The sequence below is a fragment of the Mesorhizobium sp. B2-1-3A genome (genome assembly GCF_006442655.1).
Classification (GTDB): Bacteria; Pseudomonadota; Alphaproteobacteria; order Rhizobiales; family Rhizobiaceae; genus Mesorhizobium.
In genome coordinates, this window is the sequence record NZ_VFWK01000005.1 from 333,952 (window position 1) to 390,521 (window position 56,570).

At 63.6% G+C, this 56,570-nt stretch carries 56 protein-coding genes (2 of these 56 only partly in view); 32 read left to right on the forward strand and 24 right to left on the reverse strand.

The features are described 5' to 3' along the window. On the forward strand, positions 1–575 hold the final stretch of the coding sequence (locus tag FJ977_RS21875) for a pyridoxal phosphate-dependent aminotransferase (RefSeq protein WP_140774269.1). Its footprint begins 640 nt before the window's first position; the window shows 575 of its 1,215 coding nt (coding positions 641–1,215); its start codon lies off the left edge, out of view; it ends in the stop codon at positions 573–575. A gap of 49 nt (positions 576–624) precedes the next feature. On the opposite strand, the gene FJ977_RS21880 is transcribed toward FJ977_RS21875, so the two are convergent. The 4 genes from FJ977_RS21880 to FJ977_RS21895 are packed head-to-tail and all read right to left on the reverse strand — an operon-like array spanning position 625 to position 5,698. Further along, positions 625–1,329 (reverse strand): hypothetical protein, encoded by a 705-nt coding sequence (locus FJ977_RS21880; protein ID WP_140774270.1) that lies wholly within the window; start codon positions 1,327–1,329, stop codon positions 625–627. After that, positions 1,298–4,192 (reverse strand): FAD-dependent oxidoreductase, encoded by a 2,895-nt coding sequence (locus FJ977_RS21885; protein ID WP_140774271.1) that lies wholly within the window; start codon positions 4,190–4,192, stop codon positions 1,298–1,300. Before FJ977_RS21885 ends, FJ977_RS21880 begins: the two co-directional genes overlap by 32 nt. Before the next feature lies 1 nt (position 4,193). Then, positions 4,194–4,445 (reverse strand): sarcosine oxidase subunit delta, encoded by a 252-nt coding sequence (locus FJ977_RS21890; RefSeq protein ID WP_140774272.1) that lies wholly within the window; start codon positions 4,443–4,445, stop codon positions 4,194–4,196. An 11-nt stretch (positions 4,446–4,456) separates the two neighbouring features. Then, on the reverse strand, positions 4,457–5,698 hold the full coding sequence (locus tag FJ977_RS21895; RefSeq protein WP_140774273.1) for an FAD-dependent oxidoreductase: 1,242 nt from the start codon (positions 5,696–5,698) through the stop codon (positions 4,457–4,459). A gap of 128 nt (positions 5,699–5,826) precedes the next feature. On the opposite strand from FJ977_RS21895, the gene FJ977_RS21900 reads away from it, so the two are divergent. Continuing rightward, the gene (locus FJ977_RS21900) at positions 5,827–6,720 is read left to right on the forward strand and encodes a LysR family transcriptional regulator (protein ID WP_181180005.1); all 894 of its coding nucleotides are present in this window, start codon (positions 5,827–5,829) and stop codon (positions 6,718–6,720) included. Positions 6,721–6,851: 131 nt separating this feature from the next. Here the strand turns inward: FJ977_RS21900 and FJ977_RS21905 are convergent, their stop codons facing one another. After that, a complete protein-coding gene (locus FJ977_RS21905; RefSeq protein ID WP_140774275.1) occupies positions 6,852–8,378 on the reverse strand; it encodes an MDR family MFS transporter in 1,527 nt (508 codons plus the stop codon). Positions 8,379–8,496: 118 nt separating this feature from the next. On the opposite strand from FJ977_RS21905, the gene FJ977_RS21910 reads away from it, so the two are divergent. Continuing rightward, complete coding sequence (locus tag FJ977_RS21910; protein WP_140774276.1) at positions 8,497–9,150, forward strand: MarR family winged helix-turn-helix transcriptional regulator; 654 nt, start codon at positions 8,497–8,499, stop codon at positions 9,148–9,150. Positions 9,151–9,205: 55 nt separating this feature from the next. Here the strand turns inward: FJ977_RS21910 and FJ977_RS21915 are convergent, their stop codons facing one another. The 8 genes from FJ977_RS21915 to FJ977_RS21950 form a co-directional block, all read right to left on the reverse strand. Beyond that, complete coding sequence (locus tag FJ977_RS21915; RefSeq protein WP_140774277.1) at positions 9,206–10,564, reverse strand: LLM class flavin-dependent oxidoreductase; 1,359 nt, start codon at positions 10,562–10,564, stop codon at positions 9,206–9,208. Between the two features lie 6 nt (positions 10,565–10,570). After that, on the reverse strand, positions 10,571–11,593 hold the full coding sequence (locus FJ977_RS21920; protein WP_246683250.1) for an ABC transporter substrate-binding protein: 1,023 nt from the start codon (positions 11,591–11,593) through the stop codon (positions 10,571–10,573). Positions 11,594–11,615: 22 nt separating this feature from the next. Beyond that, the gene (locus FJ977_RS21925; RefSeq protein WP_140774278.1) at positions 11,616–12,383 is read right to left on the reverse strand and encodes an ABC transporter ATP-binding protein; all 768 of its coding nucleotides are present in this window, start codon (positions 12,381–12,383) and stop codon (positions 11,616–11,618) included. Then, positions 12,380–13,138 (reverse strand): ABC transporter permease, encoded by a 759-nt coding sequence (locus FJ977_RS21930; RefSeq protein WP_246683318.1) that lies wholly within the window; start codon positions 13,136–13,138, stop codon positions 12,380–12,382. The genes FJ977_RS21925 and FJ977_RS21930 overlap by 4 nt, the downstream gene beginning before the upstream one ends. Positions 13,139–13,302: 164 nt before the next feature. Continuing rightward, on the reverse strand, positions 13,303–13,956 hold the full coding sequence (locus FJ977_RS21935; protein WP_140774279.1) for a YkoF family thiamine/hydroxymethylpyrimidine-binding protein: 654 nt from the start codon (positions 13,954–13,956) through the stop codon (positions 13,303–13,305). Continuing rightward, complete coding sequence (locus tag FJ977_RS21940; protein ID WP_140774280.1) at positions 13,953–15,353, reverse strand: LLM class flavin-dependent oxidoreductase; 1,401 nt, start codon at positions 15,351–15,353, stop codon at positions 13,953–13,955. Before FJ977_RS21940 ends, FJ977_RS21935 begins: the two co-directional genes overlap by 4 nt. A gap of 5 nt (positions 15,354–15,358) precedes the next feature. Beyond that, positions 15,359–16,234 carry a rhodanese-like domain-containing protein gene (locus FJ977_RS21945; protein WP_210243850.1) on the reverse strand — a complete coding sequence of 292 codons (876 nt, stop codon included), beginning with the start codon at positions 16,232–16,234 and terminating at the stop codon, positions 15,359–15,361. Between the two features lie 371 nt (positions 16,235–16,605). Further along, a complete protein-coding gene (locus FJ977_RS21950; protein ID WP_140774739.1) occupies positions 16,606–17,637 on the reverse strand; it encodes a TetR/AcrR family transcriptional regulator in 1,032 nt (343 codons plus the stop codon). Positions 17,638–17,791: 154 nt separating this feature from the next. Between FJ977_RS21950 and FJ977_RS35905 the strand changes: the two genes are divergently transcribed. Genes FJ977_RS35905 through FJ977_RS21995 form a run of 9 tightly spaced genes read left to right on the forward strand, consistent with a single transcriptional unit; the run spans position 17,792 to position 26,211 of the window. Beyond that, positions 17,792–19,033 (forward strand): ABC transporter substrate-binding protein, encoded by a 1,242-nt coding sequence (locus FJ977_RS35905; protein ID WP_172349248.1) that lies wholly within the window; start codon positions 17,792–17,794, stop codon positions 19,031–19,033. A gap of 5 nt (positions 19,034–19,038) precedes the next feature. Next, complete coding sequence (locus FJ977_RS21960) at positions 19,039–20,052, forward strand: branched-chain amino acid ABC transporter permease (RefSeq protein ID WP_181180007.1); 1,014 nt, start codon at positions 19,039–19,041, stop codon at positions 20,050–20,052. Continuing rightward, positions 20,049–20,975 (forward strand): branched-chain amino acid ABC transporter permease, encoded by a 927-nt coding sequence (locus tag FJ977_RS21965; RefSeq protein ID WP_140774284.1) that lies wholly within the window; start codon positions 20,049–20,051, stop codon positions 20,973–20,975. Before FJ977_RS21960 ends, FJ977_RS21965 begins: the two co-directional genes overlap by 4 nt. Further along, complete coding sequence (locus FJ977_RS21970) at positions 20,972–21,760, forward strand: ABC transporter ATP-binding protein (RefSeq protein ID WP_140774285.1); 789 nt, start codon at positions 20,972–20,974, stop codon at positions 21,758–21,760. Before FJ977_RS21965 ends, FJ977_RS21970 begins: the two co-directional genes overlap by 4 nt. Beyond that, positions 21,757–22,482 carry an ABC transporter ATP-binding protein gene (locus FJ977_RS21975; protein WP_140774286.1) on the forward strand — a complete coding sequence of 242 codons (726 nt, stop codon included), beginning with the start codon at positions 21,757–21,759 and terminating at the stop codon, positions 22,480–22,482. The genes FJ977_RS21970 and FJ977_RS21975 overlap by 4 nt, the downstream gene beginning before the upstream one ends. Next, positions 22,475–22,897 (forward strand): PaaI family thioesterase, encoded by a 423-nt coding sequence (locus tag FJ977_RS21980; protein WP_140774287.1) that lies wholly within the window; start codon positions 22,475–22,477, stop codon positions 22,895–22,897. The genes FJ977_RS21975 and FJ977_RS21980 overlap by 8 nt, the downstream gene beginning before the upstream one ends. Positions 22,898–22,911: 14 nt before the next feature. Beyond that, entirely contained in the window at positions 22,912–23,538 is a 627-nt protein-coding gene (locus FJ977_RS21985; protein WP_140774288.1) for a VOC family protein, read from the forward strand. A 38-nt stretch (positions 23,539–23,576) separates the two neighbouring features. Next, entirely contained in the window at positions 23,577–25,145 is a 1,569-nt protein-coding gene (locus FJ977_RS21990) for a class I adenylate-forming enzyme family protein (RefSeq protein ID WP_140774289.1), read from the forward strand. 52 nt (positions 25,146–25,197) lie between these two features. Further along, positions 25,198–26,211: a zinc-binding dehydrogenase gene (locus FJ977_RS21995; RefSeq protein ID WP_140774290.1), complete on the forward strand. Its 1,014-nt coding sequence runs from the start codon at positions 25,198–25,200 to the stop codon at positions 26,209–26,211. A 245-nt stretch (positions 26,212–26,456) separates the two neighbouring features. Here FJ977_RS21995 and FJ977_RS22000 read toward each other — a convergent pair whose 3' ends face one another. From FJ977_RS22000 to FJ977_RS22035, 8 genes are all read right to left on the reverse strand, one after another. Next, positions 26,457–27,245 carry a CoA ester lyase gene (locus tag FJ977_RS22000; protein WP_181180008.1) on the reverse strand — a complete coding sequence of 263 codons (789 nt, stop codon included), beginning with the start codon at positions 27,243–27,245 and terminating at the stop codon, positions 26,457–26,459. A 38-nt stretch (positions 27,246–27,283) separates the two neighbouring features. Further along, positions 27,284–28,147, reverse strand: a complete 864-nt coding sequence (locus tag FJ977_RS22005; RefSeq protein WP_140774292.1) for a MaoC family dehydratase N-terminal domain-containing protein — start codon at positions 28,145–28,147, stop codon at positions 27,284–27,286. An 11-nt stretch (positions 28,148–28,158) separates the two neighbouring features. Beyond that, entirely contained in the window at positions 28,159–29,316 is a 1,158-nt protein-coding gene (locus FJ977_RS22010; RefSeq protein WP_140774293.1) for an acyl-CoA dehydrogenase family protein, read from the reverse strand. Continuing rightward, a complete protein-coding gene (locus tag FJ977_RS22015) occupies positions 29,316–30,650 on the reverse strand; it encodes an MmgE/PrpD family protein (RefSeq protein WP_140774294.1) in 1,335 nt (444 codons plus the stop codon). The genes FJ977_RS22010 and FJ977_RS22015 overlap by 1 nt, the downstream gene beginning before the upstream one ends. Then, positions 30,647–31,813: a CaiB/BaiF CoA-transferase family protein gene (locus tag FJ977_RS22020; RefSeq protein WP_140774295.1), complete on the reverse strand. Its 1,167-nt coding sequence runs from the start codon at positions 31,811–31,813 to the stop codon at positions 30,647–30,649. Before FJ977_RS22020 ends, FJ977_RS22015 begins: the two co-directional genes overlap by 4 nt. A 120-nt stretch (positions 31,814–31,933) precedes the next feature. After that, a complete protein-coding gene (locus FJ977_RS22025; protein ID WP_140774296.1) occupies positions 31,934–32,896 on the reverse strand; it encodes a LysR substrate-binding domain-containing protein in 963 nt (320 codons plus the stop codon). Between the two features lie 113 nt (positions 32,897–33,009). Next, positions 33,010–33,807 (reverse strand): fructose-bisphosphate aldolase, encoded by a 798-nt coding sequence (locus FJ977_RS22030; RefSeq protein WP_181180009.1) that lies wholly within the window; start codon positions 33,805–33,807, stop codon positions 33,010–33,012. A 33-nt stretch (positions 33,808–33,840) separates the two neighbouring features. Continuing rightward, positions 33,841–34,602, reverse strand: coding sequence for a DeoR/GlpR family DNA-binding transcription regulator (locus FJ977_RS22035; protein WP_140774298.1), 762 nt, complete (start codon positions 34,600–34,602; stop codon positions 33,841–33,843). Between the two features lie 395 nt (positions 34,603–34,997). Between FJ977_RS22035 and FJ977_RS22040 the strand changes: the two genes are divergently transcribed. From FJ977_RS22040 to FJ977_RS22125, 18 genes are all read left to right on the forward strand, one after another. After that, positions 34,998–36,407, forward strand: a complete 1,410-nt coding sequence (locus FJ977_RS22040; RefSeq protein WP_140774299.1) for an extracellular solute-binding protein — start codon at positions 34,998–35,000, stop codon at positions 36,405–36,407. 103 nt (positions 36,408–36,510) lie between these two features. Then, positions 36,511–37,347 carry a carbohydrate ABC transporter permease gene (locus FJ977_RS22045; RefSeq protein ID WP_140774300.1) on the forward strand — a complete coding sequence of 279 codons (837 nt, stop codon included), beginning with the start codon at positions 36,511–36,513 and terminating at the stop codon, positions 37,345–37,347. A 39-nt stretch (positions 37,348–37,386) separates the two neighbouring features. After that, positions 37,387–38,337, forward strand: coding sequence for a sugar ABC transporter permease (locus FJ977_RS22050; RefSeq protein ID WP_140774301.1), 951 nt, complete (start codon positions 37,387–37,389; stop codon positions 38,335–38,337). Next, entirely contained in the window at positions 38,337–39,425 is a 1,089-nt protein-coding gene (locus FJ977_RS22055) for an ABC transporter ATP-binding protein (protein ID WP_140774302.1), read from the forward strand. The genes FJ977_RS22050 and FJ977_RS22055 overlap by 1 nt, the downstream gene beginning before the upstream one ends. Next, complete coding sequence (locus FJ977_RS22060; protein ID WP_140774303.1) at positions 39,422–40,528, forward strand: ABC transporter ATP-binding protein; 1,107 nt, start codon at positions 39,422–39,424, stop codon at positions 40,526–40,528. The genes FJ977_RS22055 and FJ977_RS22060 overlap by 4 nt, the downstream gene beginning before the upstream one ends. Next, on the forward strand, positions 40,528–40,731 hold the full coding sequence (locus FJ977_RS22065) for a hypothetical protein (protein WP_056570758.1): 204 nt from the start codon (positions 40,528–40,530) through the stop codon (positions 40,729–40,731). Before FJ977_RS22060 ends, FJ977_RS22065 begins: the two co-directional genes overlap by 1 nt. 43 nt (positions 40,732–40,774) lie before the next feature. Further along, positions 40,775–41,728 (forward strand): dihydroxyacetone kinase subunit DhaK, encoded by a 954-nt coding sequence (locus FJ977_RS22070; RefSeq protein WP_140774740.1) that lies wholly within the window; start codon positions 40,775–40,777, stop codon positions 41,726–41,728. Between the two features lie 5 nt (positions 41,729–41,733). After that, entirely contained in the window at positions 41,734–42,369 is a 636-nt protein-coding gene (gene dhaL / locus FJ977_RS22075; protein ID WP_140774304.1) for a dihydroxyacetone kinase subunit DhaL, read from the forward strand. A gap of 30 nt (positions 42,370–42,399) precedes the next feature. After that, on the forward strand, positions 42,400–43,287 hold the full coding sequence (gene lsrF, locus FJ977_RS22080) for a 3-hydroxy-5-phosphonooxypentane-2,4-dione thiolase (RefSeq protein ID WP_140774305.1): 888 nt from the start codon (positions 42,400–42,402) through the stop codon (positions 43,285–43,287). A 2-nt stretch (positions 43,288–43,289) separates the two neighbouring features. Further along, positions 43,290–44,084 (forward strand): SDR family oxidoreductase, encoded by a 795-nt coding sequence (locus FJ977_RS22085; RefSeq protein WP_140774306.1) that lies wholly within the window; start codon positions 43,290–43,292, stop codon positions 44,082–44,084. Positions 44,085–44,618: 534 nt separating this feature from the next. Then, entirely contained in the window at positions 44,619–45,584 is a 966-nt protein-coding gene (locus FJ977_RS22090; RefSeq protein ID WP_140774307.1) for an ABC transporter substrate-binding protein, read from the forward strand. 11 nt (positions 45,585–45,595) lie between these two features. Next, on the forward strand, positions 45,596–46,546 hold the full coding sequence (locus FJ977_RS22095; RefSeq protein WP_140774308.1) for an ABC transporter permease: 951 nt from the start codon (positions 45,596–45,598) through the stop codon (positions 46,544–46,546). Continuing rightward, positions 46,527–47,378, forward strand: a complete 852-nt coding sequence (locus tag FJ977_RS22100; protein ID WP_181180010.1) for an ATP-binding cassette domain-containing protein — start codon at positions 46,527–46,529, stop codon at positions 47,376–47,378. Before FJ977_RS22095 ends, FJ977_RS22100 begins: the two co-directional genes overlap by 20 nt. A gap of 98 nt (positions 47,379–47,476) precedes the next feature. Continuing rightward, complete coding sequence (locus tag FJ977_RS22105; RefSeq protein ID WP_181180011.1) at positions 47,477–48,199, forward strand: TetR/AcrR family transcriptional regulator; 723 nt, start codon at positions 47,477–47,479, stop codon at positions 48,197–48,199. A gap of 39 nt (positions 48,200–48,238) precedes the next feature. Further along, positions 48,239–49,603, forward strand: a complete 1,365-nt coding sequence (locus tag FJ977_RS22110; RefSeq protein ID WP_140774311.1) for an aminotransferase class III-fold pyridoxal phosphate-dependent enzyme — start codon at positions 48,239–48,241, stop codon at positions 49,601–49,603. A gap of 77 nt (positions 49,604–49,680) precedes the next feature. Continuing rightward, positions 49,681–50,850: an acetyl-CoA acetyltransferase gene (locus FJ977_RS22115; RefSeq protein ID WP_140774312.1), complete on the forward strand. Its 1,170-nt coding sequence runs from the start codon at positions 49,681–49,683 to the stop codon at positions 50,848–50,850. Next, entirely contained in the window at positions 50,847–52,469 is a 1,623-nt protein-coding gene (locus tag FJ977_RS22120) for an acyl-CoA synthetase (RefSeq protein ID WP_140774313.1), read from the forward strand. Before FJ977_RS22115 ends, FJ977_RS22120 begins: the two co-directional genes overlap by 4 nt. 113 nt (positions 52,470–52,582) lie before the next feature. Beyond that, complete coding sequence (locus FJ977_RS22125) at positions 52,583–53,071, forward strand: hypothetical protein (RefSeq protein WP_181180012.1); 489 nt, start codon at positions 52,583–52,585, stop codon at positions 53,069–53,071. A gap of 37 nt (positions 53,072–53,108) precedes the next feature. Here FJ977_RS22125 and FJ977_RS22130 read toward each other — a convergent pair whose 3' ends face one another. Genes FJ977_RS22130 through FJ977_RS36780 form a run of 3 tightly spaced genes read right to left on the reverse strand, consistent with a single transcriptional unit; the run spans position 53,109 to position 55,254 of the window. After that, positions 53,109–54,125, reverse strand: coding sequence for a D-cysteine desulfhydrase (locus FJ977_RS22130; RefSeq protein ID WP_348643220.1), 1,017 nt, complete (start codon positions 54,123–54,125; stop codon positions 53,109–53,111). 5 nt (positions 54,126–54,130) lie between these two features. After that, complete coding sequence (locus tag FJ977_RS36775; protein ID WP_210243851.1) at positions 54,131–54,715, reverse strand: FAD-binding oxidoreductase; 585 nt, start codon at positions 54,713–54,715, stop codon at positions 54,131–54,133. Continuing rightward, entirely contained in the window at positions 54,712–55,254 is a 543-nt protein-coding gene (locus FJ977_RS36780) for an FAD-dependent oxidoreductase (protein ID WP_210243852.1), read from the reverse strand. The genes FJ977_RS36775 and FJ977_RS36780 overlap by 4 nt, the downstream gene beginning before the upstream one ends. Before the next feature lie 144 nt (positions 55,255–55,398). Here FJ977_RS36780 and FJ977_RS22140 point away from each other — a divergent pair, with 144 nt between their 5' ends. Continuing rightward, complete coding sequence (locus FJ977_RS22140; RefSeq protein ID WP_140774315.1) at positions 55,399–56,067, forward strand: XRE family transcriptional regulator; 669 nt, start codon at positions 55,399–55,401, stop codon at positions 56,065–56,067. 127 nt (positions 56,068–56,194) lie between these two features. Further along, positions 56,195–56,570: the 5' end (the start) of an ABC transporter substrate-binding protein gene (locus tag FJ977_RS22145; protein WP_140774316.1), read on the forward strand. 1,172 nt of this gene lie beyond the right edge of the window; 376 of the gene's 1,548 nt are visible here — the first part of the coding sequence; it begins with the start codon at positions 56,195–56,197; its stop codon lies beyond the right edge, outside the window.

Here is a 56,570-nt window from a genome sequence, read left to right on the forward strand (position 1 = left end):
TCGTCGACCAGCTTTACTCACGGCTCCTGTATGCCGGCGTGGACTACACCCACTTGCGCGCGCAAAAGCTGGACGCGGAGAACGTCGTGACCATCATGGGGCCATCGAAGACGGAATCGCTCAGCGGTTATCGGTTGGGGGTGGCCTTCGGATCGAAAGAAATCATTGCCCGGATGGAGAAGCTGCAGGCCATCGTCTCCTTGCGCGCCGGTGGCTACAGCCAGGCCGTTTTGCGCACATGGTTCGACGAACCGGCTGGCTGGATGGACCAGCGCATCCGTGAGCACCAGGCGATCCGCGATGATTTGTTGAAGGTTTTCCGCGCGACTTCCGGAATCCAGGTCCGCACGACAGAGGCCGGCAGCTACATCTTTCCGGCTCTGCCCCGCCTGGCCGTGGCAGGTGGCGATTTTGTCCGCATCCTGCGCCTGCAGGCGGGCGTCATCGTGACACCCGGAACGGAATTCAGTCCGTTCTCCGAAAACAGCGTCCGCCTGAACTTTTCGCAGGACCACGCCGCCGCTGTTGCGGCCTGCGAGCGTCTGGTGACCCTCGTCGACGGCTACCGCGCATGAGCGGCAACAGTTCGGATCAGACGCGAGCAGGTATCAGGCGAGGACCGAACTATTCCGCGGGGTGGAGAACCGCCAGCTGAAAGCCGGCATTCGTTCCTGCAGCCGTCTCGGTCAGGACATCCAATGCAAACGCCGCCGAGGCGATATCGAAGAAAATGTCATAGGATATCGCGCCGAAACGGTCGAAGCGGGCCACGACAGCGTCCAGATGCAAGGCGCGGGTCTGGGAGACGTCGCCGGCCTTGAGGCTTTCCGGCCTCAGATCGGCCATCGAGATCCGCCGCATCAGCGCGGGCGCCGCCGGACCCGATATCACGAACCACGCCCAGCCTTCGTCGCGATAGGCGTCATATCCCTTGGAGGGAAGCTCACTGTCGTGCCAGGCCTTGCGCAGGTCACGCAACCGCGCACCGCTGCCGCCGGGAGGCGCCGCCAGCAGCACCTCCTGCTGGCCAAGTCGCAGCACCGACGTGCCGCAAGACAAGACAATGGCGGTATTCACCACCTCCGGTGCGGATAGACCTGCTTCACCGAGCCAGTCCATTGTGCCGGGACCACGCAACCCGAACCGCTCGGTCGGCGTGCAATCGAGCACGACGTTCTCCTGCGCTCCGGGCGGCCCATCCCTGCGCGCGAGGCGCCGCGCCAGGGCGTGTTGGCGCAAACCGGGATCAATACCCTCGGGATGACCGACCGATGCGGAATGGCTGCTCGGGTGCATCCTACATCTCCTGCCGCTGGTTTTCGGGGTCATGGAACGGCGTCGGCACCACCTTGGCCTGCACTTCCTTGCCACACAGGCCGCGTATGCGCAGGCTGGACCCCGGCGCCGCGTCACGCGGGTCGGCGTAGGCCAGTCCGATCCATTTGCCCAGCGTCGGCGAGAAGCAGGTCGAGGTGACGAAGCCCACAGGGCGGCCGTCGCGCAGCACGAGGCAGGATTCCGCCAGCCGGACACCGTGCCCCTCGGGCAGTTCGAAACCGCAAAGCTTGCGCTTCAGGCCCAGCCCGCCGCGCGCCTCGATGGCGGTCTTGCCGACATAGCGCGTCTTGGCCTTCGACAGCGCCCAACCCATGCCCAGTTCGTCGGGTGTCGAGAGCGCGTCGGTATCCTGGCCGATGATGATGTGCCCCTTTTCCAGACGCAGGATGCGCGAGGCTTCCAGCCCATAGGGTTGCAGCCCCTGGGGCGCGCCCACCTCTAGCAGCTTTCGCCAGAGTGCCGCGCCGAAGGATTGCGGCACATGAAGCTCATAGCTCAGTTCGCCGGTGAAGCCGATGCGCATGATCCGGACCGGGCATCCGCCGATCACGCCGCTGCGGCCATTGAGGTAGGGGAAGCCCTCCGGGGAGAGATCGATGTCGCCGCCGAGTGCCTCGAGAACCTTGCGTGCCGAAGGGCCGGTGACATTGATCGCCGCGAAGGCGGCGGTGACGTTCTGGATATCGACCCGCATGCCCCATTGCGTGTTCGCGAACAGCATGTCGGTAAAGACGCGGGCGACGGCGCCGGTGGTGGCGGTCACGTAGAATTCGGTCTCGGATAGCCGGTAAGCCACCCCGTCATCGATGACCGATCCCATGTCGTTCAGCATCAGGCAGTAGCGCACGCGACCCACCGGCTGCCTGGCATGCGCCATCGTGTAGATGCGGTCGAGGAAGGCGCCGGCATCCGGCCCTCGTATCGCCAGCTTGCCCAGGGTCGAAACGTCAAGCATGCCGACCTTGTCACGCACCAGCCTGACCTCGTCGGAGATCGTCTTGCGGACATCGCCATCTCCACCGTAGTGCAGCGGTCGCCACCACGCACCGGCAGGTGTCAGCTTCGCGCCGCTTGCGACATGTTCGGCGTGGATCGCCGTATGTCGGTAGGGCACATGGTTCGGGCCGGCCAGCAGTCCCAATTTTTCCGGACCGAATGGCGGCCGGGATGTGGTGATACCCACCTCGCCCACTGTGCGGCCCGTCTCCGCCGCGACGATCCTGGCCGTCATCAAAGCCGAATGCCGTCCCTGCGACGGCCCCATGCCGACGGTGGAATAGCGCTTCACCAGCTCAAGCTCGCTATAGCCGTCGCTGACGGCGTTCCTGATGTCCTTGACTTGCAGGTCCTCGTCGAAATCCACGAAGTCCCGCCCCTTGGCGTGGGCGGACAGCGATTGAAAATGGTTCATCGCCGCCGCGCTGGCATCCGGGATGATGGCCGGCAGGTCGGCGTGATGCCCTGCCCCCCGTGCGGCGGCCGCGCCAGCGATCTCGCCGCTGCGCAGCACCGCGTTGAGCTCGAAATAACCCGCCGCCGAGCCGGCGACATGAAACGCCTCCGGCAGATTGCTCAGCACGAATTGCCGGCTGGTCTCGTCAAATCCCAGCTTCGCGCCGGCATGCAGCGGCAGCTGGTAAGACGGCGTGTAGCCCGCCGCCACCACCAGGTGATCGCACGCCAGCAGTTCCGCGCCATGTTCGGGCGTGGTGAAGCGGATGGCTCTTATATGGCGATTGCCTCCGGTCCCCAGCGCCTCCGTGACGGTGACATTCGGGATGATACGGACACCACGCTCGACGAGGTGTCGCGCGAGGGTGCTGTCGGACGCATCGGCTGCCGGGGAAAGAACGGCGGCCAGGGACACGCCTGCGTCGAGAAGGTCGTGAGCGGCGAGATATCCGTCCCGGTTGCCGGCAAAGACCACGGCGCGCCGGCCGGGGCGAACCGCATAGTGGCGCATCAGCCTCTGCGCCGCGGACGACAGGAGGATGCCCGGCAGATCGTTGTTGCGAAACACCAGGGGCTGTTCATGCGACCCCGCGGCCACCACGACCTGCCTGGCGCGAACGCGGTAGAGCGTCTCGCCGTGCAGCACCGGAAGCCAGTTGTCGGCGAACCAGCCATTGCATCTGGCGCTGGTCAGCACCCGCAGATTGCCAAGCTTCTCGGCAGCGACGCGCAGCGCCTGCAAGGTCGCCTCGGCCTGCGCCGTCTCGAGGCCGAAACGCGCATAGGTCAAGGCGCCGCCGATTTCCGGGTTCAAGTCGACCAGCAGCACCCGCGCACCCGCCTCGGCTGCCTTGACCGCCGCCGAAAGCCCGGCCGGGCCAGCGCCGACGACCAGCACGTCGGTGTGCAGGTTTTCCCTGATATAATGGCCATGACCGGCGGTAAGGTCGACCTTACCGAGACCGGCCGATCTGCGGATCATCGGTTCCCAGAATTTGAGCCAGCTTTTCGCGCCGGGACCAAAGAAGCTGCGATAGTAGAACCCGACGGGCATGAAGCGGCCCAACCTGTCGAGCACCGCGCCCCGGTCGCGTTCGGCGGTTCCATTGACGTTCTGGGCAGTGACCTTCAGCCCCTCGGCGATCGGGCGCAGATCAGCCCGCACATTCGGCTCGTCAGGCAGTTGCACCAGCGTGTTGGCGTCCTGCCCCGCCATGGTGAGGATGCCGCGCGCACGGTGATACTTGAAGGAGCGCGACAGGATCCAGCGGCCGCTGCCGGCCATGGCGGAGGCAATGCAGTCGCCGGCGAAACCTTCGAGCGGCCGGCCATCGAAGGCGAAACGGATTTTTTGGGTGCGGTCGAGGCGCGATCCCCAGGGAAGCGGCAGCCGTTCGGTCATGTCAGGCAGGCTTTCGATTGGGAAGATAGGTAGCGAGTATCTGGTCGCTGACAGTGTGGCGTTCGGCGATCAGCACGGTGTTGGACGGGGTGTGCCGCCACCACTCCCGCATCACGCCAAGCGGGTTCTCGGCATAGAACAGGGCTTCGATCAGTTGCTCCGGCTGGTCGGCGCTGGCCGCGCGGACCGGTCCGAGATACTGAAATTCGGTGATGTTGCGCGGGCCGTTCACCGGGCAGGTCAAGAGCTTCATCGGAATACTCGTCAGTGGCTGGCGGCCGTGGCGCCCATTTCGTTCAGCAGCGCGAAGCTGTCGAACCGGCTGAGGTCGAACGGTTTCAGGACATCGGGCACGCGCCCGGTGGCGATGGTCTCGGCCATGCGCTTGCCGGCCACCGGCGTCGCCTTGAAGCCCCAGGTGCCCCAGCCGCAGTCGAGCCAATAGTTCCGCAACGGCGAGGCGCCCATGATCGGGCTGTAATCCGGCGTCATGTCGGTGATCCCGGCCCATTGCCGCAAGAGCTTGACCTTGTGCAGGAAGGGGAAGAGGTGCAGCGCGCCTTCGGCGAGATGTTCCTTCTGGTCCAGCGTCGAGCGCGTCGAAGCCAGCTGGTAGGGATCGGAGCCGCCGCCGATGACGACCTCGCCACGCGAGGACTGCACCAGATAGGTGTGCAGATTGGCTGAGGAGACGAGTATGTCGAGGAATGGCTTCAGCGGCTGCGTCACCATCGCCTGCAGCGGGAAGCAGCGTATCGGCAGCCGGATGCCCGCCATGGCGGCGACCTGGCCGTTGAGCCCGCCGACGGCCTGCAGCACTTGGCCCACGGCGATCGTGCCACGGTTGGTCCTGATGTGGGTGACCCGGTCGCCCACGCGCTCGATGCCGGTCACCTCGGTGCGCTGGTGGATCTCCACGCCGCGCGCGCCGGCATGCTTGGCATAGCCCCACGCCACGGCGTCATGGCGGGCGGTGCCGCCGTCGGCATGCCAGAGCCCGCCCATCACCTCGTGCTGACCGCCGGGATCGAGGTTGAGATGAGGGCAAAGCTCCTTCACCGCCCGGACATCGACCACTTCGATCCTTGTGCCCATATGCTTGCCCATCTCGGCACGCAGGTGAAAGCTGCGCAGCGTCGCCTCGGAATGCGCGAGCGTCAGCTGCCCCCGCTGCGAAAACATGACGTTGAAGCCAAGATCCCGCGACATGGTCTCGAACAGTTCGACACCTTCCTTGTAGAAGCGGACCGATTCCTCGGTCATGTAGTTCGAGCGGATCGTGGTGGTGTTGCGCGCCGTATTGCCGCCGGCGAGATAGCCCTTTTCCAGCACCGCGACATTGCGAATGCCATGCACATTGGACAGGTAGTAAGCCGCCGCGAGGCCGTGACCGCCGCCGCCGATGATCACCACGTCGTAGGATCGTTTCAGGTCGGGCGTTGGGCGGATGTCGCGAAAGGACACGTGCCTGGCGCGCAAGCCGTATTTCAGCAGAGAGAAGGGCATGGTGTCCTGCGGCTCGGCGGCTGGAATTGGCCTTAGAGAACCCGCCAGGCCGGCCTGGCGCAAGAAATCGTTCTTTACCCAGTGACCTCGTTTTCGTAATGGATAAAGAACTGAAAATGGGTCTCGGCATGCGAAATCTTCCGCATCTCACCTATCTTGAGGCCTTTGAAGCGGCGGCCCGGCATCTAAGCTTCACCAAGGCCGCCGAGGAGTTGAATTGCACCCAGGGTGCAATCAGCCAACGGGTCCGTGCGCTGGAGCAGTTCTTCGCCAGGCCGCTCTTCCATCGGCGCAGCAATGGCTTGGAACTGACCGAGGTCGGCACCGCCTATCTGCCGGGAATAGCCGAGGCGCTGGATCGGGCCGAGGCGGCGACCGAGGGGCTGCTCGGCGCGCAGGCGCAGACCAGCGTGACGGTTTCAGCCCCGCTCAGCTTCGTCACGCTGTGGCTCGCACGGCATCTGGTTGGTTTTTCCGCCGCCCATCCGAGGATCGAAGTCCGGCTGAACAGCACGATCTGGACCGACCCCAACGTGGAACTGGCGGATCTGAGCATTCTTGCGCTCGATCCGCTGCAGCCGGCATCGGGCGCCGTGCGGCTGGGGCGAGAGCGGCTGGTGCTTCTCTGCGACCCCGAGACCGGCCGCCAGGCTGGAGCGAGACCCAGTGCCGATTGGTTCAACGCCGCCCGGCTCATCCACGTGCAAGGCAGGATGCAGTTGCTGGATCTCTGGGCGAAGAAGGAGAACATCGTCATTTCGCCGCACAAGGCGCCGATCAAGGCCGACAATGCGGCGGCGGCATTGGAGGTTGCGGCATGCGCGGGCGGCATCACCGCGGTCATGTCGACCTATGCGGCGGCCTATCTGGCCTCGGGGCGGCTGGTGGCGCCATTCGGCGCGGGCGAAATCCTGCCGGTTGCCTTGCATGTGGTTCCCAATCAGCACCGCCGCCTCTCGCGGTCGGCGACGCTGTTCGTGCAATGGCTGTCAGGGGCGATCCCGCTCCACGGCGAGATCTAGATTTCCGTTCAACGCCGGCGCCCGACAACAGCCGCGCGCAATTCCGATCGAACCGATCGATACCCACCGCGCGCCGAGAACCACCTGCCAGGTTCAGTGGCAGGCTCGACCCCACTTGCCGATGCCCGGGCTCAGCCCCGCTTCGGGATCTGGATATCCTCGAGCAGAAGCGTAAGGGCCATGGCGACGAAGTAGAGCGCCGCCACCCAGAGGAACATCACGTTGAAGCCACTCGAATAGTGGCCGAGCACCACATCGCGGATCGCGGCCGGCAGGCTCGAGGCCAGATGCGGGTTCAGCCCGGTCAAGCCGTCCGGCAGCAGGGCGGCGGCATCGGCCGGAAGCTCCGAAGTCTGCCGGTTCAGGGCCCAGGTCATCACCGCGCCGTTCAGCGCCAGTCCCAAGGACGCCCCGATCGTCCGCGCCTGGGTGATCAGCGACGTCACCGCGCCGATATCCTGCAGCGGCGCCGCGGCCTGGATGGCAACGATCAGCACCTGGAACTGCAGGCCCATGCTGATGCCGAACAGGCCCATCATCACCGCCAGAACCCAGATCGGCGTGTGCGAATTGATGAAGACAAAACCTATCATCAGCAGCCCGCCAATACCCATCGCCACCACAGGCATCCATTTGTAGCGGCCGGTCGCGGCAATCACCCGTCCGGCCACGATCGAGATGACCATCGAGGTCAGGGAAGCCGGCAGGAACAGGAAGCCGACTTCGGCCGGGCTCAGTCCGGTCAGCGTCTGCATGTAGAGCGCGAAATAGAAGAACATGCCGAGCGTCACCGATCCGGCGACCACCGACACGCCCGAGACGATGCGGACCGTCGAGATGCCGAACAGCCGCAAGGGCACGATCGGCTCCTCGGCCCGCCGCTCGACCATGATGAACGAGGCGATTGCCGCCAATGCGAGGGCCGGCAGCACGAAGGTAAGCAGATCCGGGCCAGCGGGGTCGAGGACATGGTAGCCCCAATAGACGATTGCCGTGGTGCCGACGGCCAGCAGCAAGCCGCCCAGATAGTCGATGCGGTGCCTCTTCTCGTTGAACCGGCTGCGCATGGCGAACGCCAGCACCGCCAGCACGACGATGCCGATCGGCAGGTTGACCAGGAACACCCAGCGCCAGCCGAACAGGCTGGTGATATAGCCGCCGGCCAACGGACCGAGGACCGAGGACAGGGCGAACACCGCCGAGCTGTAGCCTTGATATTTGGCGCGGTCGCGCGGCCCGAACAATTCGCCGATCATGGCGAAAGCCGAAACCATCAAGCCGCCGCCGCCGAGGCCCTGCAGGACGCGCGCGGCGATCAGGCTCTCCATCGACCATGCCATGCCGCAGACCAGCGAACCCAGCAGGAACAAGGTGATCGCCGTCAACACGACGTTCTTGCGGCCATACATGTCGCCGAGCTTGCCGTAGAAGGGCGCGACCGCGGCCGTCGACAGCAGGTAGGCGGCGCCGACCCAGCCGAACAGATGCAAATTGCCCAGTTCTCCGGCGATGGTGGGCAAGGCGGTGACCACGATCTGCATGTCGATGGTGGCCATGAACATGGCGATCAGCGCACCGAAATAGACGATCAGCGTCGCAAGGTCGGGCCTGGCCTCCTCTACGGGCGCCGCATCCGGAAGGGTCGAGTCGAGTGTCATCGGTGTCTCCGCAGGCTGGGCGCGGTTTATGTGCCCACGGCAGATATATGTCAATATCAGATATATGCTGTCAGCATGTAATTGACATTGACATGTATTTTTGTTAGCGCGCTGTGATATGAGCAGCAACGATACCGGGTTGGGCAAGCCTGACCGATTTTCAACACCGTGCCAGACGCATGGCGATCAGGATCTGGCGGATCTGGCGCGCGGCAGTGGCCTGTCGGAAGCGGCGGCCGAGGCCGTCGCCGCCATCGATGCTGTGATGAACAAGGTGCGCCGCTCGGTCCAGCGCCGGGAATTCGGTCGTTTGATCCTGGAGCGCATCGATCCCTCGCTGGAAGTGAGCCATCTCGATGCGATACTAGCGCTCAGTGCGATCGTCGGCGACACGCCGCAGGACGAGGTGACGGTCGGCATCATCGCCGAACGCATGGGGATCGACCCCTCCCGCGCCAGCCGCATCTCCGCCGATCTCGTCGAACGCGGTTACGCCTTCCGCGTCGCATCGCAACTCGATGCCCGGCGCATTTGCCTGAAACTCACCGCCAAGAGCGAGCGCCTGGTGACGGCTGTGCGCCAGACCAAATTGCGGATCTTCGCCGGTGCACTGGCGCAATGGGACGAGCAGGAACTGGTGACGTTCGCCACCCTGCTGGAACGCTTCGCCGGCTGGGCCATCGACGAAGCGGGGATGCGCAGGTCGGCGGATGCCGTCAAGCAGATGATGGACGAGACCGAACCGGTGCTGGAACTGCCCGAAGCGAAATAGGCGCCGCCCATATCGTGCAAAAGCCTGGTCCGCCCCCTTGTGGACGACGGCTCGGTCAGCCGGTTCCTTTCGCCTCATGCGCGTCTCGATGGCCACGCCGATCGAACTCGCTTGGCAGTCCGATGCGCTGGCGCAAGGTGGATCCTGGCGCGTAGGTTCCCAGAAGCCCGCGTCGCCCGAGCTCCGGGACGACACCGGCGCTGAAGGTTTCCAGATCCGCGGGCAGCACGGGACACATCACGCTGAAGCCGTCAGCCGCGCCAGTCTCGAACCATTCCTGCATCGTGTCTGCGATCTCGGCCGCTGTCCCCGCCTGCAAGAAATGCCCTCGCCCGCCGCCGACGCGCTGCAGGAGTTGACGTACCGTCAATCCTTCCCGGCGCGCCAGCGTGACGATGAGGGCGAAACGGCTCTTGTTGGCCTGCGAGCGGCCTTCATCACCGACGCTTGCCGGCAGCGGTGCATCGAGGTCGAAGCTCCGGGCATCGGTCTGCAGATACTCCGAAAGCTGTTCAAGCGCGTGCTCGCGCACGATGACGCCGTCGATGGCGTCGAGGCGGGCCTGCGCGGCGGCGCGCGTCTCGGCAACCACCGGCATGATGCCGGGCATGACCAGGACCGTGTCGGGATCGCGGCCCGCACGTTCGGCGCGTGTCTTGATATCCCGATAGAAAGCCCGGGCATCGTCGAGGGAAAGCTGCGCGGTGAAGACCAGGTCGGCACGCGAAGCCGCGAGGTCCCGGCCGTCCTCGGATGAGCCTGCCTGGACCAGGAGTGGCCGCCCTTGCGGGCTGCGCGGCGTGTTGAGCGGCCCGGCCGTGCGCACGAACGGTCCGCTGTGATTGACGGCACGAACCTTGGCGGGATCGAAATAGAGCCCCGCCTGCTTGTCTCCGATGCGGGCGTCGGCATCCCAGCTGTCCCACAGGGCCATGGCGGCATCGACGACATCCCTTGCCTTTGCATAGCGTTCGGCATGGTCCGGCAGTCGGTCGGTGCCGAAATTGCTCGCCTCGAGGCGATTGGATGAGGTGACGATGTTCCAGCCGGCGCGTCCGCCGGTGATATGATCGAGAGAGGCGAAGCGGCGCGCTATGTGGAACGCCGGCTCGAACGAGGTCGAGAGCGTGCCGATCAGGCCGATGCGGCTGGTCACGGCGGCAAGGGCCGACAGGATGACGAGCGGATCCATCGTATCGGAGAGGTGTTTCTCGGCGCCCTGCAGAAGGGCCAGCACGTCGCCGAGAAACAGGGATTCGAAGCCGGCCGCTTCCGCCAGTTGCGCCAGCCTTACCCAATGCGCCAAGGATGTGGTCGCGAAGGGATCGCTTTCCGGCATGCGCCAGGCGGCCTCGTGGTTTCCGAGGCCGTAGACGACGGCGTTCAGCCGAAGGAAGCGCGGTATGGCGGACATGTGTCGTCAGTTCTTCGGCAGGTAGTCGTTGGAGATGTAGCCCGCGAAATCAGGCTTTTCAGTCAGCGCCGCGCCATTGCCGTCCTTGAGGATGCCGTTGGCGAAGAGATAGTCGCCGATGGCGGCGTTCTTGGCCGGATCGATGGTGCCGACCGCACCGTTCTCGCCGCGCAGATAATGTCCCTCCACCAGCGACTTCACCGAGGCATGGACAAGGTCCTTGTTGGTGAGGGCGTCCGGATTGGCGGCGATCAGAAGGTCGGCGGCTTCATCTGGGTGATCAACGGCATAGGCGTACCCCTTCTGCGTTGCGGCGAGAAAGGCCTTGGCCGCGTCCGGCGATTGCTTGAGGTAGGCATCGCTCGAAACCAGAAGCGTGGTATGCTGCTCGGGAACCCCATAGTCGCTGTATTTGAAGGTCGTCAGCTTCTGTCCGAGCAACTCGGCCTGAACGCCTTCCCATGTCACGACCTCGAGCGTGAAATCCACCGAGCCATTGGCGAGAGCCTCATAGGCCGACGTTCCCAGCGTGACGGTCTTGATGTCGCCCTTGCCGCCGTCGGCTTTGATGATGCTGCCTATCAGCGCATTCTCCCAGGCGCTGCCGAATCCGCCATAGGTCTTGCCGTCCAGGTCCTTGGGCGACTTGATGTCCGCGCGGTCGGCGTTGAAGACGACGCGCCCGGTCTCATGCTGGACAACAGCGTAAACCGCCTTGAGGTCGGCGCCGGCCGCGTGCTGGGTGTAGAAGCCCACGCCGGCAACGCCGAAATCGGCCTGGTGATTGCTGACCAGGGTGCCGGCGGCGGTGTCGGAATAAGGCAGGATCTCGACGTCGAGACCGGCCTCCTTGTAGAAACCCTTTTCGCGCGCCACGTAGAGGCCGATGTGGTTGGTGTTCGGTGTCCAGTCGAGGGCAACGGTCACCTTCTTCGCCTCCTGCGCATAGACGGGGGATGCGAAGATCATCGCGCCGGCCAACATGCTGGCGGCGAGCTTGATTGCCTTGCGGCGGTCGAGGTCGATCAATTCAGTCTCCTTTGGTTCGATATCAGGCAAGTTCGGACGAAGCGCTGCCGAGCAGCGCATCGAGAAGCTCGGCTTCGATCCTTGTCGCCTCGGGGGCGGAAAGATCATGCACGGTGCGCGGACGGCCGAGCGGCACGGCGATCTCGCGGACCACACGGGCGGGGCGTGCCGAGAGCACATAGATCCTGTCGGACAGAAAAACCGCCTCCCGCACATCGTGGGTGATGAGCAGCGCGGTCCAGCGATGGCGTTCCCACATGCGCTCGAGCCACTGCTGCATGGAGGTGCGCGTCAGCGCATCCAGCGCGCCGAACGGCTCGTCGAGCAGCAACATCTGCCGGTCCTGGACGACGGTCCGCAACAGCGCGACCCGCTGGCGCATGCCGCCTGACAGCTGGCTGGGATAATGCTGCTCGAAGCCGGCCAGGCCGAACTGCTCGAACAGCGGAGCGACGCGCCGGCGTGCCTCGCGGCGCGGCACGCCCTGCACTTCAAGGCCGAGCACGGCATTGTCGAGCACGCGCCGCCACGGCATCAGGGCGTCGCGTTGCGGCATGAAGGCGAACTTGCCGGCGGGATCCGTCAATTCGCTCCCGTCGAAAGCGATGCTGCCCGCCTCCGGCATGGTGGCGCCGGTCAGGATCTGGAACAGGGTCGACTTACCCGCCCCGGACGGACCGAGGATGGACACGAATTCGCCGGCGGCGACATCGAGATTGATGTCGCCCAGCACATCGAGCGCGCCGAAGCGTTTGGCGACATGGCGCAGCGAGAGCCTGGACGCGGTCATTTGCCACCGTCCTTGCGCGCCTGCTCCCAGGGCATGGACAGGCGCTCGATCAAGACGGTGCAGCCGAAGAGCACGAGCGTCACGAGAGCGCTGCAGAACACGGCCGCCAGTACGAGGTCGGGCCGAAAATTGTTCTTGGCGCTGAGCATGTAGATGCCAAGCCCCTTCGCCGCCCCGGAATATTCGGCGAAGATCGCGCCCACCACGGCATAGGTGATCGAAATGCGCAGGCCGGTGAAGAAGAAGGGAATGGCCGAAGGCAGACGCGCCTTGAGGAAAACCTGGAGACGCGTGGCCCCCATGGAACGCAGCAGCCACTCCATGTCCTTGTCGGTCGAGTCATACCCCTGGACCAGCGCCACCATCATGGGGAAGAAGGTGACGAGGGCCACCAGCAATATCTTCGGCAGGAGGCCGAAGCCGAACCACAGCACGACCAGCGGTGCGATCGCGACCAGCGGCAAGGTCTGGCTGATGATGAACACCGGAAACAGCGCACGGCGCAGCGGCCGCACGAAGTCGACCAGGACGGAAGACAGGAAGGCGGACGCCACCGAAAGCGCAAAGCCGCTCAAGGTCGCGGCGATCGTGGGAAGCGCGTTGTCGATCAGCGCCTGGCGGTTGACGACGATCTGCTCCACGACGCGCGACGGCGCCGGCAGCGTCGTCGCCTTGATGCCGGAATAGCGGGCATAGAGTTCCCAGGCGAGGATGATCGCCGCGACGAGGAGCGTTGCCGGCCAGGCCGCGCCGATCGCGTTGCCGAGGCGTTTTCCAAGGTCGCTCGGCTGCGCGACGACCGTCGCGACAGGCGATGAACCGACGGGCGTGACGACCTTGCGCGCGTCCTGCCCATGGGCCGGTCGCCCCGCGGGCAGCTCGTAGGCTTCGTCCGGTCGTCGCGCCAGCTTTGCCGTGGTCACTTGAAGGCTTCCCCGGAGGGGCTGTTCGCGACCAGGGTCGCCTGCAGCACGACGTGTCCGGCCGGATTGCCAAAATGCGTCAGTATGGTCGAGAACGCCGCCAGCACATGCGCGGCGTCGCCGTCGACACGCGTGCCGAAATCCTTGGAGGTGGTCCGCAGACCGACGGCTTTGAGAAAGACGAGTGTCTGGGCGATCGTCTCGATGTAGTCCGATGCGGCGAGAGGCAGCAACGCGAACTGCGCGGCAACCTGTATTCCCGAAGCGGCGGGATTTCCGAACCGGGCCACGGCGGCGGATACCGCGCCGGTGCTTGCCTCGGCGCTGGAAACCGGCACGAATGTCCCCTCCCAGCCGGGGCAGCCGCGCGAGGCCAGCACCGTCTGGACGACATGCGCACCGCTTGCGGCGGCACGCACGAACGTCGTCGTCAGCGCACCGAACACGATGTCGGGTGTGCCGGCGAGATGGCTCGATATGCTGTCGGTGGAGACCGTCAGCCCCTCGATTTCGCTCAGCCCGGCGACCGCGTCCAGTATGATCGGCACGAAGCGGTCGGACGCGGGAACCAGCGAGAAATTCGCGCCGACCTCACCTTCGAATATGGGAGTGGCGCCGGACAGGCTGTTGGGTTGAACGATGTCGGTCATGCCGTTCTCCAGAGGTGATTGGGGGATGCGGCAAGATCCCGATAGGCGCTTGCCGGGTGGTCGTCGGGCGCCCGTTTGTGCCCGGCGCCGTAGAAGCTCTCGCGGTAGGTCGTGCCGTCATAGTGCTCACGCACACGCCCTCGCCGGCGAAGTTCCGGCAAGACAAAGGCGTTGAAATCGCGATAGCTGCGAAGCGGCATCGGATCGGTGATGTTGAAGCCGTCGATCCCGGCCTCGTCGAACCAGCTTTCGAGTTGGTCGGCGGCCCGAACCGGGCCACCGACAATCTCGGCACCGCCGCCGGCAATGCCCAGGAACTCGCCGATCGCGCGCGGCGTCCAGCGGCGGGTCGGATCAAGCCTGGTGTAGATCTCCAGCACGCTGCGGATGCCTTGCGTCTCGACATATTCGAGGGGCGCGTCGGGATCGAGCCTGGAAAGGTCGAGCTGAAGAATGGCGCTCAGCCGCGCCAGATGCCCTTCCGTGCTGATCACCTCGCGATAGGCTTCATGCGTCGCCTGTGCCGCCGCATCGTCGGCGCCAGTCACGACCGTCGCCATGGCAAAGAATTTCAGGCTTTGCGGATCGCGTCCCAGCCGTTCGGCGCGGGCACGGACATCGTCGACGATCTTGCGCGCGAGGTCGGGACGGTGGATCGCGATGAAGATGCCCTCGGCGTGGCGGGCGGCGAACTCGCGGCCCACCCCGGAAACACCGGCCTGGAAAAGCACCGGCGTGCGCTGCGGCGACGGCTCGGCAACGAAAGCGTCCGGCACGCTGAAGTAGCGCCCCTTGTGACGGATCGGATGGACCTTGGCCGGATCGGCGAAAATGCCCGCGGCCCTGTCCATGACGACCGCGTCATCCTCCCAGCTGCCTTCCCAAAGCTTGTAGACGACCTCCAGGAACTCGTCGGCGATCGCATAGCGCTCGTCATGCGGCACCTGCGTGTCATGGCCGAGATTGCGGGCAGCACTTTCCAGTGCCGAAGTAACGATGTTCCAGCCAATGCGGCCGCCGGTCAGGTGATCGAGCGTCGTCAGCTTGCGGGCGAGCGCATAGGGCTGTTCGTAGGTCGTCGAGACGGTGATGGCGAAGCCCAGATGCCTGGTCGCGGCGGCCATGGCGGAGACGACAAGCAGTGGATCGGTGGAAGGTGTCTGCACGCCCTGCTTGAGTGTGCCGGCCATGCTGCCGCCATGTGTATCGAGCACGCCGAGCACGTCGGCCACGAACAGGCCGTCGAACAGCCCCTCTTCCAGGGTCCTGGCCGTCTCGATCCAGTAGTCGAGCTCGCGATAACGGTGCGACTGGTTGTCGGGATGCCGCCATGCGCCCACTGCCGCATGGCTGACGGTCGACTGCTTGAAGCCGTTGAGGCGGATCAGCTTTTGCATGGCCGTCAGCCCGTGGTCGCCAGGGGCCGGGAGGGATCGGCATTCCACTCCTCCAGCGAACCGTCGTAGACCTTGACGTCCTCGCGACCTGTCAGCCCGAGCGCGAAGGCAACGACGGTCGCCGAAATGCCGCCGCCGCAATAGAGGGTGACGGAAGATGCCCCGTCGACAGGAGCAAGACGGGTACGCAGTTGTTCGGGCGACAGGAACCTGCCCTCGGCATCCAGTAGCGACCCGGCGGGAATGTTGATGCTGCCCGGTATGTGACCGCCACGGCCCCCGACCTTGTCGGCGCCGGTGAAATAGCCTTCAGGCAGCGCGCAGACCAGTGCTTCGCCCTGGCGCTGACCGGCGACATGCGCCTGCACCGTCGTAATGTCCGTGAAGGATGGAAGCGGACGCACCGACAGCGGCTTGGCCGCGGGCGTCGCCGCACCCGTGCCCGACTCGGTCGGCTTCCCCGCCGCGACCCACGCCTTCCAGCCGCCATCGAGCACCGCGGCATTGGTGAAGCCGATGGCGCGCAACATCCACCAGATGCGCGTCGCCCACATATTGAGGAAGTCGTCGTAAATGACCACCGCCGCTCCGTCATGGACGCCGAGCGCCTGCAACGAAGCCGCGAGCTTTTCGGCAGGCGGAAAGGCGAAGGAGAACGGTGCGGCGGCGTCCGAAAGCGATCGCTGCAAGTCCGCGTAACGCGACCCGGGAATATGCGCCTCCTGCCAGTGGCTGCGCCCAAGCGCGCCGTCAGGCCCCCCAGGTCCATAGGGTACGGTTGCGTCAAGCACCACCAGACCAGGCGTGCCAAGGCGCGTGGCTAGCCAGCCGACATCGATCAGACGGCCGGGTATGCTGAGAGATGGATGGGATTGCGTCACGATTGCCTGTGAGACCGGTTGAGAGCTTGCGGTGAGCTTCTTGTCTTGTTCGTTGCGTAGCCACCCGCGCACGGCCTCGAGAACCATAGCGTTAGGTGTTAATGTTGATTATTTTTATAGACATTATTGTACAACGAAAGGAAATGAACGGTCGCCGGCAGGCGGGATCAGGGATTTGTTTTCTGTTTGCTGGCGCTCAAGAGGCCCGGATGATGCACAATAGACCGACGGCCGGTCACCCTTTTAGGCCGGCTGGCATCGTGCGCGCCTTATAGTGGCTTCGCTGGTCCGCACGATACCACTGACCTCGCATCTCCCGCCTTGGGCCATGCAGGAGGCTCAGGATCATCGAGACGAGACCCTTCGAAACGTCAGTTCCTCAATCCGCGCAAAATGAGTTCCGCGACCTCGTCGTGAAAGGCCGCCTGGCCGAACTGTCTGACCGCGAAGGGTCGCAATGCCCAGATATCGCAAACCGCATCGACAAAATTGGCGGCGATCTCGGGTTCGACAGCACGGAACTCTCCCGCAGCTATTCCGTCGCTGACGAGTTGCGCGATCTGCAGCAGCAGCTTGCGATATTCCGCCAGGACGCGAATCCTGGCGGCCGGTGACAGGGACTTGAGTTCGCGGTTGAGCACGCCGACATCCCTGCCGAAGCGGTCGCCCTTGTCTATGATCGCCGTGATGGTGGCGCGAAGCTTTTCGGTGGCCGTGCTGCAATTGACGGTGGCAAGGTCCACGTCGGTGCGCACCCGCGCCATGGTCCAGATATAGACCAGTTCGAGCATTTCATCCTTGCTGGCGACATATTGGTACATCGTCGGCACATGCATGCCAGCCGTGTCCGCGATTTCGCGCATGGTGGCATTGCCAAAGCCCTTGCGGGCAATGACGGCGGCGGCGGCGGCGGCAATCTGGGCGCGTCTCTTGTCGGCCGGGCTCATCGCTTCGTCGGGGGACGACGCGTCATCGGACACAGGCTCGCCGGAATTCGACAAGGGTCCGGCCGGCTCGCCGATGCCTGTCGGCTCGGCCTGCACGACCAGATGGGTCATGCTGACGGCGCAAACCGTCTTGCCTTCCTCGTCATGGACCAGGATCTGCCAGTTCATTGTCGAGCCATCGCTGAAGAGCAAGGTCGCCTCGCCTTTCAACCGGCCTTCGACATGGTGGGAAAACAGACTTGTCCGGCATTCGATCTCTTGCGCCTTGCGCGTCGGGCCAAGTGCCGAGGCGGCGCCAGCGGACGCGAGCTGGCCCGCGAAATCCGTAAGCAGACCCAGCGGCGAGCCCGCCGAACGGGCGCCTGGGACCGTCAGGCGCCCTACCACACTGTCCGGCGCGGCGGAGGTGATCGTCACCGCTGACGACCATGCCGAAGACATTTCGAGCTTTCCCATGTTCCCCCCTCGCCGCCGCCGCGCAACAAACGTCCTTCATATTGCAAAAAAAGGGAATTCCAATCGCTTGACTCAAAAGCCTTTGATACGCTTCATTACTGAACGATCAGTAGTGCCTGTCAATCGCTTGTTTTCAAATGTCATGGAGATGGAAATGTCGTGCAAAATCGGACGGCTCGCGGCTTGGGCGGCAGTTTCAGCGCTCGCGATCCTGGCTTCGGCACCGGGGGCCTATGCAGAACCGCTTGATCTGAAGATCGGAGCATTGCTCGAATCGACGGGTCCCCTTTCGGAACTCGGGCCGCCGGCCGAAAAGGCGATCAACCTGTCGGCCAAGGTCGCCAACCAGGCGGCCAAGGACGCCGGCGCGGCGATCACCGTCAGCATCGTCTCCGCGGATTCGCAGGGCGATCCTCAGGCCGCCCTTTCGGCAACGCGTACGCTGGTCGACAAGGGCGCCTCTTGCATCATGGGCCCATCGACAACACCGGAATCCATCTCCGTGCTCAACGGCATCACCATGCAGCGCAAGATCACGCTGTGGCCGCTTGCGTCGAGCACGCGGTTGCGCACGGTCAAGGACGATGGCACGATCTACCGCCCCGTGCCGGCCGACGATCTGCAGTCGAAGGCGCTGGTCAAGGCTATCGAAAATCATGTCGGCAAAGGCAAGGCCGTCGCGATCATCTTCCGCAACGAACCCTATGGGGATGCGCTGTCAAAGAGCTTCACGCAGGATTGGCAGGCTGAGGGCGGTACCATATCGACCACGATTTCCTTCGACCCGCAGCAGGAAAGCTTCGATTCCGAGGCCGGTCAGGCCGTGGCCGGCAATCCGGACGCCTATGTCGTGATCGATTATCCGGAAACCTACGCGAAGCTTGGCGCCGCGCTGGTGCGAACCGGGAAGTTCGACGCGAAAAAGGTCTTCGTTGCCGACGCGCTGTCCTTTGCCAAGGTTCCCGACAATATCCCGCCTGAAGCGCTGGAAGGCGCCTATGGCGTTGCCGGCGGATCACCGACCGGAACCGACGCGTTCAAGGCATTCAACAAGCTTTGGGACGAAGCCGGCGGCGTCGCCAATGCGTCCTATACCGCCAACAGCTTCGACGCGGCCATCCTGTGCTTCCTGTCCGCGGTTGAGGCCGGCTCGACCGAGCCCGGCGCCATTCGCGACAAGATTCGCTCGGTGACCAAGGACGGTGCGCCGCAGTTCACCATCGAAACCCTGGCCGATGCGGTGAAGACCGCCGCCGCCGGCAAGCCGATCGACTATGTCGGCGTTTCCGGCGCTTTCCGCTTCAAGGACAATGGTGATCCATCGTCCAGCCTGTACGACGTCTTCCAGTATCAGGGCGGCAAGCAGGTCAAGATCGAACAGGTGGATGTGAAGTAGCGTTCGTGATTACCACTGCCCAAACCGAAAGGGCGCAAGCCAAGGCTTCCACCCTTTCATCCCCTCTTTCGGCTCTGCCACGGCCAGCCCTGCTGCTGGCCGTGCTGGTCGTTTTGTTATGCGCGCTGGCTGTCGCCTTCGGGCCGGTGCCGGCATTGCAGGCCACGATCAACGGTTTCGTCGCGGGGAGCTACACCGGCCTTGGCGCGATCGGCCTGACGCTCGTGCTCGGCGTGCTCAAGCTGGTCAACTTCGCGCATGGCGACCTGCTGGTCACCGGCGCCTATTTCACGATCCTGTTCGCCTGGCTCGGCCTGCCCTTGCCGCTGGCCATGCTGGCGGCGATGATGGCGACGGCGGCGCTGGCGCTCCTCACCGAGAAGATCATCTGGCAACCGCTGCGCCAGGCGAAGGCCGGCAGCCTGCAGCTTTTCCTGTCGGCCATCGGGCTTGGCCTGGTGCTGCGTTTTTCCGTGCAATTTTTCGCCGGCAGCCAGGTCAGGACACTTGGCGCCAATGTCGTCTCCTCGATCGCCATCGGGCCGCTTCGGCTCGGCACATTGCAGGCACTGGCCTTGGTCGTCGGCCTCACGGCGATGATAATCGTCGGACTGGCGCTGCGCTTCACCAGCATCGGCAAGGAGATGCGGGCCTTCGCCGACAATCGCGCCCTGGCGGAGGTGTCCGGCATCGACACGCAGCACATCATCAACGTCACCTGGATCGCCGCCGGTTTCCTGGCGGCGCTGTCGGGCATTCTTTACGCAACCGCCATCGGCAGCTTCAATCCGAATTTCGGCATAACGCTGCTGCTCAGCCTGTTCGCCGCCACCGTCCTGGGCGGCGTCGGCAACCCTTACGGCGCACTTGTCGGCGGGCTGGTGATCGGCCTCTCGCAGGAATGGTCGACCTTGCTGTTCAACGCGCGATGGAAACCCGCGGTGGGCTTCGCACTGCTCATCCTGATGCTGATGTTCATGCCGCAAGGCATATTCGGCCGGGCAAAGCGCCGCTCATGAGCATCGATTTCTGGATCAATGTCGGCGTCCTTGCAGGCATATACGGCATATTCACGCTCGGCCTGCAGCTCAATGCGGGCTTCACCGGCCTGTTGAATTTCGGCCAGGCCGGCTTCATGGCGATTGGCGCCTATACGGTCGGCATTCTGGTCGTCGATCGCGGCTGGTCGCTTTGGCTGGCGCTGCCGGCGGGCATTGTGCTGGCCGTGCTGGCAGGCCTGTTCGTCGGCATCGCGTCGCTGCGCCTGCGTTCGGACCACTTCGCCATTGCCACCATCGCCTTCGCCGAGATCGTCAGATACACCTTGCAGAACGCGGCTTTCTCAGGCGGCAACCAGGGTGTTCTCGGCTTCGACGCCGAATGGCGCGCCGTGTCGGACTGGATGCTCCCATGGCTCGCCACGATCGGGCTCGGCAGCTACACGCAACTGCCGCTGTTCATCGTGGTGTGGCTGGTCTTCATCGTGCTTCTTCTGATGCTCAGGGCCTTGCAGGCAACCCCGTGGGGCCGTGTGCTGCGCGGCATCCGCGAGGACGAGGATGCCACCGCCGCGCTTGGCAAGGACGTGTTCGCCTACAAGCTCCAGTCGCTCGCCTTGGCGGCAGCGCTGGCGGCGGTCGCCGGCTTCTTCGTCGCGCTCAACGTCACCTATCTCTACCCAACCGTCTTCGATCCGACATTCACCTTCTTCGGTTATGCGCTGCTGGTGCTGGGCGGCTTCGCCAGCTATGGCGGCGTGGCGCTCGGCAGCGTGCTGTTCTGGATACTCCTGGAAGGCACCAGGCTGATCGAGACATCGCTCTCGGCCGGCCAGCAGGCCTCGTTACGCTTCGTCATCGTGGGCCTGTTTCTGCTCTTGATCAGCCGGCTGCGGCCGCAAGGCCTGCTCGGCAATGTCAACGAGATGAAGGTGCGGCCATGAGCACCGAGACCATCCTGGAGGTGGCCGACGCCGTCAAGGACTTCGACGGCCTTCGCGCTGTCGATGGCGCGAGTTTCAGCGTCGAGCGCGGCTCGATCACGGCGCTGATCGGCCCCAATGGCGCCGGCAAGACGACGATGTTCGATCTGCTGAGCGGCTTTGCCAGGCTGGACTCCGGCGCCATCCGCTTCGCCGGACGATCGATCGGCGGCATGGCGCCCCACAGGATCGCGCAACTCGGCATGGTGCGTACCTTCCAGTTGACTCGGGTCCTCGCCGGCATGTCGGTCATCGACAACATGCTGCTCGCCGCGCCGCGCCAGCCCGGCGAACACCTCATCTCGCTGCTTGTCGGGCCAGGACGCGCCAGGGCCGCCGAGGCCACTTCGCGCGCACGAGCCGCGGGCTTGCTCGAGACATTTGGTTTGCGCGACAAGGCACAGGACTATGCCGGCGCGCTCTCGGGAGGCCAGCGCAAGCTTCTGGAAATCGCACGGGCGCTCATGACCGAACCGTCCATGGTGCTGCTCGACGAGCCCATGGCAGGAGTCAACCCGACGCTCGGCCGCGCCATTCTCGACCACATCGCCGCGTTGCGGGAACAGCGCGGCACCACTTTCCTGTTCGTCGAACACGACATGGACATCGTGATGAGCCGCGCCGACCGCGTCGTCGTGATGGCTCAGGGCCGTGTCATCTCGGCCGGCACGCCGGCGCAGGTGCGCGCCGATCCCGGTGTCGTCGAAGCCTATCTCGGCAGTCCGTCCCCGGAGGCGGCGGCATGAAACCCAATGTGCTCACCATCGCCTCTCTCGTTGCCGGCTACGTGCCTCAGCTTGATATTCTGAACGGCGTCAGCATCACCGTGCGCCAGCACGAGATCGTCACCGTCGTCGGCCCCAACGGCGCCGGCAAATCCACGCTGCTCAAGGCGCTTGTCGGCCTGGTGGCGCCAAAGAGCGGGACGATTGCGCTCGACGACAAGGACATAGCCGGCCTACCGCCGAGCATGATCGTCCGCCAGGGTCTGGGATATGTCCCGCAGCGCGAAAACGTGTTCGAGACGATGCCTGTCGAGGAGAACCTCGAGATCGGCCTGAAGCCACGTCGCGACCTCCAGCTGAAACAGCGGCTGGAACTCATGTACGAGCTTTTTCCGAGGCTGCGCGAGCGGCGTCGGCAGATGGCTGGAAGCCTGTCGGGCGGCGAACGGCAGATGTTGGCCATGGCGCGGGCGCTGATGCCAGAGCCGAAGGTGCTGTTGCTCGATGAGCCGACAGCCGGTCTTGCGCCCCGGTTCGTCGACGTGATGTTCCAACAGGTGTCGGCGATCAACAAGTCCGGCGTCACGATCCTCATGGTCGAGCAGAACGCCACCCGGGCGCTGGCCATGTCGCATCGCGGATATGTGCTGGACCTCGGCCGCAATGCCTATGAGGGCGAAGGGCCGGCCCTGGCCCGCGATCCGAAGGTCGCCGATCTTTATCTGGGAGGATTTCATGGCTGACGCCACAGTGGATTTCGAGGCGTTGGATGGCATGGTTCGCGACGCGCCATTTCATCGATGGCTTGGGGTGACCCTCAAGTCGATGTCCGCGGACGGTGTGGAAATCCTGCTGCCGTGGCGCGAGGAGTTCGTGTCGGATCCGGTGGTGCGCTACACACATGGCGGCATCCTGGCGGCGCTGATCGATCTTGCCGGCGACTATGCGGTCGCCGCGAAGATCGGCCGAGGCGTGCCGACCGTCGATATGCGGGTGGACTACCATCGCGCCGCTTTGCCCGGCGCCCTCGTGGCCCGTGCGACCATCATCAAATTGGGCGGTACGCTGGCGACCGCCGAAGCCAAGGTGTTCGATGAACAAGACAGGCTCGTTGCCAGCGGGCGCGGCGTCTATCTGACGCTGTCGCGCAAGGACTGACAGGAAGGACCGACATGAGCGTCGAACTCGATCATATTCTGTGGGCGGCACCCGATCTCGATGCCGGGGCGGCACTTATCGGCACGCTCACCGGCGTCGATCCGGCCCGGGGCGGCTCGCATCCCGGCTTCGGCACGCGCAACAGCCTGCTTTCGCTTGGCGCCACCTATCTGGAAATCATTTCGCCCGATCCGGCGCAATCGCTCGAAGGCAATCGCGGCGGCAGCATCGCCGCCCTCGCCCACCCCGGGCTTGCCACCTTTGCCGTGCGCACCAGCAACCTCGACGCCTATGCGGCGGCGGCAAGCCGGGCGGGCATCCGCACCAGGGGCCCGATCGAAATGGGCAGGACGCGGCCGGACGGCGTGCGGCTCGACTGGGCCTGTCTCTACATCGAGGATACCACTTTCGGCGAGATGATCCCCTTTGCCATCGACTGGAAGGCATCGCCGCATCCCGCCGCGAGCACGCCCGTCGGCTGTACACTGCGCGAATTCATCGTGCTGCATCCGCAAGCCGAAGCGCTGTCGCGGATCTATAGCGAAATGGGCATCGACGTGCCCGTACGGCTCGCTGCCCAACCGGGATTCCTCGCCGTCCTGCAATCACCCCGGGGTGAGGTCGTTCTCACAGCCTCCTGACCGCGCCAGACCATACGATTTTCGAAAGCGAGCCTGCCATGCCGATCACGCCAGACAATCCGCGCTGGAACAATCTTGGCTACTGGAACCACGATGCCGCCGGCCTTTACCCCGACAACATTGCCATCATCGACCTGTCGCGCGACCAGCCACGCGAGGTGCTTTATCGCGAACTTGAGAACCGGCTCGACAGGGCGGCCCGTCTTCTGGTCGACAGCGGCCTGAAGCCCGGCGACCGGCTGGCTCTGTCGGTCAGCAATCGCTTCGAATTTGTCGAAACCTTCTTCGGCGCCATGCGCGCCGGCATCGTTCCGGTTCCTCTCAACACCAAGCTCGGCGCCGACACGCTGGAGTACATCATGCGGGATGCCGAATGCGTCGGCGCTCTCGTCGAGGAAGCGGCGAATCCGCACGTCGCCCCGCTTGCGGAGTTGATCGGATGCAAGGTGAAAATCGCCTTCGAGACGTCGCGCCCCGGCTGGCTGGACTATGAGGCGGCGCTGGCGGCAACCGAGCCGCGGTTCGATCCAGCACGGCTGTCGGACGACCACCCCTCCTTCCAGCCCTACACGTCGGGTTCGACCGGCCGGCCCAAGGGCGTGGTGCTGACCCATGCCGGACAAGTCTGGTGGCTTCGCTGCCTGCAGAAATACTGGCCGGGTCTGCCCGAGCATCGGGCGCTGGCGGCGGTTCCGCTCTACCACAAGAACGCCATGGCCGGCGCCATCAAGCCGATGTTGAGCTGGGGCGCCTCAGTGGTGCTGTTGCCGAATTTCGAGCCGCGCCGCTTCCTCCAGACCCTGGCGGACTACCGCTGCACCCATGCCGGCGCGGTTCCGGCGGTGTTCACGCTGCTCCTCCAGGAGCGCGACCTGATCGAGACGCTGGATTTCTCGGCGCTGAAGGGCCTGAAGATCGGCTCGGCGCCGACGCCCAAGGAGCTGCTCGACGCCGTCGAAGCGGCCTTCGGTGTCGCGGCCTCGGAGAGCTACGGCCTGACCGAAGGCGGACCGGTGATGATCGGCACGCCGACGGATGGACGCGCCGTCCCCCATGGCAGCTGCGGCGTGATCTGGCCGGAGGGCGAAGTGAAGCTCGTCGACGCGGCCGGCAATGAAGACCCGTCCTACGGCGAATTGCTGGTGCGCAATCCGGGCGTGACGCCTGGCTACTGGAAGCTGCCGGAGGTCAACAGGCAAAGGCTGAAGGACGGTTGGCTCAGCACCGGCGATGTCTTTTCCAAGGACGGCGACGGCTTCTTCTATTTCCGCGGCCGCACCGACGACATGTTCAATTCGGGCGGCGAGAACGTCTATCCGCTCGAGATCGAGAACATGCTGCTGCGCAATCCTGCCGTCGCCGAAGCGTCGGTGGTGCCGGTCCCCCACCGCATCAAGGGCGAAGTGCCCGTGGCGATGGTGGTCAAGGCCAAGGGTCGCGATATCACCGAGGAGGAGCTCAAGCAGTTCTGCCTCTCGGTCGGCCCTGCCTATGCCCATCCGCGCAAGATCGTCTTCACCGAAGAGCTGCCGCTCAATGGGCCGGGCAAGATCGACCGCAAGGTCGTGCAGCGGATGATGCGCGAGCGCTTTGGGACGTTGGGCTAGTCAGCTCGCCGCCACTCGAGACAAGACAAGAAACGATACAAGGGAGATCAGCATGCGTGCCGTCGTAACCTATGAACATGGTGGTCTCGACCGGATGGTCCATGAGCCGTCCTACAGCGACCCGACACCGGGCGCGGACGACGTGGTGGTCAGGGTGCGCGCCTGCACGCTCAACTATCATGACGTCTTCACCCGCAAGGGCATGCCGGGCATCAAGATAAACATGCCGCTCATCCTCGGCATCGATGTCTCGGGCGAGATCGCGGCCGTGGGCGAAAATGTCCAGGGCCTGAGCGCGGGGCAGCGCGTGCTTGTCGACCCGATCGACCGCGTCAAGGGCGGATTGCTCGGCGAGACCTTCGACGGCGGGCTCGCCGAACTGGTCCGGGTTCCCGCCCACATGATCATTCCGCTGGCCGACGACGTAAGCTTCGCGGACGCCGCCGCACTGCCCGTGGCCTATGGCACCGCCTATCGCATGATGATGACGCGGGGCAAGATCAGGCCGGGCGAGAAGGTGCTGATCCTCGGTGCGTCCGGCGGTGTCGGCACGTGTTGCGTGCAGCTTGCCAAACAGGCCGGCGCGACGGTGATCGCTTGCGCGTCGAGTGACGAAAAGCTCGATCGCCTGAAGGCGTTGGGTGCCGATGTCGGCATCAATTATGCGCAGGGAGACTGGGTGGCGGAATGCCGGCGGCAGTTCGGCCGGGCGCGGGTCTTCGGACGCGACGAAGGCGGCATCGATGTCGTCGTCAACTTCACCGGCGGCGACACCTGGGTGCCGTCGCTTCGCGTCATGCGGCGGGACGGCCGGCTGCTGACATGCGGTGCCACGGCCGGCTACGATCCACACGAGGACCTGCGCCTGATCTGGACCTTCGAGCTGAACATTGTCGGCTCGAACGGCTGGTCGCGCGACGACGTGCTGGCGCTGCTCGACCTTGTCAAAGGCGGCAAGCTGAAGCCGGCGCTCCACCCACGGCGGTTTTCCCTCGAGGAGGCCGGCGAGGCCATGCGACTGCTGGACGACCGGCAGGTCTACGGCAAGGTGGTCATAGAACCCTGACAGCAAAACCTGGCCGGAAAGCCCGATCCTTTGCGATCCCAGCGGTGATCGGATCGATGTTGGGCGGGCGACCCCGCCCAACATTTCCGCGAAGGCCGCATCGCAACGTCGTGCGACTATGACTAAATCACCAACCCCGCGTTCTCAATCGATGTCGAATGAGACGCCCTGGGCCAGCGGCAGCGCATCGGACCGTGGATCCTTGTCTTTGATCTTGCCGGGAAGTGTCGCGGATACGGCCGTGTTCAGACAGCTTTGCCGGATTGCGGACGGCCCCGCAGAAGAAGCGCCCGCGCCTGGGCGATAATGGGAGCGTCGATCATTTTGCCGTCGACAAGGCGCGCCGCGCCATCCTGGGCCGCGTCGACGACACGCTGCGCCCAGCCCAGTTGCTGGGCGCTTGGCCGAAAGGCCACGATGACATCCGATGTTTGGGCGGGGTGTATGCAAAGCTTCCCGCCGGCCCCATGATTCAAGGCTTGCCGGCATTCGGAGGCCAGTCTGGTGGTATCCGCGACTTCGAAGGACGGACCGTCCAACGGCAGGGCCTTCCCGGCGGCTCTGCTTGCCACGGCCAGCCGCATCAAGGCATGCGCTTTGATCGCATCGGAAGCTGCCGTACCCAGGTCCAGGGCGAAGTCGGCGGGGCCAAACGCCAATCTTGCGACATGAGGGTGAGCGGCCAGGGCCGCCGCCGCCTCCAAGCCCCTGGCGGTTTCGATCAGCGCCATGATCTCGACGTCCACACCAAGGGTCTCGATGATCGCGTCGAGCGTTGCCACGGACTCCGCCTTTGGCAGGCATATACGTCGAAGCCCGAGTGCCCTGACGGCGGCAAGGTCGGCATGGTACCAGCCGCTGTCTTCGCTGTTCACCCGGACGAAGGTGAGGTTCTGCAATCTCAGGACATGGCAAAGGTTCGAGCGGGCGCCATCCTTGGCGGCGGGCGCAACAGCGTCCTCGAGATCGATAATGACCGCGTCTGCTCCAGACCGGTCCGCCTTTTCAAAACGCTCGGGGCGGTCGGCCGGCACAAACAAGGGCGCGACAGGCGCACTTGATATATGCGCGATCATCGGGCCGGTCCCTGGTCGATATCAGCTTCCATGTGCACGGCGCCATTCCCGCCTTGCGCCCAGAACCGCTGCCCATCCATGCCGGCCCTGAAGGTCAGTTCACGGTCCGCGATTGCCGGGGCAACGCCACGGTAGCGAAACGTCAAGGGGATATCCGCGCGTTGGGACGCCGCGAGATTCAGGAGCAGCGTCGCCTGGAGGGGGCCGTGGACCACCAGCCCTTCATATCCCTCCGCCTTCGTCGCGTAAGGCAGGTCATAGTGGATGCGGTGGCCATTGAAAGTGATGGCCGAGTAGCGAAAGAGCAGCGTGGGCGACGGAACGAGCGACCAGACCTTTCCAGCGGGCTGGATTATCGTCGGCACCGCGGGTGCATTGTTGGGACGAGCACCGTCCCCCGGCGTGGCCGCTTCCCGGTAAACGATATCCTGTCGCTCGCTCAGCACCAGGCCACGATCTGAGTGATAGTCGTGGCCGACAGCGACAAACCACAGCTCACCAGACCGGCCTTGCTTGCGGACGATGTCGCGGATGGTGGAGACTCGGCGAACTTCATCACCGACCCGGAAGGCATCAAGCACCCGGAGCTCACCTCCCGCCCACATGCGGCGCGGCAGCGGGACGGGCGGCAGCGACAGGTTCTTGGCCGGATGGCCATCGGCACCCAGCTGATCCATGCCGGCTATCGCAGGCGACAGGCACCAGTGGATGCCAAGCGGTGCCTGGCGTGCCGCCGAAGGTGCGAGATTGGGTTCGAAAATTGCCTTGAAACTCCGCACGAGACGTTCCGAAACGACATCGAAGCTCTCGCTCTGCCGGCCAATCCATTCCGCGAATGGTTTCTGTTCGGTCGCGTCCACCTGACCGCTCGTCAATAGGAACGTGGCATTCCGAGCACATGCTCGGAAAGGTAGGACAGGATGAGGTTCGTCGAGATCGGCGCGACCTGGTAAAGCCGGGTTTCGCGGAACTTGCGCTCGACATCATACTCTTCGGCGAAGCCGAAACCGCCATGGGTCTGGACACATGCGTTGGCGGCTTCATTCGAGGCATCGGCGGCGAGCATCTTGGCCATGTTGGCCTCGGCACCACAGTCGAGGCCCGCTTCATAGAGCCGCGTCGCCTCGCGGACCATGAGTTCGGCCGCGCGCATGTTGGCATAGGCCCTGGCGATGGGAAACTGGATGCCCTGGTTGGCGCCTATGGCCCGGCCGAAGACGTTGCGGTCGCAGGCGTAAGTGGAAGCCTTGTTGATCAGCCACTTGGCATCGCCAACGCACTCGGCGGCGATCAGGATCCGCTCGGCATTCATCCCGGACAGTATGTAGCGGAAGCCCTTGCCTTCTTCTCCGACCAGGTTTTCGGCGGGGACTTTGACATTGTCGAAAAAGACCTCGGTCGTGGAGTGGTTCATCATCGTGCGGATCGGCCGGATCGACAGCCCCTCTTGAAGCGCTGCCCGCATGTCCAGGATGAACACTGAAAGGCCGTCGGTCCGTTTGGCCACCTGGTCCTTTGGAGTGGTCCGCGCGAGCAGGAGCATGAGGTCGGAATATTCCGCCCGGCTTGTCCAGATCTTCTGGCCGTTGACGACGTAATGATCGCCCTCCTTGCGGGCGAAGGTCCGGATCGAAGTCGTGTCCGTGCCGCTGGTCGGCTCTGTGACGCCGAATGCCTGCAGCCTCAATTCGCCGGAGGCGATCTTCGGAAGATAACGCTCCTTTTGAGACGCATTGCCATGCCGCAGGACTGTCCCCATGACATACATCTGCGCATGGCATGCGGCACCGTTGCACCCGGCTCGCTGGATCTCCTCGAGCACGGCGGCCGCGGCCGACAGCGTCAAGCCGGACCCGCCATATTCCTCGGGGATCAAGGTCGCAAGATAACCAGCCTCCGTCAGCGCGTTGACGAAATCCACCGGGTAGGCGCGGTCCGCGTCGAGCTTGCGCCAGTATTCGCCCGGAAATTGCTCGCAGAGCCGACGCACGGCGTCGCGGATGTCTTCGTTGTCAAAGTCCTTGAACATCAGGCGCTCCGTGCGGCACGGACTGGAGCCCGCGCATCGCCAGCTATTTCAAACAAGCCCAGCGAGCGCACCGGACGGTTATCGGGCAGGCCAAGGATCGCCCTGATCAGGTCGTCGGCACGGCCTTCCGAACAGCCGCCTTCGACAAGTTGCGCGCGGGCCTTCCCAGACAGTTCGGCGGCCGTCACCGGATTGTCGGGATCGCCCTTGGCGTCGTGGCGCGTGGCCGAAAGGCGCCTGCCGGAAGCGGTCTCCACCACGATCTCGGCTCCCCATGACCTGGGATAAGCCGCTTCAATCCCGGGCGCGAGTTCGACCTTGACCTTGCCGCGTTCGCCGACCATCCGTTGCCGTGCATCCGCATCGAAGCTGGCCTGGTCGACGCGGCCGTCCGCCAAGGCTATCGCGACCGTATGCTGCAGCGAGAATTTGGCGCTGTATGGATCTTCCGGGCTCGGGCGGTCGCACACGTCGAGGCCGGCACGATACGTTCCGACTTGAACCCGTGCGATGGCCTCGCCGGCGATCTCGTGATGCAGGGCGATCGCGCCGTCGATCGCGGGGTGGGTATGCCGGCAGCAAGGCCAAGGCTTGATCGAGGTGTTGATCAGCTGCCACGGGCGCTCGGGTCCGCTTGTCACGGCCTCCGGGATCGGGTCCGGACAGAGGCCGGCGTAAAACCCCTTTTCGCCTTCGAGGATATTCTCCGCGCCGGTGAATCCCTCCTTGGCCAGGAATGACGCGAGAAGGCCTGATTCCGCGGCTCTGGCGGTGTGGAGATGCTTGCTCATGGCGCCTTCGGCCAGGAATTCCCAGAGCCCTGACGACTGCGTGCCCGCATTGCCAAGCGCCCACACGGTCTTGGTGTCGTCGAGGCCGATGAGTTCAGCCGCGGCAAACGCGGCGCCGAACGGACCGCAGGTCGAGGTGTTGTGCCAGACCCGGTAATGCTTCTTGCCGACGGACATGCCTATTCGGCAACAGGCTTCATATCCCGCGAGAACTGCCTTGAGAAACGCTTCGCCGCCAAGATCGAGGTCATGAGCCACCGCCCAGGCCGCGGGAATGACGACACTGCCCGGATGGGTCACCGAATCCCGGTGCAGATCGTCCATCTCCAGGATATGGGACAGACCGCCCAGATAAAACGCCTTGCGGGCGGTGTCCGCTTGCGTCGGCGGCGCGACCGTCCTGAGCATGCGGGCTGGCTCGGTCGGCAGCGCGCCGAGGGCGCAGGCAAGCGTATCGAGGACGAACAGCGACGCCCATTCGAGGTCGCGTTCGGTTACCGGCTTTTCGCGGATCAGGCGGGTCAGGTTACGGGTCAAGCTCATGGCGCTGTATTTCCTATCCGTTTGGCATCCACCCTGCGGGCGGTGCCGAACTCCTGCCGCAAGGCCAGGTCATGTTCGCCAAGCGTTGGCACCCTGCCAAGCACCGGCCGCCTGCCGTTGACCGTGACAGGCGGGGCAAAAAGCTCGACCGGCCCCACCGATGTCTCGACCGGGACTTTGGTCGCGCTGCGGTGCACCGCCAGATCCGCCATGGTTGAGACACGCCCATATGCGATGCGCACCTGGTCCAGCAGTTCGCATAATGTAGCCATGGTATAGTTCGCCAGCAGCGCCTGTACGCATGCGTCCAGCGGCTCGCGGTTCTTGATGCGCAGGACGTTGCGTTCGAACCTTGAGTCCGTCGCGATCGACGACTGGCGCAGAACACTGTCGCAGAAGACCGCCCATTCGCGCTCATTCTGGACGGCGATCAGGATTTCGCCGTCGCTCACCTTGAACAGCCCATAGGGCGCGATGGAGGGGTGGGCAAGGCCGAGCCGTCGCGGCTCCTTGCCGCCGTAATGCTGCGCCAGATAGGGCACGTTCATGTATTCGGCGAGCGTGTCGAATAGCGAAACCTGAAGGTGAGCCCCTTCCCCGGTTCGAGCGCGCACGATCAGCGCTTCGAGGATAGCGGCGTAGGCCCCCTGCCCCGTGGCGATGTCGGATATCGATATGCCGACGCGGGTCGGACCCGACGAAGGGGATCCCGTCACTCCCGCCAGACCCGCTTCAGCCTGGATCAGCAGATCGTAGGCTTTGCGATCATGATCGGGCGTTCCCGGCGCATAGCCGCCAATGTCACAGACGATCAACCTGGGAAACCGCCTCCTGAGATCAGCGCTGCCGATGCCCAGCCTGTCGGTCGCGGCAGGCGCAAGGTTCTGTACGAACACATCGGCTGAGGCGAGCATGGACTCGACCAGTGCGAGATCGTCGGGCCGCTTCAGATCGACGGTGCAGGATTGCTTGCCGCGGTTGTTCCAGATGAAATAGCTGGAGAGGCCGTCAACGTAATCGTCATAGCCTCGCGCGAAGTCACCCTCGGGCCGTTCGAGCTTGATGACACGTGCGCCCGCGTCGGCCAACCGCGACGTCGCCAGGGGCGCGGCCACGGCTTGCTCCAGCGAAATGACGGTCGTTCCCTCCAGCGCGCCGGGCATGGCATGCTCCCTGTCCTGCTTTTCCGACACCATCGCACCGGAAGGGGCCACTGCGTCAAATAGCGTTTTGTAATGGGAGGTATAGCGAAACGGTACAGTCGGCCGCCCGCCCGGAACAGGCTAGCCAAAGAGGTCGGGGCGCTGATTTTCGTCGGACAGCTCGGCGCTCCAGATCTGGTCCTTGACCAGCTGGCGAAGGATTTCCCACGATAGCTGCCCGACGGCGCGGGGAGCGGTTTGCAGGGGGCGTTCCGTCGAGTAGGCCAGATACACTTTCCGGGTAATCGGAGGGTTCTTGAAACTCCACGCCCGGCACAGTCCGGCCTGGGCCTCCGCGTTGATCGCCATCCTCGGCAAGATCCCGTAACCGATTCCGCGCGTCACCAATCTCTTGATCTGGGTGTAGGAGTCGATTTCAATCGCCGGGTTGATGACGGCCTTGACCGACGTCGCCACGGCATCGATCAGTTCCCGCAGGCCGTGCCCGGGGCCCGGGACGACAAGCGGCAATCCGGCGACGTCGCGAAGCTCCACGGAGGAGCCCCGAAAGGCGTCCGACCCGGGCATCGACGGGCTGGCAAAGAGACAGATCTCCTCGGACAGTCCATGATGTACCGCGAGTCCCCGGGGATCCGACGTCGCATAGATCATCGCAAGGTCGACTTCCCCGCGTTTCAGCCATTCCAGAATGTAGCCGCTCATCGCCTCCACGACGCGGATGCGAACCTCGGGGAAGCGCTCGCGGGCGGCCTCGATCAGCGGCGCCGCGAGCAGCTCGCTGACTGTGCCCGGCAATCCGAAGCGCACCTCGCCACGGGGGGCGATGGCGGCGCCCCTGACGCTGTCGGTGATTTCGGCGAATTCGGCAAGAATGCGCTTGGCGTGCACCATGAGCCGCGCGCCGGCTTCCGTCGCGCTGACCCCATGCGGCCCGCGATGCAGAAGGGAGAGGCCAAGCTCCTCTTCCATGTGCCGGACATGCTGGCTCAGCGCCGGCTGCGCCACGTGCAGCTGCGTCGCGGCCTTGGAGAACGAGCCGCTCTCCACGACCTGGGAAAAATATCTAAGCTGACGAAGGTCCAAACCAGCTCCCTACGCTTGATGCAGGGCCACCGTATAACATTTTGTTATTGAGGCAACGGCGAAAACCGGCCCTCCGTCTACCCCGGCCCCAACGGCATCGCGCAAGGATCGCCCTAGAATTCCGAGCGATCATGAACCACGTCCGCCAATCTCGCCAGGGTTGCCGCGACATCCGCCTGCTGGAACACGTTGCGTCCGAACATCAGGCCGGTCGCGCCGGCGCTGATCGTGTCCTTTGCGAACTGCAGCGTACCCGCCAGGGTGGCCAAGGCCGGACCGCCCGCGACGGCGATGGGCGCCAGCGATTGCCTGGCAATGTCGGTGAAACGCTCTGGTTCGCACCAGTCGGTCTTGATCATGTCGGCACCGAGTTCGCCTGCCATACGGCAGTTCATCGCCACCACGGCCGGGTCATCGGCGCGCGCGAAGCCGCCCTTTGCCGCCATCGCCTCGATGACATGCACGACACCCCATTTCCGGCATTCGGAAGCGACGATACCCGCGGTTTCGAACGATTTCGTTTCCTCCTCCGGGCGGTTGTTGCAGGTGAACAGGTAGGTGATCACCGCTTCGGCACCCATTTGCACGGCTTCCTCCACCGTCGCGACGAGACGACTGTGCGTGTCCGGATACCCTGTCGGCGTCCCGTGGCGCCACATGGTCGTCTGGTCGAGGCGCAGAATCACGGCAGGCCCGCCTGCCAGGCGGTGGCCATGGCGCAAGAGCATGCCGGGATTGACGATGACCGCGTCGACCCCTGCCTCCGCCACGATGTCGATCAAAGGCGCGGGATCCGCGATGCCGGCGATCGGTCCGACCTGCATGCCGTGGTCGAGCGGAACACAGAGCATTCGCCCCGACTTCTTGTTGAGCAACCGGGCAAGCCGGCGTGCCTTACCGATTTCGGACATTTCTTTCATTCCTTTGGCTGGGGTGCGGCCCGGTCAGACAAGTTCCAGTCTGACGCCCGCTTCCTTCATGTTCTGCACGATGTCGCGGTCAACCGATTGCGAAACCAGGACCACATCGAATGCCGTGAGTTCGGCCACGTAGTTGAGGGCCGAGAAGTGGAATTTGCTCTCGTCGACAAGAAGAATTTTCTTGCGCGCGATCTCCATCATCGCCTGCTTGGAGCGCACGACCTGTTCGTCCTGGGTATAGAGCGACATGCCCTGGATGGTGGTCGTCGACATCAACGCCACATCGACATGGTAGGAGCGGATCGCCCTTTCGCAGGCTATGCCGAAAAAGCCGTTGTAGACCCGGTGGTATTTGCCGCCCAGTCCGATCAGTTCCACGTCCTGCTTGTCGCGCAGCCGCTCCATCACGGGTAGTGCATTGGTGATGACGGTTATCGGCGTCATCTGCTCGATGAAGTCGCAGACATGGAAGGTCGTCGAACTGTCGTCCCAGACGATGGCGTTGCCGGGTTCGATATGGGCGGCCGCGGCGCGCGCCAGCCGGCGCTTCTCCTCTACATGCTGACGCGCCCGGTAGAGGTAGCTGCTCTCGAACAGCATCGACTTTTCTACCGAGACGGCGCCACGGATACGCCGCACCAGCCCCTGGTCATGCAGATCGTTGAGATCGCGGTGGATGGTCATCAGCGATACGTCGAGCAGGACGGCCAGGTCCTTGATCTGCGCCGTTCCGCTTTCCATCAGGATGCGGATGATTTCCGAACGGCGATGATCCGCCTTCGACAAATGTTGCGCCTCTTCGGATTCCAAGCTGCTCGTCCCTCCGGCGATTTGCCCCTTGCCTGTTTTAACATCATTGACAAAGCGCGCCAGAGAAAAATGTTAAGATATCAAAATTTCGATGTTGCACTGCGCCGCGAGAAAACATCCGAATTCCGCGATCTCGGCGCGAAGTACCTCAGAATTATGGATTTAAATGGCTTTTTGCAGTGCAGCACGACTCCAGAATGGGCGTGTTAGCAAATGTTTCGTGCAAACCGCGCAACCATATTTAACATCAAAAAGCACTGTTTGTAACTTTTCTATTGATATTTATAACGCCCATGCATAGGCTCCGGATAGGGGTTAGGAGAGGGTCGGGTCCGACCATTGCCCCCTTGAACTGACAAGTGGAGGAGAACATGAACATGGCCATGCGCACGCGTCTGTTGACGTCAGCCGCAGCGCTTGCAGCCGCGCTCGCTGCAACCGCGGGTTCTGCCCGCGCCACCGATCTGACTTTCGTCTGGCACGCAGGCACTTGCGCCGACGCGCTGACGACCATCGCCAAGGATTATCCGGACAAATCGGTAAGGATCGTGCCCGCGCTTGTCCCCTATGGCCCGCAATGGCACGACAAGATCGCGTCCGAATTCGCCATCCAGGGCGATGCCTTCGACTTCGCAATGTGGGACAGCCAGTCCACTGCCGAGTTTGCCCAGCATGCCGTCAAGCTCAATGACATCTTCGAGAAGTCTTCCTACCTGAAGGCCGACATCTTCCCGGCGGCTTCGCTCTCGCGCTATGGCGAGTATCCGGATGGCTCCGGGCAGTTCTTCGGCCTGCCGGCCAACCAGGATGCTTATGGCCTGACCTACCGCAAGGACCTGTTCGAGGATCCCAAGGAGAAGGAAGCCTTCAAGGCCAAGTACGGCAGGGACCTGGTGGTGCCGCAGACCTATCAGGACGCCAAGCAGGTAGCCGAGTTCTTCACCCGTCCCGAGCAGGGGCTCTATGGCTGGGGCCAGATGGGCGGCCGCGACTACGACTTCGCGACCACGGCATCCAACTCCTTCCTCTGGTCGTTCGGCGGCGAGCTCTACAATCCTGAGACGATGGAAGTGAAGGGATACCTCGACTCGCCGGCTTCGGTGGATGGGGTGCAGGCCTATGTCGATATGTTCAAGTATGGTCCGCCCGGATCGACCAACTGGGGCTTCGACGAGGTCAACACGGCGATCCAGCAAGGCCAGGTCGCCATGGCGATGCAGTGGTTCTATTTCAACGGATCCAATGTCGATCCCAAGGTCAGCAAATTCGCCGACAAGATCGCATTTGGGGTTCTGCCGGGCGCCATCGGCCGCGACAAGAAGTTCCGTCGCCAGTTCTCGGTCGGCGGCCAGGGCATGGGCATCAACAAGTACTCCAAGAAACTGCCCGAGCTGACCAAGTTCATGGAATGGTATTTTCAGCCCGAGCAGCAGAAGCGCTATGCCGCCGTCTGCCAGACCGGCCTGAAGCAGGTGCTGGAAAGCCCGGATTGGCAGGGTTTGAATTCCTACAACCGGCAGTTCTCCACCGCGCTGCAATATCTGAACGACTATTGGCACCTGCCTGAATATCCGGTGCTGCTCGACGAGCTGCAACAGGAGATCTCAAACGCCGCCACCGGCGCCAAGACGGTGCAGCAGGCCCTTTCGGACGCCGCGGAAAAGAACGAGCGCACGCTCCAACGCGCCGGATACGAGATCAAGCGTGGCGACAAGACCCCGGAAGTGCCGGACGAGGTCATATCGCCGGTTGGCGTCGACGCGGTCGTTCCCGTCGAATAACCGCCTTGACCCGAAGGGCACGCGGAGCGTCTTCCGCGTGCCCTTTCTCATCCCCGTCCCATGCAGCAGAGCCCGCACCGCGCCGGCTCGAAGACAGGTCGTCATGACGCATTCCAAGACATCGACGATGGACCTTGCCGGCAGATGGCTGGTGCTGGGATTGCTCGCCATCTACACGGTCTACAATGTCGGCCCGATCTTCTGGCTGCTTTTGTCTTCGTTCAAGAGCCGCATGGATTTCTTCACCATGCCGCCGAAACTGTTCTTCACGCCGGACTTCAGCGGCTACCAGGCGGTCTTCGGCATCGGTGCGGCCAAGGACAGCGCTTCGGCGGTCGGGGTCCTCGACTCGTTGATCAACAGCATCATCGTCTCTGTCGCCGGCACGTCGCTCGCCGTCTTCTTCGGGACGCTGGCCGGCTATGTCTGCTCGCGCTTCAATTTCATCGGCAAGGGCGACTTCATGTTCTTCGTCCTGTCGACCCGCATGCTGCCGCCGGTCGCGGTTCTCGTCTTCTACCATCTGATGTTCGCGCGGCTCGGGCTCGCCGACACGCGAACCGGTCTGGTCCTCGTCTCGATCTTCGCCAATGTCGGTCTGGCCACCTGGATCATGAAGGGTTTCTTCGACGGCGTGCCGAAGGAGGTCGAGCAGATCGCCATCGTCAACGGCTACACGCGCATGTACGCATTCCTCAAACTGGTGCTGCCAATGGTGAAGGGCGGCATCGCCGCCACCGCCGGCTTCTGCTTCATTTTCGCCTGGAACGAATTCGCCTTCGCATCCATTCTCACGACCACCCAGGCCAAGACCCTGCCCGTCAAGATTTCGGCCGCTTCCGGCGCAACCGGCATCGAGTGGACGCAGATATGCGCTGCCGGCGTCGTCCTGATCATTCCCGTGCTGATCTTCTTTATCTCATCCGCAAACATCTGCTGATGGGGATGACCTTCGGCGTGCTGGGAAGGAGGTAGACCAATGACTGCCACCAACACGCCTCTTGCACCCGAAAAGCAGGCCGCCGCCCACGCGGCGCGGCAGACGCAACTGCGCAAGCGCTCCTCTGGCCGCATGATGATCTTCGGCTTCCTGTCGCCGACGCTGGCGATCCTGATATTCATGGTCGCCTATCCGATCTTCTCGCTGATCTATTATTCGTTCTTCAATTTCTCGGCCTTGCGCCAAGGCACGATGAAGCCGGTCGGCTTCAACAACTACAAGTTCCTGCTTTCGGATCCCGATCTCTGGGACCGCTTCATATTCACCGGCAAGTTCGTGTTCATCTGCGTCACGCTGCAGATGCTGATCGGCATTTTCGTCGGCTACCAGATGCAGAAGAATTTCCGCGGCCGCGACGTCATCTTCACCATGCTGATGATGCCGATGATGCTGTCCCCGGTCGTGGTGGGCTTCCTGTGGCGCTACATGCTGAATTCAGAGTGGGGCGTCATCAATTTCCTGGTGTCGTCGGTCGGCTTCAGCAAGGTCGACTGGCTTGGCCAGACCAGCCCGGCGCTCTGGGCGGCGGCCGCCGCCGACACCTGGATGTGGACGCCCTTCATCGTGCTTCTGGCGACCGCCGCCTTCCGCGGCATTCCCGAGACCATTTACGAGGCGGCCGAGGTGGACGGCGCCAGCCCCGCCTATCGCTTCTTCCGCATCACGCTGCCTATGTCGGCGCCTGTGCTGTTCATCGCGCTGATCCTGCGCCTGATCGACAGCTTCAAGCAGTACGATCTTTTCGTCGCGCTGACAGGCGGCGGCCCGGGGTCGAGCACGGAGACGGTATCCTTCTCGGTGGCCAAGACGGCATTCAGCTATTTCTACACCGGGGAAGCGTCGGCGCTCGCGGTCATTCTTCTGGTCATCATTATCGGTCTGTCGATGATCCTTGTCCGGCACCTGACCAAGATGGGCGAGAAGTACTGATGGCCGAGATCACTCTCAGGAACCTGAGCATCCAGTTCGGCGCCTTCAAGGCGGTGGACGACGTCAGCCTGACCGTGAAGAACGGCGAGTTCGTCGTCTATCTCGGACCTTCGGGCTGCGGCAAGACGACGACCCTGCGCTGCATCGCGGGCCTGGTGAAGGCAACCAGCGGCGACGTGCTGTTCGACGGTGCCGCCGTCAACGATCTGAGCGCCAGCGAGCGCAACATCGCCATGGTGTTCCAGTTCGTTTCGCTCTACCCGCATCTCAGCATCAAGGAAAACATCGTCTTTCCGCTGAAGGCGCGTGGCGTCGCGAGGGCCGAGATCGCGCGCAAGCTCGACTGGGTCACCGACATCTTCAAGCTCGGCGACGAGCTTGCCCGCTATCCCGGCGCGCTGCCACCCGGCGCAAGGCAGAAAGTGGCGCTTGCGCGTGCCGTCATCCGCGATCCGGCCGTCCTGCTGCTCGACGAGCCGCTGTCGGCGATCGACGAGCAGTTTCGTGAGGAAATGCGCTGGGAGCTCGGGCATCTGCAGCGCCAGCTCGGCGTCACCACGATCTATGTCACGCACGACCAGCGCGAGGCCATGTCGCTCGCCGACCGCATCGTGCTCATGAACAACAGCCGCATCGTCCAGGTCTCGAACCCTGACCGCATGTTCTTCGAACCGGTCGACATCTTCGCCGGCCAGTTCATCGGCTCGCCGTCGATGAACCTCATCGACCTCGCGCCTGTCGAGGGCGGCCTGCGGCTGGGCGACAGCGACGTCACGCTGACCGCCGCGCGCGACCGGCTTCCCGACTGGGCTCTATCGTCGAAGCGGCCGTTGAAGCTCGGCGTGCGCCCGCTGAACGTGCACCTGACCGACGATCCGGCCGCCGGCGTCGCGATCGCGGTGGACGATGTCTTTTCCATCGGCCGCGAACGCTTCTTCTCGTTCCGCATCGGCGACACGATCCACCAGGGTGTCGACAAGCGCCGGTCGCCATCGGGCTCCGTGATGCGCGTGCATTTCGATCCGGATGGCCTGCTGTTTTTCGATGCCGCCACCGGCCGGCGTGTCGACGCGGAGGTCGCGGCATGACCCCCAAGCCAATGCTCCAACTGAAGGGACTGAAGAAGGCCTATCGCGGAAAGACGGCGCTTCGCAACCTTGACCTCACCGTCAATGACAACGAGATATTCGCGCTCCTCGGACCGACCGGCGCCGGCAAGAGCTCGACGCTGCTCGCCTCCGCCGGCCTGATCGATCTCGATGCCGGGCGCGTCGACCTTGCCGGGCGCGATGTGACCGACTCCGACCCCGGCAGCCGCGACATCGCCATCGTGTTCGAGGGCTTCAACCTTTTGCCGGTGCTCGACGTAAAGGACAACATTGCCTTTGCGTTGCGCTCGCCGGCGTTCCGCGAATCCGAAGGCGAAATCAGCCTTCGCGTCGGCCGCACCGCGGAACTGCTGCGCATTTCTCATCTGCTCGATCGCGACGTGGACACGCTGTCGGGCGGCGAACGTCAACGTGTCGCCATCGCCCGCGCGCTTGTACGCCGCCCGGTGATGTTCCTGCTCGATGAGCCGCTGTCGGCGCTCGATCTCAAATTGCGCGAGGGCTTGCGCGCGGAACTGCGCCAGATCCACCGCCAGCATCGCTCGACGATGCTTTACGCCACGCACGACTATCATGGCGCCATCGCCATCGCCGACCGGATCGGCATCATCGACGGCGGCGTCATCCAGCAGGCGGGCACGATAGAGGACATATACCGGCTTCCGGCCAATGTCGTCGTCGGCCGATTGGTCGGCAGTCCTTCGATGGCCTTCTTCGAGGCCGGCATCGAGGACGGCCATGTCATCGTCAAGGGTGCGCGGCAGCGCATCCCGATCGGCGAGTTCGGCACGGTCGCCGGCGGGAGCGGCAAGGTGCTGCTGGGTGTCTGGCCGGAGGACATCGAGGTCGGCTCCGCCGATGCCGCCGGCGCCAGCACGGGCACGATCTATGCCGTGGACAATCGCGGCTTCGAGCGCGCCATCCAGGTCGAGACATCAGGCGGTTCATTCCGCAAGGTCGTTCCGCTCTCGATGCGCTTCACGCAGGGCGATGCCTGTTCATTCCGCATTCCGGAAGGCCGCGGCTTCCTGTTCGACGCAGCCGGCGGACGCCGCATCTCGCAGGCGGAGGGTTCCCGCTGATGGGTCCGTTGTTCAGCAAGAAATGGTTTTATCGCCTGGCGAGCGTGCTGATCCTTGGCGGCTTCGCCATGCTCTGCCAGCCCTTCACGCACAGGCTTTTCGTCATCGGTTTCCCGGTGCTGCTTGCCGGGGTTGTGCTTTTCATGATCCTGGATCACGTGCCCGACGGGCGGCCGGAAACCGAGGAGGAAGACCGTGGCTAATCCGAAGAAAATCCTTAACGACGTCAAGCGCGTCGTACCAGAAATGATCGAGGGCCTGGCGCTTGCCAATGACGGCCGTGTCTACAAGCTCGACGGCAAGCCGGCGCTGATCCGCAAGGACATCCCGGACGGCAAGGTGGCGCTGCTCATCGGCGGAGGCTCCGGCCACGAGCCGCTTTTCCATGGCTTCGTCGGCAAGAACATGGGTGACGGCGCCGCCTGCGGCAACGTCTTTGCCGCGCCCTCGCCCGATGTGATCGCGGCCGCGGCCAAGGCGGTGCATCGCGGCAAGGGCGTCCTGTTTCTCTACGGCAACTATGCCGGCGACAACATGAATTTCGACATGGCCGTGGAACTGCTGGAGGACGACGGCATCGAGGTCCGCACCGTGCGCGTCTGCGACGATGTCGCGGCCGCGCCGCCGGAACGGATGCACGACCGTCGCGGCATCGCGGGCGACATCTACATGATCAAGGTGGCGGGCGGCGCAGCCAGCGAGCTTGGCACGCTCGACGAGGTCGAACGCGTCGCGCGCAAGGCACAGGGTTGGGTGCGCAGCATGGGCGTGGCGGTCTCGGCGGGATCGATCCCGGAGACCGGCAAGCTGACCTTCGAACTCGGGGACGACGAGATCGAGGTCGGCATGGGAGCCCATGGCGAAGCCGGCATCGCACGCCAGAAGCTGAAATCGGCCGATGCGATCGCCGACGAGCTCATGGACAAGATCCTCGCCGATCTGCCGTTCGCCAGGGGCGACGAGGTTGCCTTGATGATCAACAATCTCGGCGCCACCACCATGATGGAGATGCTGATCGTCAACCGCCGCATCCGAGCGATCCTGGAGCGCGAAGGCATCTCGGTCCACCGCACCGATGTCGGCACATGGCTGACCGTGCAGGAAATGGCCGGTTTCTCGGTGACGCTGATGAAGCTCGACGACGAGTTGAAACACTATCTCGACATGCCGGCGGAATCGCTCGGCTATTCAAGGATGTAACGGCGATGATCGAAGCGCTCGATGCCAAGGCTACGCGCGAGATGATGCGCTCCGTCGCGCAATCCCTGATCGACCAGACCGACGTGCTGACCGAGGCCGATTTGACCATCGGCGATGGCGACCATGGCGTCGGCATGCGCCGCGGCTTCGAGGCCGCGCTCGAGGCGCTCGACGCCGGCGCCGCCGAAAGTGCCGAAGCCGCCTATAAGGCGGTCGGCACCGCTATCCTGTCCAATACCGGCGGTGCGGCGGGTGCTGTGTTCGGCACGCTGTTTCGCGCCGGCTCCAAGGCCTTCGCGGCATCCGATGTCATCGACGACGCCTCGTTCGCGGCGGCGCTGGAAGAGGGTCTTGCGGCGGTGCTGAAGCGCGGCGGCGTGACCGAGGGCCAGAAGACCATGGTCGACGCGCTTGCCCCGGCCGCGCGCGCCGCGCGCGCCGCCGTTGGCAAGGGCCTCGCCGCCGCGACGGCGGCCGCCACCCAGGGCGCGCTGGATGGGGTCGAAGCCAGCAAGGCAATGATAGCGACGACGGGAAAGGCGCGCTCGGTTGGCGAGCGCAGCATTGGCTACCCGGATCCGGGCGCGATCTCGGTTTCGCTCATTCTAAAGGCAATGCAGGACTTCACGGCCAGGGCTTGACCCTGCCGGTTACGGGAAAAGGACTTCGACATGGCTGATCTCGACGACATCAAGGACGGCAAGGACTGGGGCCGGGACCGTCCCGCCGACACCAGCCGCTTCTACCTCAAGGGAGCGGCGCATCACGACTGGGGCATGAAGGCGAGGCTGTCGCGCATCTTCAATCCCGACAGTGGCAGGACAGTCATGCTCGCCTTCGACCATGGCTATTTCCAGGGTCCGACGACTGGCCTTGAGCGGATGGACCTTACGATCGCGCCGCTTGCCCAACACGCCGATGTGCTGATGTGCACGCGCGGCGGCTTGCGCGCCACGATACAGCCGGAGGTCAACAAGCCCGTGGTGCTGCGTTGCTCGGGCGGCAATTCGATCCTGACGGAACTGTCCAACGAACTGGTGGCGGTCGATATCGACGATGCGATCCGCCTCGGCGCCGTGGCCATGGCCGCCCAGGTCTATGTCGGTGCCGAATACGAGCACAAATCCATTTCCAACGTCGTCAAGCTCATCGACACCGGCACACGCTATGGCATTCCCACCATGGCGGTTACCGGCGTCGGCAAGGACATGGTGCGCGATGCCCGCTATTTCGGCCTGGCAACGCGCATCGCGGCTGAGCTCGGAGCTCAGTTCGTGAAATCCTACTATGTCGATGAGGGCTTCGAGCGCATCGTGCTCGGCTGTCCGGTGCCGATCGTGATTGCCGGCGGCAAGAAGCTCCCGGAGCGCGAGGCGCTTCAGATGGCGTGGCTGGCGATCGACCAGGGCGCGGCCGGCGTGGACATGGGCCGCAATGTCTTCCAGTCGTCGAACCCCGTCGCCATGCTCAAGGCGCTCGCCGCCATCGTTCATCGCGGTGAGAAGGCGGACAAGGCCTATGCCATGTTCCGCGACCTGGAAACGGCAGAGGCAGCTTGACGATGACCCTCGATGAGGCATCACGCGACGTGGCCCTCAAGCCGATGCAGGGCAAGGTCGTGGCTGTAACCGGCGCGGCGAGTGGAATAGGCCGCGAGATTGCGCGCGTCTTTGCCCAGGCGGGTGCCGCTGTCGCGACGCTGGACATCAACGATGCCGCACTCGGCTCGCTCGCCGCCGAATATGGCTGCCGGCCATACCGGTGCGACGTGACGGATGCGGCGTCGGTGAAGCGCGTGCTCGACCTGGCGGCGGATGATCTGGGCGGCCTCGATATCCTCGTCTCCAATGCCGGCTCCGCCCAGCAAGGCGCGATCGGCGACCTGCCGATGGAGGAGTTGCGGCGAAGCTTCGAATTGAACTTCTTCGGCCACCAGAACGCCTGCCAGGCGGCGATACAGATCTTTCGACGCCAAGGCCGGGGCGGCGCGATCCTGTTCAACATTTCCAACCAGTCCGTCAATCCGGGAAAGGATTTCGGTCCGTACGGCATACCCAAGGCCGCGACGCTGGCCTTGATGAAGCAATATGCGGTCGACCATGGCCGCGAGGGGATCCGCGCCAATGGCATCAATGCGGGGCGTATCCGCTCCGGCCTGATGACCGATCAGATGATCGTTGAGCGCGCCAGCGCGCGCGGGATGACTCCGCACGAATACATGGCCGGCAATCTGCTCGGAGTAGAGGTAACGGCAAGCGATATCGCCAACGCATTCCTGCATCTGGCCCAGATGGACAAGGTCAACGCGGCCGTCCTCACCGTCGACGGCGGCGTCATGGCGACATCGCTGCGATAGCATTGCAGCTTCGAACAGCCAGGCGCATTGCCAAGGTCGGAGGCTCGCGCCTTTCGCGCCGCCGCGTGCAGCGCGGAGCTATCGCTCAATTCAGCCTCGAGAACTGAGCGTAGCATTTTGATGTAGAATAATCCGGCGGACCCGAAAGGTCATCGTTTTCCACAGAAAATCAATACGTTAGCGGCGGGTTCGTAAGTCGTTTCCTTCGTGTTCCCTCGTATGGTCTGGCGAACCTAAGAACCAGGAGGAGGACTAGTTTTCCCTCCACGCAGTGTCTCGTCATCCCGCAAAAAAGGTCGATGAACCGCGACCAACGCGGCTGGTTCGGGGGCCGAGATCGGCCCGTCTCCTTTCGGCGACATCCGCAGTTAAGCAGCCATCCCACTTCGGGTACCCACCCGTTGGGGCGGAGCAACGGAACAGCCCGAAACAAATCCTTCGCAACAAGGATTGACAAATTATGAAACTGCATTCAGTTTCATAATTGGAACAGACAAGCGCTGCCGGCAAGGCGGCCAAACATGGGGAACTGACATGAAGCCACTGATCGCATTGTCGACGGTTGCAGGCTTGACTCTCGCCTGCTCGGGAATTGCGAAGGCCGAGGATGCCGCACTTTCCGGCAAGACAGTCTGTGTGAACAGATATGCGTCGGCCCCCGTCATCGATGACATCCTGAAGGGAATGAACGACGGCCTGAAGGCTTCGGGCGGCGAAAAGATCGTCCAGAATATCCAGAACCCCGAGGCTGACGCCGCAACCCAGCAAACCATAGCGCAGCAATTTGCCAATGGTGGTTGCGATCTCATCGTGGTCATCGGCACCGCCGCGGCGCAATCCATACAGCAGGCGACCAAGACCGTGCCTGTGGTCTTCGTCGGCGTGTCGACACCCGTCGAGGCCGGCATTGTCCAGTCCCTCGAAAAGCCCGGCGGCAACATGACCGGAGTTTCGGATCCCCTCCCTGTCGAATCGGAAATCGACGGCATGCTGAACATCCTGCCAACGATCGAGACGATCGGCCTCATCTACAAGGTTGGTGATCCCGCCGGCGATCCGCTGGCGGCGCGCGCTATCGCGCACCTTGAAAGCAAGGGTTTGAAGCACGTCACCGCGGGCATCGCCAATGCCGGTGAAACCACCCAGGCGGCGCAATCGCTCGTAGGGCGCGTCCAGGCAATCGAGTTCCCCTGCGACACAACGACGATCTCGGGCATGGCAGGCGCTCTAAAGGTAGCCAAGGACGCCAAGCTGCCAGTGTTCGGCTGCACATCCGATGCGGTCAAGGGTGGCGCGATCCTGGCTGGCAGCTACAGTTATGTGACTGTTGGAATGAAGGCGGCCGACCTTGTGGTAGCCGTGCTGAAGGGCGCCAGTCCCGCCACGACACCGGTCATCATCCCCAAGATTGCCGGCTTCGAGATCAACAAGACCGAAGCGGGCGCTTTGGGGCTCAAGATTCCCGAGACTATGATGACCTCGGCGGTCAAAACCTACTGAGGCGAATTTCGATGCTCATCGATGTGCTTGTGATCGGAGCCCAGATCGGGCTCCTCTATGGACCGTTGGCGCTCGGTATCTACCTGGCGATCAACGTGCTCAGCCTGCCGGATCTGACACTTGAGGGCTCGTTCGGCCTCGGCGGCGCGGCAGCCGCGAGCAGCCTTCTCATGGGGTTCGATCCCATCAGTTCGCTGTTGCTCGGCATGTGTGCCGGCGCGCTTGCCGGACTTGTGACGGCTCTGCTGCACGTGATCCTGCAGATGAACGTTCTGCTCGCGGGCATTCTGATGACCACGGCGGCATGGTCCGTCAGCATCGCGGTGATGGGCACGGGCAATGTCTCTCTCGTGCGCGTGGAAACGTTGTTCACCTGGGCCGAGCATCTGGGCCTCGGCAACCAGTCCGCTTCGATACTTGTGGCGGGCGTCGTGACCTTGATTTTCGCCACTCTCCTGGTCTGGCTCCTGCATACCGGATACGGCCTCGCGACGCGCGCAAGCGGGCTGAACATACAGACCGCGCGAAGCCTCGGCATCCGCACGGAGATGCACCAGGTTCTTGGTCTTATGCTGGCCAATTCATTGGCGGCTGCCTCGGGCGCGCTGGTGGCGCAGAGCCAGGGGTTCATGGATGTCTCCATCCAGGGCGGCGTGATCGTGGTCGGCCTCGCAGCCCTGACGATCGGCACCAGCGTCATTCGTTCCGACAAGGTCGCCGTCGGGGTGGCCTCCGTCATCGTCGGCGTGATCATCTATCGCTGTATCGTGGCGCTCAGCCTCAGAATGGGCATTCCGCCAAACTCCGTTCGGCTGATCACCGCGCTCCTGGTGTTCGCCTTCATCGCGGCCCGCATCCACGGAAAGGGCACGCTTACGCTTTCCGGGTTCGAAGGCTGGCGGGCCCGCCGGCGCAAACATTTGCAATTCCTGGAGAACGATCGTGTCACCACCCTTCTCTGAGCGACGCATTGGTGGCGCGCCACCAGCCATACGGCTTCGCCATGCGACGAAGCGCTTTGCCGGCCTTGGCAAAAAGGAAGTCTTCACCGCGCTGGATGATCTGACCCTTGATATCGCACGCGGCTCCTACGTTGCGCTGATCGGCTCCAACGGTGCTGGCAAGTCCACGCTGCTTTCAATCCTCATGGGGACATTGCTCCTCGATGAAGGATCCCTGCACATCGACGACGAGGACATGAGCGAGAAACCCTCGTGGCAGAGGGCTTCCAAGATTGCGCTCGTTCGCCAGAACCCCGAGCACAACGTGCTTTCCTCGCTCAGCATCGAGGAGAATTTCGCACTGGCCGTGATGGGCAGGGAGCGTGCCTTCCGCCTTCGCCGCTATGACCGCGACGGCGTGAGGCTGGCAGCAAGAAGCGCGCTTCAGCGATTTGGCATGGGGCTGGAAGACCGGCTCGGCGAATCGACGGGCACCCTCTCCGGGGGGCAGCGCCAGGCTGTGGCGATGGCGATGGCCGCCGTCCGCAACCCGCGCGTCCTGCTGCTGGATGAGCACGTATCGGCGCTCGACCCCAAGCGCGCGAAAATCGTGGCGGATGTCACCGGAGAGATCGTGCGCGCGCAAGACATCACGACGGTGATGGTCACGCATGATCTTGGTCATGCGCTCAGCCACACCGATCGCGTGCTGATGATGCATCGCGGCAAGGTGGTAATGGATCTGTCGGGCGAGAAGAAAGCAGCGCTCGACGTGGCCGAGTTGGCCGCTCAATTCGAGAGGTTGGTCGGCGAGGCCCTGCCTGATCGCACGCTGCTTGCGGCGGCTTCCTGATGAGAGACGAGATGACGGACCGCAACGCGCCAAATGCCTCGCCGGCTGGAACTTCCGCAAGCCAGAGCCAAACAGGTCCTGCCGGATCCCATCTGGCATTGGGCGATCGCTACGTTGCCGCGCTGAATGCACAGATCAAGGGCGCGGGTGGCGAAGGCAAGAGTGCGCGCACACGCGCGAAGCTGAAACGGGCGGCGTTCGATTGCTTGACGGAAAGCGACCTTGCCAGCCTGACGATCGGCTCGGTCACCGGCAAGGCAAAGGTCGCGGCAGGAACGTTCTATCTGCATTTCGACAGCATCCGCGACCTGGTGCTCGAGGTGTTCTCGGAGTTCGCCGCGGTCGACATCGCGCCGGCGATTCCCGAAGGCGACGAATTTGTCGACCTCTTCTCCCAGATGAAGGCGACATTCATCGAAATCGTGGGGGCATTCCGCCGCCGCCGGATGTTCTTCCGGTCGCTGTTCCAGATGAAGCGGCAGGACGCGGAAGCCAATGCGGTCTGGTTGAGGCTGACCGCGCAGTGGGCCGAAATACTTTCGACCATCGCCAGGGATCATGCCAGGCAGCCGGTTCCCGCGGCCTTCGACCGGTTCATCGGGCACGCAACGAGTGCATTCGCCGACGAGATCATGACGCGCATCTATGTCGACGAGATCTTTGGCGCGGCTTTCCCCGACGATCCGCGCAATGACGAGCACGTGGCCGAGCTCCTGGCCTTCACGCGCCATCGCATGCTGTTCGGCTCCGACCCCGACCCGAAGCTGCTGACGGCGAATTCCCCACTCAATGGCTTCTCCTACCCTGCCAAGCGGTCCTGAAGAGACCCGCCTCCCGCAGGCAACCGTGCGAGGATACTCATGACACTGCGCTATCAGCATTTCATCACGCCCGAAGGCACGAAGGAATTCCCGAAAGTCGTCCGCGGCGAAGGCGTCTATATCTGGGACAGCACCGGTCGCCGGCTGCTGGATGGATCGTCGGGCGCCATTTCGGTCAATGTCGGCCATGCCCATCCCAGGGTGCTTGAAGCGATGCGCGACCAGATGGGGCGCATCATCTACGCGCACAGCATGAGATGGGACAATGACCCCAACGAGCGGCTGGCCGCCAGGCTCGAACGCTTGAGCAACTGGGACTATGGCGCCGCCTTCTTCGTCTCCGGCGGCTCGGAGGCCAATGAGGCCGCGATCAAATTCGCCCGTCAGGTGGCGGTGGCGCGAGGCCAGGCATCACGTTTCAAGATCATCAGCCGCGTCCCTTCCTATCATGGCGCGACTACGGCGCTTCTCGGCATCACCGGTGACCCGGACTATGCGGCAGCCTACAGGCCGATGTTCGTCGACATGCCAAAGATCGACGCGCCGCTGATGTATCGGCGTCCGGCCGGCGAAAGCGAACAGGATGTCGTCGACCGCTGTGTGCGGCAGCTGGAGCAAACGATCCTCCGGGAAGGTCCCGAAACCATCCTCGCCTTCATGATCGAACCGGTCGGCGGCGTGTCGACCGGAGCCCTGGTTTCCCCGGACAGCTATTCCACCCGCATCCGCGAGATTTGCGACCGTTACGGCGTCATGCTGATCTACGACGAGATCATGAGCGGCGCCGGCAGGACGGGCAAGTTCCTCGCCGGTCATCATTGGCCGGATTGCCGGCCCGACATCGTCACGCTCGCAAAAGGCGTCAGCGGCTCCTATGCGCCACTTGGCGTGGTCCTGGCCTCGGCGGACATGGTAAGCGATGTGCGCCGTTCGGGGGGCTTCAAGCACGGCCATACTTATTCGGCCAATCCCGTCAGTTGCGCCGCATCCGACATGGTCCTGAGGGTTGTCGAGGAAGATGGCCTGATGGAACGGGCGCGCAATTTGGGCGCGCTGATCAAGTCCCGACTGGAGGATATCAAAGGCAAGACCGGCATTATCGGCGACATTCGCGGGCTTGGACTGCACATGGCCGTGGAGATCGTCGCGGATCAGGTCACCAAGGAACCGTTCCCGGCAGAGATGCGGGCAAGCGAACGGATCGGAATGATCTGCCGCGACCACGGACTGCTCTTGTTCTCGCGGCGCACCGCGGGCGGTTCGTTTGGAGAATGGCTGATGGTCTGCCCTCCCCTGACGATCAGCGAAGCGGAAATCGAGGAGCTGATGGAATCTTTCACCGCCGGCATCCGCGCTTTCGAGAGCGAGATTTCGGCAAGGCCGGAATGGCGCGCAAGCGCCTGACCACAATGGGCAGTGCGTGCCGCAAGCAAAAGAACGGCTGATTGGACGGCGCTCTTCGGGTGCCGAAAGGAACTGGCATGGCCAAAGCACGGATGATCGGTTGGGCTCACGGCGATTTCGGCAAGTCCGCCGCCCCCGACACCGAGACACTGATGGCAGAAGTCGTTGGCCCGGCGCTCGACCATGCGGGCGTCGGACCCGCCGATGTCGATGGCATCTTCGTCGGCGTCTACAACAATGGCTTTTCCCGTCAGGATTTTCAGGCGGCGCTTGTCGGCATGAAACATCAAGGCCTTGCCGCGACCCCTGCCGTACGCTTCGAAAACGCCTGCGCGACGGGTTCAGCGGCACTTTTTGGCGCACTCGATTTCATCGAGGCCGGTCGCGGACGAATCGCCCTGGTGATCGGCGCCGAAAAGATGACCGGCCTGCCCTCCAGCGAGGTTGGCAATGTCCTGATGTCCGGCTGCTATCGCAAGGAAGAGGCGGATGTGGAAGGCGGCTTCGCGGGCGTATTCGGGCGCATCGCGCAGGCCTATTTCCAGCGCCATGGCGACAGATCCGAGGAATTGGCGATGATCGCCGCGAAGAACCATCGCAACGGAGTCGCCAACCCGGTTGCGCATATGCGCAAGGATCTGGGTTTCGACTTCTGCAATACGGTGTCGGAGCGCAACCCCTATGTCGCCGCACCTCTGCGGCGAACCGATTGCTCCCTGGTGTCGGACGGCGCTGTCGCCATCGTCATAGCGGACGAGGAGACGGCGGCCCACATGTCTCGTGCGATCGCATTTCGCGCCAGAAGCCATGCCAATGACTTCATGGCGCTGAGCCGGCGCGATCCGATCGCCTTTGATGGCGCGCGGCGGGCCTGGGCAACGGCGCTCGGGACCTCCCTGTTGGCCATCGATGATCTCGACCTTGTCGAGACACATGACTGCTTCACCATCGCGGAATTGATCGAATACGAGGCGATGGGCCTGGCGCTGCCCGGCCAGGGGTTTCGCATCGTGCGCGAAGGGGTCGCGGAACGTTCCGGCCGGCTGCCGGTCAATCCCTCCGGAGGCCTGAAGGCGCGCGGCCATCCGCTCGGCGCCACCGGCGTCTCCATGCATGTGATGGCGGCACAGCAACTGATGAACGAGGCCGGCGCAATGCAGGTTTCGAATGCAAGCCTTGCCGGTGTCTTCAACATGGGAGGTGCCGCCGTCACTAACTACGTCTCGATCCTGGAGCGGTCCCGATGAGCAGGCCAGCTGAAGGCTCGATCGAACCGGTGTCCCGGCGCGTGATGAATCTGTCGCATTTCCTCACCCAGGCGGCGCGCCGATTTCCCGAACGGATTGCGTTTGTCTGGGGAGATGAAAGCTGGACATGGCGCGAGATCGATCGGCGCATCGATGCGATGGCTTGCGCCCTTGCTGAAACTTACGGGGTCAGGAAAGGCGATCGCGTTCTCGTGCAGTCGCAAAACTGCAACCAGATGTTCGAGTCCATGTTCGCCTGCTTCCGCATCGGAGCGGTATGGGTCCCCACCAATTTCCGCCAAACGCCTGAAGAAGTCGCCTACCAGGCAGAGGCAAGCGGCGCCATTGGGATGATCTGCGGCAATATGTTTGCGCATCATCAGGCCGCTTGTGCCGCATCCTCCGCGCCTCTGCGCTTCTTCATATCCATCGGCGAAGCTGCCTTCGGTGCGGACTACGACATGGTGGTTTCTCAGCACGACGGCAAGCGGGTCGAAGCGGCGGCGGTTGAACGAGACGACCCCTGCTGGTTCCTGTTCACATCAGGCACGACGGGACGGCCGAAGGCGGCAGTGCTGACGCACGGACAGATGGCGTTCGTCATCACCAACCATCTCTGCGATCTCATGCCGGGGACGACGGAAGACGACGCATCGCTGGTGGTGGCGCCGCTTTCCCACGGCGCCGGCGTTCACCAACTGACACAGGTGGCGCGAGGCGCCAAGACAGTGCTGCTGGCGACAGATCGCTTCGACATCGAAGCCGCGTGGGCCCTGATCGAAAGGTGGCGCATCACAAACGTCTTCACAGTCCCGACAATCCTCAAGATGCTCGTCGAGCATCCGGCCGTGGATCGGTATGACCGCTCATCGCTGCGCCATGTCATCTATGCTGGAGCCCCGATGTATCGCGCGGATCAGGAACACGCCCTGACGAAGCTCGGGCCTGTTCTGGTCCAGTATTTCGGGCTCGGCGAGGTGACAGGCAACATCACCGTTCTCCCGCCCAACCACCATCGACTGGGTGACGGTCCCGATGCGAGGATCGGCACTTGCGGCTTCGAGCGGACTGGGATGCAAATTGCCATCAGGTCGCCCGAGGGCAAGGAACTCGAACTCGGCGAAACGGGAGAAATCTGCGTGATCGGCCCGGCCGTCTTTCCCGGATACTTCCAAAATCCGGAAGCGAACGTGAAGGCCTTCAGGGACGGCTGGTTCTGCACCGGCGACATCGGGCACATGGATCGCGAAGGCTTCTTGTACATAACCGGCCGGGTATCGGACATGTATATTTCCGGCGGCTCGAACATTTACCCGCGCGAAATCGAGGAGAAGATCCTCACTCATCCCGGTATCAGCGAGGTGGCGGTGCTTGGCTTCCCGGACCCGATCTGGGGCGAAGTTGGGATTGCTGTTTGTGTCGCCGCGCCAGGCACCGACGCCGCAACATTGGACATCGATGCTTGGCTGATCGACAAGATCGCACGCTACAAGCTGCCCAAGCGCTATCTGTTCTGGAGCGAGCTGCCAAAGTCCGGTTATGGGAAAGTGGTCAAGAAGACGCTCAAGGAATTGCTCGCCAGCCAGATCCAGCCGAGTCAGGACGATGAGCGACGATAGTGGGATTGGCACGGCAAGGCCGCGGAGGCGACGCTGCTTTCCAACGGACCGATAGTCGTGGCCTGCTGGCAGTTGCAGCGGTGTGGACGCGCTTGCTGGCGTGGCCGGGTCCCATGGTTTTCCTGTGTGAAAGGCTGAAGGGAGGGATTGCCGATTGCACGAACGCGTCCATAGTCACGAGGATGGGGGCGCAGTACGTTGATCTCGTTTTGCTTGAGCAGTCGCTGGCCGATACCGGGGGTTTGAATCGCCCGTTCTTAGATCGTGTGGGCGACATTGCGCAGAAGACGGACGGCTCCGTGTTGTTCGACGTTCGCGTCGAAGGCGATCCTGGCATTCAACGGATCGCGGCAATCGGCTACGGGGCGGACGGCGTCGTCGCGGTCGTCATGGACAGGGACGGAGGACTTGCTTCAGCGCCAGTCGACGGAGGCAGCTACGCCCTGATCGCGGAACTGAGCGCCTGGTGCGCGCTGCCGATGGCCGAGCAGATAAGCGCCAGTTACCTCGAGGCGGCGACCAAGCTGCTTGCCGAACTTGCCAAGGCTGGCCGCATCGAGCGTGACCGTGCGGCCTCCTTGGGTGGCAACGAGACGTCTTAACGTCACAGCTCAAGCGAGGCAACGAGCTCCCGGCCGGTCATGGGCTCAGCACATCTTCGTAGGCAAACAGGCCGGGTACGCCACCCGTATGAACGAAGACCACGTTCTGACCGGCAGAGAAGCGTCCCGTTCTCACAAGATCGATCAGGCCGGCCATGGCCTTGCCGGTGTAGACCGGATCGAGGAGCAACGCCTCCAGCCTTGCGCACAGGTCCATGGCTTCGCGCATGGCTTCAGTTGGCAGTCCGTAGCCTGGTCCCACGTACCCGTCGAGAACTTCCACCTGCTCTCGCTCTATCACCACGGAAGCTCCGAGCTTGGTGGCCGTCTCGCCGCACAATTCGTGCACGCGCGCCTCGATCACATCGCTCGGTTCCGCCGAGCTGATGCCGACCACGGGCGTCTGATGCCCCAGGACAGCGAGGCCAACGAGAAGGCCGGCCTGCGTGGCACCGCTGCCGGTACAGTGGACGATCGCATCGACCGTCAAGCTGCTGTCGCCGCTTTGTCGAACAAGCTCCTCGGCGCAGCCGACATAGCCAAGCGCTCCGGTCGCGGTCGAGCCGCCGATGGGCATCACAAAAGGCCTTCCGCCGCGCTCCCGGATGTCCTCGGCAACACGTTCAAGTTCGATCGCTGGGATTGAATCGCCGGAGACGAAGTGCAGTTCGGCCCCGAACATCCGGTCGAGCAGAACATTTCCGGTGCGGTCGTAGCCCGGCGTGTTGCGCGCGACGTTGCGTGACAAAATAAGTTCGCAGCGCAATCCGTGCCGCGCCGCGACCGCGGCGGTCTGACGGCAATGGTTTGACTGTACGCCGCCGGCCGTCACCAGTGTGTCGGCACCGGAAGCCATGGCCTCGGCAACGAGAAATTCGAGCTTGCGCGTCTTGTTGCCGCCGAGCGCCATACCCGTGCAGTCGTCGCGCTTGACGAAGAGGTTGGGTCCGCCAAGGTGGCGCGACAGCGCAGCCATCGGCTCCAGCGGCGTGGGCGTGTGACAGAAGCGTGATCGAGGGATCGTATCCGGCAACATGGGCGCCTCAACAGTCATTCAGGTCATGGTGCATGAAAGCGGGCCGGCGACAACAGGCTGGGATCAGCGCCTTCGCCAGGAAATGGCATGGGCAGGTCGCTACCGGTCACGAGCGCCGCGGTCAGTTGGCCGAGCGCGGGTCCGGTCTGGATGCCGTAGCCGCCTTGTCCGGCCAGCCAGAAGAAGCCCTCGACGCGGGTGTCCCAACCAACCGCCGGCGTCTTGTCCGCAAAGAACGACCGCAGCCCCGCCCAACTGCGCGAAACATGCGTTACCGGCAGCGCGGCGGCCTGTTGAACGCGATCGACCGCGATGGCGATATCGATCTCTTCGGCCTGTGCATCGCACGGTTCGCTCGGTGTCTCGTCGGCTGGGGAAAGCAGCAGCATTCCCGAGGATGGCTTGAAATAGAACATCTCGTCGACATCGATCACGCCCGGCCAGTCCCCGGCGTTGATGTCGGGTGGCGGTTCGACGAGCATTGCCGTTCGCCGTTTCGGGACCAAGCCAAGCGGCGTGGCTCCTGCCATCGCGGCCACCTGGTCGGCCCATGCGCCCGCCGCGTCGACAAGGATGGGCGCCTCGAAGACGCCGGCCGTGGTCGTCACAATCCATCTGCCACCCGCTCGATCGCCTCGACCCGGGCATTGGTGGCGATCCGCGCGCCCTGACGGCGTGCGCCCCGCAAAAAACCCTGGTGAAGAGCGTCGACATCGATGTCCATCGCCGAACGGTCGAGGAACGCGCTCGCCTCGTACTCAGGTCGCAGGATTGGAATGACTGATCGGCAAGCGTCGGGGTCGAGCCATTCCATGGCTGTTGCCGATTCCGTGCCCCTCTCGGCAAACAGCGCCTCCAGCCCGGGTCTCTGCGCCGCCGTGCCGATCAACATGGCGCCGCGAGGCGTCAGCAAAGGTACGTCGCAGAAGCCGGACGGCGGCTCGAGGAAGAACTGCCGGCTGGCGCGCGTAAAGGCGCGGATAGCGGCGTTCCCGTAACCCTCTATGAAGAGAGCGGCGGATCGTCCCGTTGTGTGCATGCCGCAATGGGCTTCGGCTTCAAGCACGGTCACCTGTCGGCCGGGCGCAAGAAAGAACGCCGCCGAAGCGCCAGCCATGCCGCCGCCGATGATAAGAACGTCCTGCATAGCCTCCCTCGCGCAAGCGCCGGCAGCCAAGCAGAATATTTCCGATCGGTCAAACATCTTTCCTATGATAAAGGCCGCCTCGCTTGTGAGTCGACTTTGTTCGGTCTCAACCCTAGACTGCGGCCAATGTAAAAAGGGTCCGCCATGAGCGATTCGAAGCCAAGTCTGGGAGAATGCCTCAAACTGCTGCGCCGGGAGCGGGGCTGGACGCTGACGCAGGTCGCCCAGATGTCGGGGCTCGCCATCTCCACCCTGTCGAAGGTCGAGAACAACCAGATGTCGCTGACCTATGACAAACTGCTGCAGCTTGCCCAAGGGCTCAAGGTCGACATAACCGAGCTCTTCGGCGTGAGAAAGGCCAGCGTCTCTCCCATCGCGCACGGCGCGCGCGCCGTCAGCCGGCTTGAGGACGGGCGGATCGTCGAGACCCCCAACTACGTCTATCGCTTTCTATGCACGGAGCTGTCGCGCAAGGAAATGATCCCCATGCTGGGGGCAATCACCCAGCAAAGCATCGAAACGTTCGGCGAGCTCATCCGTCATCCCGGCCAGGAGTTCACCTATGTTCTCGAGGGCGAAGTCGAGTTGCACACCGACGTGTACGAAACGCTGAGGCTGAAGACGGGAGAGTCGGTCTACTTCGAAAGCACAATGGGGCACGCCTATGTCAGCGTCGGCGACACGCCGGCCCGGATCCTGTGCGTGTGCACGTCGGCATCCGGCCAGTCGGAGCAGACCCTCATCAGCGGCGCCAAGGGCGTGCGCCCTCATGACGAGCGCGAGACTGTCGAAGCAGAAATGACACTTGGCTAATTAGAAAAATCGCTTTCCTATCAGAAAAATCGGCTTGCCATCCGAAATGCGGGTGTTAGCGTGTGCGAAAGGCATCCCTCGGTGATCCCGTGAGAGATGCAAAACACAAGCTCGAGGGGAGCGCATCATGTTGTTACGTCGCCTGCCGACTTTTGCGGCATTTGCCGCTTTGACAGCCTTGACCTTTGCAGGACCGAGTTGGGCCACCGACAAGGATGTCCTGGTTATCGACAAATCCGAGGATCCGCCCACCGCTGACCCAGGCGTCGAGGTCTCCAACAACGGCTATACGCTGATCTTTCCGGCCTACGAGCGTCTGGTGAAATACGACGGCGCCAAGACCGAGGTCATTCCGGAGCTTGCCGAGAGCTGGACCACGGCGCCCGACAACCTCAGCTGGACATTCAAGCTGGCGTCGGGACACATGTTCGACGATGGTTCGCCGGTCGATGCCGCCGCGGTCAAATATTCATTCGACCGCGTAAAGAAGCTGGCGGCTGGCC

Excerpts from the sequence above, each read along its gene's own strand:
- FJ977_RS21880 (WP_140774270.1), bottom strand. The coding sequence starts at position 1,329 with ATGACCCCGAAAACCAGCGGCAGGAGATGTAGGATGCACCCGAGCAGC.
- FJ977_RS21885 (WP_140774271.1), bottom strand. The coding sequence starts at position 4,192 with ATGACCGAACGGCTGCCGCTTCCCTGGGGATCGCGCCTCGACCGCACC.
- FJ977_RS21890 (WP_140774272.1), bottom strand. The coding sequence starts at position 4,445 with ATGAAGCTCTTGACCTGCCCGGTGAACGGCCCGCGCAACATCACCGAA.
- FJ977_RS21895 (WP_140774273.1), bottom strand. The coding sequence starts at position 5,698 with ATGCCCTTCTCTCTGCTGAAATACGGCTTGCGCGCCAGGCACGTGTCC.
- FJ977_RS21900 (WP_181180005.1), top strand. The coding sequence starts at position 5,827 with ATGCGAAATCTTCCGCATCTCACCTATCTTGAGGCCTTTGAAGCGGCG.
- FJ977_RS21905 (WP_140774275.1), bottom strand. The coding sequence starts at position 8,378 with ATGACACTCGACTCGACCCTTCCGGATGCGGCGCCCGTAGAGGAGGCC.
- FJ977_RS21910 (WP_140774276.1), top strand. The coding sequence starts at position 8,497 with ATGAGCAGCAACGATACCGGGTTGGGCAAGCCTGACCGATTTTCAACA.
- FJ977_RS21915 (WP_140774277.1), bottom strand. The coding sequence starts at position 10,564 with ATGTCCGCCATACCGCGCTTCCTTCGGCTGAACGCCGTCGTCTACGGC.
- FJ977_RS21925 (WP_140774278.1), bottom strand. The coding sequence starts at position 12,383 with ATGACCGCGTCCAGGCTCTCGCTGCGCCATGTCGCCAAACGCTTCGGC.
- FJ977_RS21935 (WP_140774279.1), bottom strand. The coding sequence starts at position 13,956 with ATGACCGACATCGTTCAACCCAACAGCCTGTCCGGCGCCACTCCCATA.
- FJ977_RS21940 (WP_140774280.1), bottom strand. The coding sequence starts at position 15,353 with ATGCAAAAGCTGATCCGCCTCAACGGCTTCAAGCAGTCGACCGTCAGC.
- FJ977_RS21950 (WP_140774739.1), bottom strand. The coding sequence starts at position 17,637 with ATGGGAAAGCTCGAAATGTCTTCGGCATGGTCGTCAGCGGTGACGATC.
- FJ977_RS35905 (WP_172349248.1), top strand. The coding sequence starts at position 17,792 with ATGTCGTGCAAAATCGGACGGCTCGCGGCTTGGGCGGCAGTTTCAGCG.
- FJ977_RS21965 (WP_140774284.1), top strand. The coding sequence starts at position 20,049 with ATGAGCATCGATTTCTGGATCAATGTCGGCGTCCTTGCAGGCATATAC.
- FJ977_RS21970 (WP_140774285.1), top strand. The coding sequence starts at position 20,972 with ATGAGCACCGAGACCATCCTGGAGGTGGCCGACGCCGTCAAGGACTTC.
- FJ977_RS21975 (WP_140774286.1), top strand. The coding sequence starts at position 21,757 with ATGAAACCCAATGTGCTCACCATCGCCTCTCTCGTTGCCGGCTACGTG.
- FJ977_RS21980 (WP_140774287.1), top strand. The coding sequence starts at position 22,475 with ATGGCTGACGCCACAGTGGATTTCGAGGCGTTGGATGGCATGGTTCGC.
- FJ977_RS21985 (WP_140774288.1), top strand. The coding sequence starts at position 22,912 with ATGAGCGTCGAACTCGATCATATTCTGTGGGCGGCACCCGATCTCGAT.
- FJ977_RS21990 (WP_140774289.1), top strand. The coding sequence starts at position 23,577 with ATGCCGATCACGCCAGACAATCCGCGCTGGAACAATCTTGGCTACTGG.
- FJ977_RS21995 (WP_140774290.1), top strand. The coding sequence starts at position 25,198 with ATGCGTGCCGTCGTAACCTATGAACATGGTGGTCTCGACCGGATGGTC.
- FJ977_RS22010 (WP_140774293.1), bottom strand. The coding sequence starts at position 29,316 with ATGTTCAAGGACTTTGACAACGAAGACATCCGCGACGCCGTGCGTCGG.
- FJ977_RS22015 (WP_140774294.1), bottom strand. The coding sequence starts at position 30,650 with ATGAGCTTGACCCGTAACCTGACCCGCCTGATCCGCGAAAAGCCGGTA.
- FJ977_RS22020 (WP_140774295.1), bottom strand. The coding sequence starts at position 31,813 with ATGCCCGGCGCGCTGGAGGGAACGACCGTCATTTCGCTGGAGCAAGCC.
- FJ977_RS22030 (WP_181180009.1), bottom strand. The coding sequence starts at position 33,807 with ATGTCCGAAATCGGTAAGGCACGCCGGCTTGCCCGGTTGCTCAACAAG.
- FJ977_RS22040 (WP_140774299.1), top strand. The coding sequence starts at position 34,998 with ATGAACATGGCCATGCGCACGCGTCTGTTGACGTCAGCCGCAGCGCTT.
- FJ977_RS22045 (WP_140774300.1), top strand. The coding sequence starts at position 36,511 with ATGACGCATTCCAAGACATCGACGATGGACCTTGCCGGCAGATGGCTG.
- FJ977_RS22050 (WP_140774301.1), top strand. The coding sequence starts at position 37,387 with ATGACTGCCACCAACACGCCTCTTGCACCCGAAAAGCAGGCCGCCGCC.
- FJ977_RS22055 (WP_140774302.1), top strand. The coding sequence starts at position 38,337 with ATGGCCGAGATCACTCTCAGGAACCTGAGCATCCAGTTCGGCGCCTTC.
- FJ977_RS22060 (WP_140774303.1), top strand. The coding sequence starts at position 39,422 with ATGACCCCCAAGCCAATGCTCCAACTGAAGGGACTGAAGAAGGCCTAT.
- FJ977_RS22065 (WP_056570758.1), top strand. The coding sequence starts at position 40,528 with ATGGGTCCGTTGTTCAGCAAGAAATGGTTTTATCGCCTGGCGAGCGTG.
- FJ977_RS22070 (WP_140774740.1), top strand. The coding sequence starts at position 40,775 with ATGATCGAGGGCCTGGCGCTTGCCAATGACGGCCGTGTCTACAAGCTC.
- dhaL (WP_140774304.1), top strand. The coding sequence starts at position 41,734 with ATGATCGAAGCGCTCGATGCCAAGGCTACGCGCGAGATGATGCGCTCC.
- lsrF (WP_140774305.1), top strand. The coding sequence starts at position 42,400 with ATGGCTGATCTCGACGACATCAAGGACGGCAAGGACTGGGGCCGGGAC.
- FJ977_RS22085 (WP_140774306.1), top strand. The coding sequence starts at position 43,290 with ATGACCCTCGATGAGGCATCACGCGACGTGGCCCTCAAGCCGATGCAG.
- FJ977_RS22090 (WP_140774307.1), top strand. The coding sequence starts at position 44,619 with ATGAAGCCACTGATCGCATTGTCGACGGTTGCAGGCTTGACTCTCGCC.
- FJ977_RS22095 (WP_140774308.1), top strand. The coding sequence starts at position 45,596 with ATGCTCATCGATGTGCTTGTGATCGGAGCCCAGATCGGGCTCCTCTAT.
- FJ977_RS22110 (WP_140774311.1), top strand. The coding sequence starts at position 48,239 with ATGACACTGCGCTATCAGCATTTCATCACGCCCGAAGGCACGAAGGAA.
- FJ977_RS22115 (WP_140774312.1), top strand. The coding sequence starts at position 49,681 with ATGGCCAAAGCACGGATGATCGGTTGGGCTCACGGCGATTTCGGCAAG.
- FJ977_RS22120 (WP_140774313.1), top strand. The coding sequence starts at position 50,847 with ATGAGCAGGCCAGCTGAAGGCTCGATCGAACCGGTGTCCCGGCGCGTG.
- FJ977_RS22125 (WP_181180012.1), top strand. The coding sequence starts at position 52,583 with ATGGTTTTCCTGTGTGAAAGGCTGAAGGGAGGGATTGCCGATTGCACG.
- FJ977_RS22130 (WP_348643220.1), bottom strand. The coding sequence starts at position 54,125 with ATGACTGTTGAGGCGCCCATGTTGCCGGATACGATCCCTCGATCACGC.
- FJ977_RS36780 (WP_210243852.1), bottom strand. The coding sequence starts at position 55,254 with ATGCAGGACGTTCTTATCATCGGCGGCGGCATGGCTGGCGCTTCGGCG.
- FJ977_RS22140 (WP_140774315.1), top strand. The coding sequence starts at position 55,399 with ATGAGCGATTCGAAGCCAAGTCTGGGAGAATGCCTCAAACTGCTGCGC.